Genomic DNA, 57,671 nt, shown 5'->3' with positions numbered 1-57,671 from the left:
AAATTAATGTTTTCGGCAGTGGGTTCTCCAAGAAAAATGGCGTTTGTGTAATTATCCATTTCATTCACCAAATTTTGACAGGCCGAAAAGGTGCGGCGACCGAGCAATACGAAAAGTTTGCCCACCTGATTTATTTTTTTTGTTTCGACAATACCTGTAATCACCTTCCTATTCAAATAATTGTTGCCGCCGCCATTGAGCCTTACATCGATGATCAGCCTTTCCACCTCGTTGTTTTCCACAAAGTCGAAAACCCTATTATAAAAGTCCGCAGTGCTTTCTTCGGTATCGTCCTGGATTCGGCTGTGCCTTACGTAAAGTGCTTTTTCCTTTGGTAGGTATTCGGAATAATACACCCTATCCAATTTTTTAAGATATCGTGGTAGGGAATCCTTTTTTCGTGCCGACACCCAATTCTCGTCCTGAAAAACATATCCCCGAGTGGTAGGAACATATGCTCCTTTGGGCAAGGCAGAAAAAGTAACCGTAAACACCGTCCCGTTTTTTTCAAGGGTGAAGTCGATTCCCTTATCCAAATTTTGTATGATTCCCTGCGCATGCAGTACCTCTGGAATTCGCAGATAATTGATGCCATAGGCCTTAAAATATTGTTCGTTCTCACTATTTACCACCGGGCGAATGCGTTCCACAGCTTCCGATATCGGAATCGTATTGATTGCCAACACCTTGGCCCCGACGGCGCTTTCATACTTTTTTTCAGTACCCTGTATGCGTATCTCGTCCCCGAATATATATATATATAGGTTAATGGGCAGGTATCGAAAATCGTACGGTTTCTGGTTAAAACTGATATCGGTATGTCCGTATCGGAACAATGCGATAATGCGGGACATCCCTACAATGATTTCATGGGGCTCCATATCCGGTATTTGCGCATGTAAGCTCTCTACCGCCGCATCAAAGTCGGTCGGTGTCGTTTTTACGAATAGGGAGGCATACTCGTCATGTATTGTCTTTTGCAAAAAGTGCAGGTCTTCTTGCCATTGTTCGGTGGTCAGTTGGGCTTTTAGTCCGTGGACAAGCGTAAGAAAGGTAATGATCAGCAGTACTATTTTTTTCATGATATAAGTTTTAACTGGTTTCGCATAACATGTGGCAATAGTACCCCATTCCCATAGTATGATACACAGGAATTGTGCTCAACTGTTGTTTTAAGGTTCCGAATCGTTACCCATGCCGCGTTTTAGTCCTTAGGAATGTGCTATTGGATTTACGGTATGTGATTTAGGAAGTGGTAAGGTGTTTATATTATCGCCCCGGAAAGGGAACCCGTGCTGTGCATACCTTTATACCATTTCTGGTATTAGTAGCCAGTGACCAAAAGGTTTCTTGCACCACGCATACCACACTTCTGGTAGGTATGGTAGCCTTTTGCCGCCCGTTCGCGAACCAACGCGTCGGTTTCTCCCAATATCCAGCCGTCCAGTGCCGATTTAAGGGTGTATGCTTCGGGGGACATCAGCCCGGTAGTCCACACCAAGGGGTTTGCCCCTGCCATTTTTAGATAAGGTTCAAAAAAGGTTTTGCTTACACAGGCCAAAATAATAGCATCTCTCTTTTTGACATTCGCAGGTTCGAGGGTCAGGCGCAGTTCAAAATCCATAAGCCCGTCATGCCCCACATAGGCCAACAGATCGGAGCCTCCACCAAAGCAAAGCTCCTTTTCGCCATACCCTATCTTTTGTTCCGCATTTCCGGCCGAGGCTTCCAAAAAATCAACAGTGGTATCGTAAATAGTTCTCCCGTCGTAGGCATCGGCCAACAGATAGGTTTCCGTTTTGCTGTGTTTGAAAAGAATCCGTTCTAAAATATTCGGATTATCGGTTTCCACGTTTTGTATAAATACCCAATCCTTACTTTTTTTAAAATGTGTTTTCACCCCATATAACGCACCCCAATACAGGTTCGTTTTTGGGTTTTGGCCATTGCCCAAGTTTTTGGATACCGGAACGATTCCTTGGTTGTCATTGTCGCAAAGCGCAACAAACACATGTACCGTACGAGGCGAAACGGTTATTTCCTGCGCCACGGAAGAAAGGCCGCCAAAAAAGAGAAGGCAACCCCATGTTACCAACAAGGGAAGTGAAAAAAGGATTTGCATACCATAAAAACGGTACAATTGTTCAAATCTTATACCGAAAGCAAAAACCGCCCCGACTATAATGAAGTAGGGGCTGTCTTTATAACAATTTGGTCAGATCGGACGACCCGTTCACTTGGTCGCTACGACCAGGTGGTAATTCAGTTGATAGATTACACCATCGACCGTTGTTAACACCTAACACCATTTTAACTTTGAAATAGCTCTAATTAATCGTTTCTTTTTCAGCTGTTCTTCGTTACAAAATATAACCGTAGCTAAGGTTATGCTTAGGTCCCCGGTCAAGCCGGGGACAAGCTTTTTGCCTCGAACAACTAAAAAGTAATTCAATTTCTACACGCGCGATTTCAAAGTTAAAATGGTATAACCTGTTTTGTCTGTCATCAACGAACCATTACGGTGACTTCAAATTCCTCCAGTGACGGACATACCGGTCGGGTAAAACTTACCGCTCCCTCAGTTTCCGCACTACTGAAGATGGCCGCCACTACCTTAAAGGTGTAGATTTCCCATTTTTGCCGTAATAGTAAGCCAGCCTTAGAGAAAATTCTACACTATCGAACGCTTTCATAATGTTTTAATGTTAAGAAGAATCTATATCTTAGTAGAAACCGAAAACGGTGCGGCGGCACTCAAACGGATGCTATGGAAATTTTTTATTGGTTGTTTTACCGATAGAGGTATGCCAAGGCACCGCAAAGCTTCATCATGAATGAAGATGGAACCTATCCGTTCAAATGCCCGTACCGAATTTTAAATCGACCGAACTTTAAACCATTATGTCGTCTTTGAACTACATTGTAAAAGGCTTTTTGGCAGGACAATTGTGCGGCAACGGAAGGGAGCCTTTGCGTAAGGTAACCGTAAAATTGTATGCAACGGAAAACGGGCCGACCTCCTCGGACGAAAGGTATTCTTTTGTTGTGTTATCGGACCAAATTGTCGAGGACAAGGAACCGCATCTTATCGGTGAGGGCACTACCGACGCACAAGGAAACTACGAAATAAACCTCTTAGGACCGTACAACGACGGACCGATAGCCCTGGACCTTTTTATCTCCAAGATACCGAACCACGACACCCCATTGGACAAGGGCGTGCAGCTTTCCGTAACCGTTTTGCACCCGGTTTGGCGAGATGAGGCCGAGGGGAACGTATACAGTTGGAACTACTGTTTTTCGTATTCCGTTTGGAGCGGTATCAGGACAATGTTCGATGCCTGGGTGCTTTGTGGGCATTTAAAACTGGCTCAAGGCAGCGAAAAGAATATCGCTGGGCTTACGGTTTACGGGTATGATGCCGATTGGTTGAAAGACGATTATTTAGGCAAGGCCGTTACCAACGAAAAAGGCTATTTTCAGATCGATTATCGGGGCAAAGATTTTAAAAGGACCTTTCTTTCCCCGATGGTGAACATTGAGACGCCCATATCCTTGACCCAAGGCCCGGATGTCTATTTTAAAGTGACCGATGCGGAAGGCACGGTATGGTATGCGGAAGAACGGTCAAATGGATTTGAAACGGAAAGAAGAAGCGTTCCAAAATGCTTTTACATCGACCTTTATATTTAACGACGTCTAATACCATTTTTAACTTTGAAATGGTATAATATGTTACTGTAATCGTTCTGTATACCTCTTCGGTAGGCAAAAAGAATCCTGTTCTGATCGTACGGAAGGCAATCGGTCCTAACTCGCGATGGCCCTTACAAAATGTGGTACTGGAACTGAAAACCGATGCTGTATCAAGCGGTCAATGGTGCTTTCAAAGGCATCGAACTTCAAGGGTTTGCTCAAAAAATCGAACGCTCCAGTGCCCATTGCCACTTCCTTAAAACGCGGCTCACTGGAGTTCATGACCACCGCAGTGTCCCGACTTAGGTGCGATTTTAGTTCAAATCCGGTCATTTCGGGCATTTCAACATCCAACAATATCAGATCCACAGCAGCGCTTTCTATAGCAAGAAGCCCCAATAGCGGGTTGGCATATGCTCCCAACAACCTTAAATTTTCGTGCCGCTCCACATATTTAACGGCATGCAGCAACTGCAAGGGCGAGTCGTCAATGACGATTACGTTCAAAATCATAGTCAGTAAGTGTTTAGGTAGGTTTGGTTATCTCTATAAACTATACAATCCGTTGATATCTTACCCTAATCAGATGAAATGCACCATACGATCGATAAGCTGTCACATCACCCCATTTCGATGTCGTTCGCGTGAACGGAATCCAACGGTCTATCGGGTAATACCCTAAATGTGGCCTGACCATCGACACCCGCTACATGTCCAACCAGCGTTTAAAATTGCTGGTGCGCTCGCGTGAGACGATAACTTGTTCTTCTTCCTTTGGAAGGAGCTTTAGCAGTAAACGACTGTTGAAATAGCTGTGAATTTCCTCCACTGCCTTTACCGAGACCATAAACTTCCTATTGATCCGGAAAAACTGTACCGGGTTCAAAATATCCTCCAGCTGATCGATTGCATATTCTACAGGGTACGATTTTCCATTGTGCGCGTATAAAAAAATAAGCCCCTCGTGCGATTTAAAATAAGCGATCTCCGCTACCCCAAAAGATTTAAACTGATTGCCCACCTTTACCATAAAACGATGTTTGTACTCTTTTTGAAATAGATTACGAATTTGTTCGAGCTTTTTGTCCCCCCATCGTTCCTCAACGGTATCGGTGGTTTTACGGAATTTATCCAAAGCAGTTTTCAAATCGCGCTTATCAATAGGTTTTAGAAGATAGTCCAACCCGTTGTACTTAAATCCCCTTATGGCGTATTCATTGTATGCCGTGGTAAAGATTACGGGGGGATGGTCGTCCAGATGGTCCAGAATATCAAAACCGTACCCGTCATTCAGTTGAATATCCAAAAAGATCAACTGGGGCAGCGCATTTTCTTCAAACCAAGTCAATGCACTCTCCACCGAGGTCAATTGGGCCACAATTTCTATTTCGGGGGCCAACTCGGCTATCAGCTGGGCCAAACGCCTTGCCGCAATATGTTCGTCTTCTATGATTACCGCTCTCAAAACAAAAGGTATTTTAGGTTTATCAATACTTAGGAAACCGATAATATGGGCCTGTTAAGGGCACCGCGGTCCAATAGGGGCATGGTTACCCTAAAAATGTTTTCGTTCTGTTCCACGGTAACTTCCTGCCGGGTATGAAAGGCATAGCGCTTTTTAATATTTTTGATACCCAACCGGGTGGAGCTTTCCTTTGTTTCCCGTTTTCGAAGGGTATTTTCAACCACCAAAGCAAGCTTACCGACCGTATACACCTTGATATGCATGGGGCGCTCGACCGAAAAATAGTTATGTTTCATGGCGTTTTCCACCAACATTTGCAACGATAAGGTGGGTATGGCGTAGGCCGTAACGTCTACACCGATCTCGGTTTTAATGACGATGGAATCGGTATGTCGTACGTTCATCATAAAAATAAAGGAATCCAAAAAGTTGAGTTCTTTTTCCAGACTGACCACATCCTCCTCCTTGTTATCCAGAATATAACGGTAGGTCGAAGCCAGCCTCGATACAAAATCCGAGGCCAGGTCACGATCCTCGTACATTAGGGAGGTAAGCGTGTTCAAACTATTGAAAAGAAAATGCGGACTGATCTGATTTTTCAGGGATTTGTATTTGGAAGTAAGGACCTCGTTCTGCAGTTCGTTCATTTTCAACTCCAGGTCTTTTTTCTGTTTGCCGGAGAAGTAAAGTAAATTGAACAGCATAATGGCAAAACCCAGCAGCATGGCGCGCATCCAATCGACCCGAAATTGCAACGCCTTGTCTTCTGTAGGAATCTGGCACAGGTCGTCCAATTGATAAAGCCCTAAATAGTATAAAATCGCCGCTGCCGGTGCCAAAAAAAACAAACCAACGCCCAAGGTACGCAGGCTGGCGTTCAAATCAAGGCTTTTCGGCCGCTTAAGCTCCCTTTTTACCGACCAATCATGTATTTCCCAGGTAAGCATGACCAGAAAAAATGCAGTGAAAAAATAAAAAATCGAAGCGGCATCAAAAAGACCATCCCCTTCCTCTCCATGATCAATGGTCAGCTTTACGCCAAAAAAAATGACCATAATGACCAGCAGTCGAAAACTGAATTTACGAAGCCTTTTGTTGCGAAATAGTTTCATAACCATACCCTAAATGTATGGAATACCCGCAGAAATGATCATAAAAAAGGCCTGTACCGTCATTTTTTCCCCTGAAATGTCATTTCCATATCATGAACAGAAAAACCTCCAACGCTATCCTACTTGAACGTTCCAGTACAAAAAACGACAACTGAAGATCAGGATAGCGGGCTACAGCTATTCCCGTTCGTCCTTAGGCGGTAGGAAAAGCATCTTTGAACATCTTAAAAACTGAAACGATGAAAAGAGTATTGCTTTTAACTATGATCTGCGTATTGACGACCATCGGGTTGCAAGCCCAAAATGGCACCATTAAGGGACTGGTAATCGATAAACAATCGGAAAGCCCCTTGTTGGGGGCCACCATTGAGCTCTTGAACACCCAAGAAGCCAAAGGCGTGGTAACGGACGAAGAGGGTCGTTTTGTACTGAACGATGTTCCCGTCGGCCGACAGGCGGTCCGAATCAGCTACATCGGTTTTGAATCGTATACCTTACCGAATGTTGAAGTAACGGCGGGAAAAGATGTTTTTTTAACCGTTGGGTTAACGGAAGCCTTCAACCAATTGGACGAAGTGGTACTCACCGGGAACACCAATAAAGATAAGCCTCTGAACAAAATGGCAACGGTTTCCACAAGGCAGTTCGGACTTGAAGAAGTTACTCGTTTTTCCGGTGGTCGAAGCGATGTGGGACGCCTCGCCGCTAATTTTGCCGGGGTCTCCTCTCCGGACGATAGCAGAAATGACATTGTGGTCCGTGGCAACTCCCCGACCGGACTATTATGGCGTTTGGAGGGTATTCCCATTCCAAGTCCCAACCATTTTGCCACGGCGGGTACTACCGGTGGTCCGGTATCGGCCCTGAATCCCAACATGCTCAAAAGTTCCGATTTTTTAACCTCGGCCTTTCCCGCGGAATACGGGAACGCCCTGGGCGGTGTTTTTGACCTTGGGTTCCGAAACGGAAATGCGGACGATTATGAATTTACATTGCAAACCGGAATTTTCACCGGAGTGGAAGCTATGGCGGAGGGGCCTTTGGGCAAAAAAAACGGTTCGTTTCTAGTAGCGGGGCGCTATTCGTTGGTCAGTATATTGGGTATCGGTGCCGGAGGGACCTCGGCCACGCCAAATTATAGTGATATTTCGTACAACATTAACTTTGGTAAGGGAAAATTGGGAAACTTCTCCCTTTTTGGTATCATCGGAAATTCGGATATCGAATTTTTGGGCGACGATATCGACCCCGACGATCTTTTCTCCGCCGAGGATGAAAATTCATTGGCCGAATCCCGCTTTGGCGTAATAGGCCTCAAACACAACATCAGTTTAGGAAACAATTCCTTTTTGCGGACCATCGTCTCCAATTCGTTTTCGGGAAATGATTTTTATGTGGACCGCTTCATTGAAAAGGACACCCCCGAAGAACGTATCATTGCATTTACCGAGTCGGAAGATTCGGAAAAGCGGTTTACCTTTTCGTCCCTGTTCAATACCAAACTAAGCCGGAAGGCCACCGTCCGGGCCGGGGTGTTGCTCGAAAACTTTCAGGTCGAAAGCCTCCTGAGGGATCGTGGCGAACAGCCCGACGCGGATGGGGACGGCGATCCGGATTTCTTTACTTTTCGCGATATCGATGAAAACGTACTGCTCTTTCAACCCTATGTGCAGGGGAGGTTCCGACTTTCCGAAAAATTGACCTTTAACGCGGGCCTCCATGGACAATACAGTAACCTCAACGACCAATTTGCGCTAGAGCCCCGTGCAGCGATCGCGTACCAATTGGCGCCGGACCATGCCCTGAATTTGGGATACGGCATGCACCAACAGCAACTCCCCTTGCCGATACTTTTTTTGAATCAAGATGTTAACGGAACTTTGGAACAGACCAATAAGAACCTGGATTTTACCCGCAGCAACCATTTTGTGCTGGGGTATGATGTAAAGTTGGCCAGCAACTGGCGCGGAAAATTGGAAGTGTATTACCAGGACATCGATCGGGCGGGTGTCGAAGCCTTTCCATCGAGCTATTCCACCTTAACGGAAGGGGCCGATTTTGGTTTTGAAAATGATCGGGTTTCCCTGGTAAACGAAGGAACCGGATACAACCAGGGAATAGAGTTCACCTTGGAACGGTTTTTCAACAAAGGCTACTATGGTCTGCTTACAGGATCTTTCTTTGAGAGTAAGTATACCGGTAGCGACGGCATTGAACGCAACTCGCCCTTCAATAACGGTTATGTGTTGAACCTGTTGGCGGGCAAAGAGTTTAAAATCGGTGCCGCCAAACAAAATGTGTTTTTTGTGGACACCCGGGTCACGAATGCCGGAGGACGCTATTTTACCCCGGTAAACCTAGGGGCATCACAGCAAGCGGGCTTTGAAGTCCGATTTGAGGATGAAGCTTTTAGCTTGCAATACGATCCCTATTTTCGGTGGGACCTAAAATTCGGAATAAAGCTCAACAGTAAAAAGAAGAAACGTTCGCATCAGTTCTACTTTGATCTGCAGAACGTTACCGCGAACGAAAACGTTTTTGCACGGCGCTACAACCGTTTGACCAATAGCGTAGACCAGGTAGACCAAATCGGCTTTTTCCCGGATTTTGGTTACCGTTTTCAGTTTTAAGCAAGCATGTTCAACATTTAAGCAACAATGGCGGCAAAAACAATTGTTATGAATTCCAACGGAACCTTTTCATTGAACTCCTTTAGACTTTTTAGATTGAAGCGAAAATTATCCATTTTAAGGCCTGTTGAAGACTTTTTTGAGTTTCATAGCAGGGCTACGGGAGGAAAAAAAGACAAAAACAGGGCTGTAAAGGGCAATTTTTTAGCCAATTAAAAAAGTCTAAATGAGTTCATTAGATATCAGCAGCCTTCGGCGAAAAAAAGCACTGGAAAAAAGATTGCGCGAAAAGTTTTGGTGGGGATGGAGCACCGGTTCCATCACCTCAAGACGCGAACGAACAGGGGAACGTCCCAAACCCATCTGATATGCATTTGTCGGAGCAGCGTTATTGCTTATTCCACAAACAACGTGGTCTGCAAATCGTTATAACCGGTTTGGTCTTCCCAGGCAAAGGTATTGGCCAAACGAATGGCGTAGCGTGCATCCTGTGCTATACTGGAACGGTTGTCGGGAAGGTGTAGCAACAGTTCATACGTTCCGGCGGGAACGGCCCCGAACAGATCGATCTCCTGTTCAAACTGCCTACGGTCTCTGACCGTTCGAAGATCTAATTTTAAATCGACATAATACTCGGTACGTGAATTTACCCCGCGTAATACCAACACAAGGGGTCGGGCTTTGGTAAGGGTCGTAAATCCAACATTTGCCATATCCAGACCGAGGTTCCAGGACCCCTCGGTTCCAACAGCCTCTGGAATTGTAATGGACCGCAGCCAATAGCGGTATCCCAAACGGCGTTTGATCTCGTCCATGCATCCGCCGTTCTCCCAGTCGTTGGTAACATCGGTATCAAAATCGGCGTTGATGTAAGTGTAGTTCAATCGGTCCATTTCTGATAATGTACTGCCCGTAGGGTCGCAATCATTTTCAGAATAGCCATCGGCACAGGTCTCCCCTCCTACCATTACATAGCGACTATCATCGGCCACATAATTTTTTAGGTTACCAACATCGCGACGGGCGGAATTTGCCGTATTCCCATAATCGAAATAGGTGCCAAAATCGTCCTCACTACTCAAAAAACAATCGTTGTGAAAACCGATACGCGCAACATCAGCGCCGGAGAATGCCTGGGAACCGCTCATTCCACCAATGGTGGTCGGTGCCGAAACACCATGGACATAACGCTGTTTTAGTTGCGGGTACCGCACCTGTACCATAGTCTCGCTATCGGTATTTTGCAACAATGCCCTCAAAACGGCAATACGATCCTGCCAATTTTCATCTAACAGGCGTCTTTCTTCCCCATTTGCCGAAGCGTCCCCAAAATGGTCGGTATAATAGTTTTCGCCCCATATACCAATGAATCCCATTTGCACCGTAGCAATGACGTCCGCATAAGATCGTAACAAGGGTCCCAATTGGGCAATGTGTTCCAATACACGCGCTTTGGTGGCATCCCCATAGGGCGGGCAGATAGCCGCCTGTTCACAATTGCCCGATTTTGGGGAAATGGTATATGAAAAACGAAGAATTATTTTGGCGCCCCCTTCCCGAACGGTCCTTAAATCGTTTTCAAACTGGCTAAGGAAATTAGCACTCAAGGGAGCATCCAAAAACGTATCGAGAACAAACTGCCGGTGAATTAGGGTACTGAACACCGAAAAGTTGGCATTGCTGTTACGTGCCCCTTCGCGGTAGGTACGTAGTTCGCTTGTGGTCAAAGGGTTGTAGGCACTCCCAAACGTTTTGGAAGAACGGTAAAAGCCACGTTCGGGATTTGGAAAATCTTCAAAACTCTCTTCAAAAGCGAACGTTCGGTAAACCAGATCTGTGTCGTCTTCCCCCTGTTGCCCTTCATCATCGTTGGCCGCATCATCGTCATCGGTCTGTTCCCCGTCCCCATCGGCATCCGCTCCCTCAGCATCCTCCCCATCTTCGACATCTTCGGCATCTTCCCCTTCATTTTCATCATCGGAACCTTCCTCTTCTTTTTCCTCTATAGGTACTCTTTCGTCTGCCGGCGGCAACTCCCTTAACAGGTCGGAATCGGTATTGCAACCATAAAAAAGAAATAGTAAAATAAATGCGCCCCTTAAAAGCATAAATTTTATCGGTGTTTATGAAAGTTCTTTGGACTTTTTCAATACTACCTACGATACGTACGGGTGTAGGGATGTTTCCACTATGTTAAATCGACTTGCGCCAAAGGTATTCGCTTCAACAATCGGCTCGGCTGCATTCTCCATGGTGCTTTGGAGTAGCAATTTTGAAGTTTTAGGATACAAAAAGACCCTTTCCACCAATGTGGAAAGGGTCCTCAAATTTTTAGGATAACGGTCTACGCTTCAAAGGGCTCAATGGAAACAAATGATTTTCCACCAGCTTTCTTTTCAAACTTCACCAAACCATCCACCTTTGCATGCAAGGTGTGGTCTTTACCGGCATATACGTTATCGCCCGCATTGTGCTTTGTACCACGTTGCCTTACAATGATGTTTCCGGCGATAGCCGCTTGGCCACCGAAAATCTTCACGCCCAAGCGTTTCGATTCCGATTCCCTACCGTTCTTGGAACTACCTACTCCTTTTTTGTGTGCCATCTTATTACGGTTTTATATTGTTATACTTAATGGTAAAGCTTATGCTTTACCACCGTCTAATTCGTCTTGCCATTTTTTCAACTCGTCCCATTTACCTTCAGCGGCCAATTTCGCTTGTGCGGGCCAGGTATCGGTTACGTGGTTTCCACGTACCCCGGAAATAATTTCGGCTATTTTCGCGGCATCGGTCTTTGCCAGCTCCGCAAAAGTTGCAATTCCGGCTTCTACCAAAGTTGAGGCGATTTTAGGACCGATTCCTTCGATTTTTTTCAAATCGTCGGCCTTGGCCTTTTTCGCGGGAGCTTTTTTGGCCGGAGCGGCCTTTTCAACTACCGGTGTCTCCACGGCTTTTGCCTTTGGAGCCGCCTTTGGTTTTTCCGCTTTGGCGGGCGCAGCTTTCTTAGCACCTTTGGCAACAATGCTCTCGATAACGATTTCCGTTAACGACTGGCGATGCCCGTTTTTCTTTTTGTACCCTTTACGTCTCTTTTTCTTAAAAACGATAACTTTATCGCCTTTCAGATGTTTTACGACTTTGGCCTCTACGGCAGCGCCGTCTATAGCTGGGGCGCCAATGGTGACGTTCTTTCCGTCGTCCAGAAGTAGTACGTTGTCAAAAACGACTTTTTTACCTTCCTCTGTCTTTAAACGGTGAACATACACTTTTTGGTCTTTCGCAACCTTAAATTGCTGCCCTGCCATCTCTACAATTGCATACATAGCGTGTATAATTAGTTTATATCTATTCGCTCACTTTTTTCAATAAGCGGATGCAAATATACTCCTAATTGCCGAATGCACAAGTGATTTGTTCGCTTTTTAGGCCGTTTTCTTTTTAAGATTGTTGCTCGCCTTGAACAACTGCATAAAGGAGAGCGTGAACACTAAGGTGGTGGCAAAGCCCATAATTGCCACGGTAAAGAAAAGAATGCCTTCAAAGCTTCGGAAAGAAGTGAACCATGCTTCGGAGATCTGGACCATAAACGCCCTGTTTATTTCGGTACAATAAAGGGTGAAAAATAAGGTGAAAATAAGCGTAGCGATGAATCCCGTCACGATTCCGGTGGTAAAGCCGCTGCCGTAGGTAAAGGTTTCCGGTGCCTCGATACGGCGATAGCGAATGGCCTCGTAAATACCGAAGCCGGTAATCACCCCATTGAACAGACTAAAAAATATATTGGTATGCTGCCCCAGTAAAGAAAGTATTAAAAAGTATGCGATCAACGAACCGCTGATCGCGATTCCAAAACGAACGGGTAAAGTAATCTGTTTCATCTGTTTATATTTATTGTTTTTTAATGGAACTCATTTAGACTTTTTGGATTGAAGCGAAAATTAATGATTTAAAGGCCTGTTGAAGACTTTTTTGAGTTTCATAGCAGAGCTACGAGAGGAAAAAAAGGCAAAAACAGGGCAGTAAAGGATAATTTTTTAGCCAATTAAAAAAGTCTAAATGAGTTCATGGTCAGATGTAATTCGCCAATAATCATTTCGGTTGGTATCAAGAATTGTTATGGCTCATTTCATAGCTGTTTTTTTATTCCACTAATTTTTTACTTTAAAATACTGAAAAAAGATGAAAAACGCCAGCAAAATGGCATAAAAAAGCCCGAAACTTAAGGTCCGGGCAAGTTTTTGGGAGCAATAAACTATCCCATTTTCCGAATGGTAGCTTCTCCGATGACAATGCCCTTATCGATTTCGGGATTTCCGGAATAATTGATCGATGCCTCCCCATAACAGGTAATCTTTAAGCGATCGGATACTTTTACGCGAAAATTACTTTCGCCGTAGGCAGTGATCTTGGTGGATTTATTTCGAATCTCCCCTGCATTGACCTCACTCTCGCCATAGGCGCGATATACTTGGTGATTGACCGACCCATCGGAGATTTCCAAATAGCTTTCTCCATATATGGCCACCGTAAGCTCTTCGGCCGTAAGGTCATCAAAATATACCTTTGACTCCCCAAAAATAGAAAGCTTCATATCTTTTTGGTTCATGGCGCTGGCAATATGGATACGCTCTTCGCCGCGTACGGAAAGGTTTTTCAGGTTTCTGTAGGTTATCGTTACCGTAGCTTGGGTGCCATTGTAGATGGACCGACGTCCCTTATAATTATCATAGTTCACTTTTTCCGATTTGGTCAATACCTTCGCACCGTCCAGATACACCCGCAAGGTTTTGCCCGAAACTTCCGCATTGATCTTATCGATGGTTACTTTTGAATCGTTCACCACCACGGATTCTTCCGAACCTTCCTTTAAGGTGACCTCGATGTGTGGACTAATGATGATCTTGTCAAAAGTCTTTACCGAAAATGTATTGTCCTGCGCCTCGGCGGTGGATAGGTTACCTAAAACCGTAATCAGCAACGCGCCCATTGTTATTATTTTTCTCATTTTGATATTTTTTATGATTGATATGCTTAAAAGATAAAGGTAAAAGCCATTTGTTACAGTGAAGTGGTCAAAACTTTTTTTTACTACACGGACCTTTACATGAGAGGCATACGAACTGAATTTTTTTTAACGCTATTCCAAGATTAAAAGAGTATTGTACCTATTACGAGGCTTTCGGGTGGCATTTTACATCCTGTTGTTACTATTTTCGAATACCGTGCCCAGGGCCATGCTACGGAAAAATAGCTTCGGAAGGTCACAAAAGTATTTATGTTCGGTTCCAAAAAAAGTTATGTCTTTTTACGATTTACCAACCATACCCCACAAAGAATGATAGATCCTCCCAACAATTGATATCCATTGATGGCCTCCCCATCAAGAACTCCCCAAAAAATGGCGACTACAGGGATCAAATAAGTTACCGAAGCAGCGAATACCGGACTGGACACCTTGATCAGCCGGTTGAAGTAAATATTGGCAAGGGCGGTTCCTACGATTGCCAAAATCAGCACATACCAGAATGCGGTAACCGCTTCCGGGCGTTCCGCAATGCGCTGAAAAAAACCGGAATAGAGGACAAGGAAAAATGAGGGGACCACCGCTACGGCAAAACTAGCGGTCGTGATGGCCAAGGGACCCAAATGCGCCAGTTTTGTTTTGATGATGTTGATGTTCAAGGCATAGCCCAAGGCCGATAGCAAAATAAAAATGGCGTATCCATAATGCTGGTCGGGTACGAGCTCCATGCCCGTAAGGATCAGCGCAACAACTCCGATCAGACCGACCACGACACCGATAATTTGGCGTTTTGCAATCAGCGCCCCGAACAGCGCAATGCCCACTATAGTCGTTAGCAAAGGTGTGGTAGCATTGAATATTGCGGTGATTCCGCTATCGAGCTCGGTTTGGGCCAATGCGAATAAAAAAGGTGGAAAAAAACTACTGAGCAATCCTGCTAGCGCTAGCCACTTCCAATCGTTTCCAGACAGTTTTCGCAAGCTACGAAAACCGATAAAAAGCAAGGTCAAGGCGGCCAAAACGACACGAAGGCCTCCCACCTGAAGGGCCGTTAAACCCAACAAAGCTTTTTTAATGAGGATGAAAGAAGAACCCCAAATCAACGCTAGAAAAACCAAATACAACCATTTTTGATGGTTTCCTCCCAATACACCCATTTAAACTTCTTTAATTGGCCGAAAAATCGCCTTTTTTCGCTCGACGCGCCGGCCGGCTCCTCATCAAAAGCCAAGTCATTTGCTTTTTCTTTCGGCCCTGTCTTTTTCCCCCTCGTTGCCTTGCTATAAAACTCAAAAAAGGCTTTAACAAGCCTTATCGTTTCCCGAAGTATCGGGGTTATACCATTTCTACCTTGAAATTACTTCAATCCAAAAAGCTGAAACGCGTTCGATGCTTTTTTGGCAAAAGTCCAAATTTTTATTCGTTTTACAACCATACCGTGCGGCTGTAGCGTAACTTTACCTGAAAACGTTCGAGTTTGAAATCCTTCCGGGCCTTGTTTTTTGTGATGCTCTATTTGCTGGCCATGATACGACCGGTAATGCCCCTTTTCGAATACATTGTGGACCAGGACTATATTGCCGAATTCCTCTGCGTGAACAAAGCGAAACCCGAGCTGACCTGCGAGGGCAAATGTTTCCTGATGCAACAACTTTCCGAACAAAGCGAAGGGCAGCAACAAAACGTGCCGTCCATTGCCATGGAAAAATACCCTATTGGCTTTGTATTCCGGTTCGATCTTCATCTTAAAGCAGCGCCAAGCCCCAAACCAAAAAATAATATCCAATACCGTAACGGCTACTCTTTTTTGTATTGCGGCGTCTCCTTTCAACCGCCGATCGGGTAACCGCATATCCCTTTTCCGTTTTCTTTCCAAATACCTGTATTTGGAACGATTTAACGCACCCAACAAAAAACATCCTTTAAAAAAACCGTACGGCCATTTCGGAAATGGCGGTACATTTTAAACATAATGATATGCGCTATTTTTTATTTATCCTACCCCTTATTACCTGCCTGGCTTCCTGTTCGGACAAGAACACCATCTCGCCCAACGGCAATACAGACCAGACAGTAGCCCCTGAGAACCGCTCGCCATCCGTTAGAAACCTAAAACCTGACGGCACTCCGTATTCCCTGGAAACATTGGAAAGCATGTCGCACGAGAAACTCATGCAACTCACCTATGAACCGCCCCGGGATACCATACTGACCATTGGAATTTTATTGTACGACGGCTATTTTAGCCTGGATGCCATGGGACCCCATTCGGTGTTGAGTAGTATGTACCCCGCAAAAACGTTTTTTGTGGGAAAACAGAAGGGAACGGTTACCAGCAACAATGGCCTTATAACACCGATAGACACTACAATAGCGGAGGTAAAACAACTGGATATCCTGGTAGTGCCCGGCGGTACTACGGCCACTTACCGGGCTGCGCAGGACGGTCAACTGTTGCAATGGATCAAGAACATCGATACCAAAAGCAAATATACCACCAGCGTATGCACGGGGGCATGGATCCTCGGGGCAGCGGGACTGCTGAAAGGGAAAAATGCCACGACCAATTGGTACCGGGCCGAAGAAAAACTAGAGGAGTATGGCGCCACCTTTACACACGAGCGGTTTACCAAGGATGGGAAGTATTGGACTTCCGCAGGGGTATCTGCCGGTATCGATATGAGCTTGGCATTGGTGGACCATATTATGGGCCGGAACTATGCAGCCTTTGTAATGCTCAATTTAGAGTATGATCCACAACCGCCTTTTAAGGGAGGTGCCGTAGAAAAAACGGATCCGGTCATACATTTTATGACCAAAAAGATGTACGATCTGAGCCTGGAGCCGGAAGCATTTTCAAAAGATAAAAAAAAGGGTCTGTAAAGACGGTTTGTACGCTGTTGTTCCCAGTTAAAATCCCTAATTTTGAGGAAACGGAAAAAAATGAAAAAAGCCAGCTACTTTTTTTTACTACTCTGTCTGATTTTCGCGGTTTCCTGCAAGGGGGAGCAAAAAGAGACCGAAACAAAGGAACCGACTCAAATGGAGCGGGTGATGGCCACCCACGATGAAGTTATGCCCAAAATGAGTACCATAAACAAGTTGATTACGGAACTGGAAACCAAAGTGGATACCACTACCCAAGGTGTGAAATATGGAAAAGCCGTAAACGAACTGAAAGATGCCAATAAACAGATGATGGATTGGATGGGTGGCTTTGTGGCGCGTTTCAACTCCGATGAAATTACCAAGGGAAAAGCGTTATCGGAAGAAAAGCAGTTATGGTTGGACAAAGAAGAGGAAAAGGTTATTGCCGTAAAAGACAAAATGAACGGTAGTATCGAACGTGCTGAAGCACTGTTGGGCAAGTAGCGTTACCCCTAAAGAAATTGGAAAAACCGGCTCCTTTGGCCGGTTTTTACATTGTAATACCAATTATCGATCCGCAACGGAAGGCGTTGCAAAAACCAAACACAAAAATACCTCTACACGATCGCCCAACCGCTTTCTCAAAATGGAAAAAGCCTTGGTCACATGGGCTTCCACCGTTTTTTTTGATACGTTCAGGTAGTTGGCGATCTCAATATTGGTAAGTCCCTCTTTTCTGCTGAGCAGAAAAACCTCCTTACACTTCGGGGGCAATTGCTGTATTTCCTTTCCAATATGTTCAATGACCTTGGCAAACGAGGTTTCATCATGGGATTTTGCCGCATTGTTGAGAGCGCTAAAATACTTCTGTTCCAAAACCATTTTAGAACGGTTCCTTTTGTATTGGTTCAAAAACTCATTGTGTACCGATTTGAACAAGTAGTTCTGTAAAGTAACCACTACTTGCATCCTTTTGCGGTGTTCCCATGTTCTCAAAAAAACGTTTTGAAGGATATCCTGGGCCATGGCCTCGTCGTTCGTGAGCGTAATTGCGTAGGCGAACAACCGTTGGCTATAGCGGTCTACCAAAAAAATAAAGGCGCTTTCTTCTCCTTTCGTCAAGGCTTCGAGCAAATGGGACGGGTTTTCGTAATTCACGTGTAACTTGTATTATTCACAATTAAAATGCACTTCTAATGCAAATATGAAAAAAAAATAATCAAAACCTTAGGGTTTTCCAAAACCGCTTTGTCATACTAATAAAGAAAAGCCGAAAAATGAGTTTTCCGGATATCGACAATGCAATTACGAAATACCTAACGAACGAGGCGGATAGTTCCGAACTGGACCTGCTATCCAAATGGATCGAAAGTGCCGCGAACCAGCGCTACTTTGACGCCTGCGTAAAAACGCATTACGAACTTACTGCTGCTATGAAAAAACCCGATGTTGACGAACTTAAGAACACCTTGTTAAAACAGATCAAGAAAGATAAAAATCCTTTTTACAAATACAGAATCGCCTCTATTTTAAAGTATGCGGCGGTAATACTGGCCGTGTTAGGGCTGACCTATTTGTTCCGGGGCCTTTCGGAAAAAAGTTCCACGGCAGTAGAACTGACCGTGCAACAACAATTGGTTCCGAAGGAAGGTTCCATTACCATAGAGCTGAACAACGGTACCGTACAGACCATAGATCCTGACGGCAATAGCACGATCAGGGACGCCAAAGGCTCCGTTATCGGAAACCAAAACCGGTCCCAACTCCAATATCAAGGCATTGCGGCTTCGGGGAAATTAAGGTACAATACCCTGCACATTCCGAAAGGAAAACGTTTTGAGGTCATTTTGTCCGATGGTACCCGTGTGTATCTTAATGCGGATAGTTCCCTTAAATATCCCATACAGTTTGTTGCAGGAAAACCAAGGGACGTTTTTCTTGAAGGCGAAGCTTATTTCGATGTAACCAAACAAGAAGGACTTCCCTTTACCGTGCATGCCGATGATATGAACATTAATGTTATCGGAACGAAGTTCAATGTATCGCATTATGCCCAAAACGACCATATCCAAACCGTTCTAGTAGAGGGTTTCGTGGCATTGTCACAGAATAGGGACGATAATGCCATACCGACCATGCTGACCCCCGGGAACAAGGCCCAATGGAACAAAAAGGACAATAGTACCGCAATTAAAAAGGTAGATACCAGATTGTACACCGCTTGGATGGACGGCAAACTCATTTTTAGGAACACGGCCTTTAAAGAAATTCGGCAGACTTTGGAACGGCATTATAACGTTACCATCAAAAACAAAAATAAGGACCTTGACTCCCAATTGTTCGATGCCACTTTCGACATTGAGCGCATAGAGGAAATACTGGAAATTTTCAGTAAGAGTTACGCCATTGATTACAGCATCATAAATAACGAAGTTATTATTGAATAATACAGAAACACCACAATATACGTACTGCAGCGACAGGAGAACAGGAGTGCGCTAAACGATAACAAACTTAAAACACCACATATATGAATACACCATGACAAATTAGGTACCGTAGCGCTTAAATAGAAAAATCGGAAAATGCGGACACATTTCCCGATTTCATTAAGTGTGATTTAAAATGATTTTAAACCAAAATAGAACACGAAATTATGAAAAAAACCAATAATTCCGGAGGTTTTGAACACTCTCTTTGGAAATTTGACCTGAAAATGAAGCTTACCCTATTCTTTGTAGTCATTTGTTTGTTTCAACTGAAAGCGAACGATGCCTATGCCCAAAACACCAAACTATCGCTAGATATGAACAGTGTTTCGGTAAACGAAGTGATCCGAAAAATCGAATCGGTATCCGACTTTAAGTTTTTATACAACCGCAAAGATGTCGACCTCCAGCGTATCGTCAGCGTAAAGGCGGTAAAACGCCCTATCGGCGATATTCTTTCACATATTTTTCTTCGATCGGATATCCAATACGAGGTCGTTAAAAAACAGATCGTGCTTACCCGAAAACAAAAAACGGACACTACGGCAAAAAAAATCGCCCAGGACCGAGAAGTCAGCGGTACCGTTAACGACGACAATGGCGACCCTTTGCCCGGTGCAAACGTATTGGTCAAAGGCTCTACAACGGGCACGCAAACCGACTTTGACGGTAATTTTACCATACAGATCCCCGATGGGGGCACTACCTTGGTCATTTCCTATATCGGTTTCAAGACCGTGGAAGTGGCTATATCGGACAAGGACAACATTACGGTTCAGTTAGAGGCCGCCACGGCACAATTGGAGGACGTGGTAATCGTCGGTTCCCGTGGAAAACCAAGAACCGATGTCGACCGGCCAGTACCGGTAGATGTGGTGGAAGCAAAAGAATTGGCCGCTACCGGACAAACGGACCTGGGACAGCAGATCCAATTTGCGTCACCGTCCTTTAACTCCGCAAAATATGGCGTGAACGGTACAACGAACTATGCGGAACCCGCTACCCTGAAAGGGATGTCCCCCGATCAGTCGCTGGTACTGATCAACGGAAAAAGAAGACACCAGTTTTCTACCCTGAACCTCAACGTGGCCCCTGGATTGGGAACCATTGTAACCGATTTAAACTCCATTCCCGCCGGAGCATTGAAACGGATCGAAGTACTTCGCGACGGTGCGGCCGCACAGTACGGTTCCGATGCTATTGCGGGTATTATCAACCTTAGCTTGAACAACTCTGTTGGGGTAGGCACCTACAACGGGACCGCCGGAATTCACAAGGAAGGCGACGGGGTAACCTTTAAACACAGTCTCAACTACGGTTTTGGATTAGGAAAAGAAAACAGTTATTTCAACTTTACATTTGAAACTTTTACTTTCAGCGGTACCAATCGGTCCGACCCTTATACGGGCAGTATATATCCCGACACTCCGGACGATTACGATGTTACGGGACCAACAACCGCCTTTCCCTATGACACGGCAAACCCAAGGCAAGATAGAGGGGTGTACCCCCAGGGCGATTTCGTAGTCGGGAATTACGGATCTAATGAAAATGAAACCTATCAGGCCTTCTACAACATGGGGCTTCCCTTTGGTAATGAATGGAAACTGTACAGTTTTGGCGGGGTGTCCCGAAAAGATATCCTTGCTTTCGGTTTCTTCAGAAACCCGAGCCGTAGCAGCCGTGCCGTACTGTCGGTTTTTCCGGATGGTTATGTACCTGAGTTACCGGGAACCTCCTTCGATGTGTCGACGGTAGTCGGTATCGATCGCATTACGGCCGATAAATGGAATTATGATCTGAGTTATAGCTTTGGCCGTAACTATTTGGACTTGTTCGCCAACCAAACGACCAACCCTTCGCTAGGTTCGGCCACCCCTACGGAATTCAAGGTAGGGCGTTACGATTTTAGGCAACAGATCATGGAATTGAACATGTCCAAAGCGCTTTCCGAGAGTTTTAACCTCGCGTTCGGGGCACAGTACCGAAACGATAACTTTTTGTTGATATCGGGATCTCCGGAATCGTATGAGGTAGGCCCCTTGGCGGCGACCGACGGTAAGGATGTTGGATCCAGTGCACGGCCGGGTATCGCCCTAGAGGACGAGAACGACCTTAGCAGAAGTAACGTTGCCCTATATGCGGATGTCGAAAAAGACTTCTCGGATGCTTTTCTCGTAGGTGCGGCCCTTCGTTTTGAAAACTATAGCGATTTTGGGAGCAATCTTTCCGGTAAGCTGGCGGCACGTTATAAGCTAACCGATAACCTGGCCCTTCGAGGCTCGTTCAACCGAGGTTTCAGGGCACCGTCATTGGCGCAGATCGGAAACCGTGTAAATACCTCAACCGTACAAAACGGCGTAATCGTCATCACCAAACAGGTATCGAGCGACGATGAACGCTTGGCGCAGTTGGGAGTAGAAGATCCGGAAGCGGAAATATCCAATAACTATAACTTTGGTATTACGGCAAAAGCGGCCGGAGGCGCCCTATTGTTTACCTTGGACGCTTTTCAAATCGATATCGACGACCGGATCGTCATATCGGAACGGCTGAACACTGGCGATTTTCCTGCAGTGGCCGCCTTGTTTACCGATGCACGGGAAATCCGTTTTTTTACGAACCACATCAGTACCCAAACAAGGGGTATCGATTTTGTAACCTCCTATAAAAAGGCATTTTCGGAGAAGAGCAGTATCAATGCCAGTATTGCCTTTACCATAAACGAAACCAAGGTAAAAAGCCAAAAGGATACACCTGCCGAAATATTGGCCGGGGCAGCCGAGGAGTTTCAAGGTCAGAAACTTTTAGGGGCGGTCGCCACCGAACTGATCGAAGTGGCACAACCCCGAAACAAACTGCTCATGAACGTCAACTACAATACCGGGCGTTTTGGCATAACGGGCAGGCTCACCAATTTTGGATCCGTACAAGCTTCCAGTAGGGGGCTCGACCTCGCCGATTCCAACGTATCGGCAGGAGCGGGACCCAACAACATACAGACCTTTGCCGCGAAGGCCATAACGGACCTTAGCGTTTCTTATGCCCTAAGCGAAAATTTCCGCTTCACACTGGGAGCGAACAATATTTTTGATGTATACCCCGACAAGTACAACAATACCGCGGATGGTTTTGTTGGCCAAGCCAGTTCGTACGCGAACGGGCAAATTCCGTATTCCAGGAATTCCAATCAGTTCGGGTTCAACGGCTCCTATTACTTTACGGGTTTGAACGTTACTTTTTAAGTAGTTTTTTGTTTGGTTTGAGTTAGTTTATAGAGGCTCCGCCCAGCGGGGCCTCTGTTTTAAAATGGCATGGAAAATCACTTTGTTCTCTTCTCATCTTTTACCCTCGGTTATCTGCTAAGAAACCTCAGCGTATTGCCATCCAATTTTGCGCTATCGCTCAATAAAACACTCATCTACTTTTTTTTACCGGTGCTTATATTGCTGCATCTGAGCCAATTTAAATTCGATATCGTCCATATTTGGTTGCTCATCACGCCCTGGATCATTTACGGGTGCTCCCTTCTTTTTTTTGAGGCGGTACACCAACTTACGCCCATTCCCAAAAAAGTTAGGGCGGCATTGATCATGACCTCCGGTATCGGCAGTATCTCTTTTGTCGGATTTCCATTTTTTAAGTTGTTCTATGGCGATGAAGGGCTTTCCTATGGTATTGTAATGAGTATTGCAGGCACCCTTGTCGTATGCAATTCGGTAGGTATTTTAACGGGGTATTGGTACGCACAAGAACAGCCAAAACCATCCGTAATAGTCAAGAAAATAGTACAGTTCCCACCGTTTATAGCAATGTTCATAGCCATGTTGCTCCTCTTTTTCGATTATGAACACCACAGCTCCACCAAATCGGTGTTGACCTTTCTGAGTAGTCCTTTTTCCGTTTTGGCCCTTTTCACCATAGGGCTCCAAGTACAGCTCAAGGGATTTGGGGAAAACCGGAAGTTTCTTTGGTTGGGCCAGTTTTACAAACTGGTTTTGGCACCTGTACTCATTTATATGCTTTTCTTTTTTTTGGGGCTTCAACACACGCTTATCGCAAAAATATGTATTCTTGGGGCCGGCATCGGTTCTATGAACACTATAGCGATCGTTGCCGTATCGTTAAACCCGAGGCCAAAACTGGCCCTTTTAATGCCAGGAGTGGGCATTCCCCTATCCGTCGGCACCCTAATGCTATTGTATTATTTAATTTGTTGATATGCCCACAACCAAAAAAATCGGTCTCTTTCTAGGACCCTTACTGTTTTTGATCATTCTTAACTTTTTTCATCCGGAAGGCTTGTCAAAGGAGGCGAACGCCATTTTGGCCACCACCGCCTGGATCGCCGTTTGGTGGATTACGGAGGCCATCCCCATTGCCGCCACAGCGCTGCTGCCCTTGGTCCTTTTTCCCTTATCGGGAGGTTTGGATCTCCCCAGTACTTCGGGCTCCTTTGGGCACAAGTACATTTTTCTGTATATGGGCGGCTTTATTATTGCCATCACCATAGAAAAATGGAACCTCCATAGGCGTATAGCCCTGAATATTATAAAGATTATCGGGTCCAACGTTCGAAAGATCATCTTGGGGTTCATGGTCGCCACCGCCTTTTTATCCATGTGGATTTCCAACACGGCCACCTCGGTAATGATGTTGCCCATCGGTATTGCGATCATAAAACAATTGCAGGACAATCCGGGAACGGTAAAAAACGAAAACACCATCTTCGGAAAGGCCCTGATGCTATCCATCGCCTACAGTGCATCCATCGGAGGCATAGCGACCTTGATCGGCACGCCCCCCAATCTTGTTTTGGCAGGAGTGGTCTTGGACACCTATGGGTACGAGATTACCTTTATGCAATGGTTCGCTTTTGGGCTTCCCATTGCCATTCTGTTACTCTTTATCTGTTGGGTGTATTTAACCCGTTTTGCCTTTACGTTCGACCAAGAAAATTTTCCCGGCGGAAAGGACGAAATTAAAAAGCAGTTGGCCAACCTGGGCAAGATCACCTATGAGGAAAAACTGGTGGCGATCGTTTTTGCCAGCACCGCTTTCTGTTGGATTACCCGTTCTTTTCTGCTTCAAAAAATACTACCGCAATTGGACGATACCATTATCGCCATGGTATTTGCCATTGTGCTTTTTCTGATTCCCGCTAAAAATAAAAAAGGGGCCCTAATCGGTTGGGAAGAAGCCGTAAAAATGCCTTGGGGCATCATCTTACTGTTCGGTGGAGGCATGGCATTGGCCAAAGGTTTTGAAGTAAGCGGACTGGCCAATTGGATCGGAAACCAAATGACCTCGCTTACCGACCTGCCCTTTTTGCTTTTGATCTTGGTTCTGATAACCGCGGTCAATTTTCTCACGGAAATCACCTCCAACCTGGCAACTACCGCCATGTTGCTCCCCGTTCTGGCACCCATGGCCCTGACCATAGATATCCATCCCTTTGTTTTAATGGTAGGAACCGCGGTCGCGGCATCTTGCGCGTACATGCTGCCCGTAGCTACACCACCCAATGCCGTGGTATTCGGTTCAGGATATCTCCGTATACCGGATATGGTACAAAAGGGACTGTTTATGAACATCATCTCCATAGTAATCCTAACGGGTTTCGTTTATTATGTGTTGCCCGAACTTTGGGATATTACCATTGACAAATTTCCAGAAAAACTAAAACCATAAATTATGTTTGAAGGGTTTACTACAAAAAAGGCAACGGTTAACGGCACAACCATCCATTACCGGATAGGTGGAAAAGGAAAACCCTTATTATTATTGCACGGATACCCCCAAAGCCATGTCATATGGCATAAAATAGCCCCATTTTTGGCCGAGCGCTACACCGTTGTGGCAAGCGACCTCCGAGGATACGGTGACAGCGGCAAGCCCGCCACGGTTCCCGACCACAGTTCGTATTCAAAAAGGGAAATGGCCAAAGACCAAGTGTTGTTAATGCAAGCCCTGGGCTTCGATTCTTTTTTCGTGGCGGGGCATGATCGCGGTGGCCGAGTGGCTCATCGGATGGCCTTAGATCATCCACAGGCGATAACGAAACTGGCCGTGTTGGATATTGCCCCGACCTACACCATGTATAAGACGACCGATATGGAGTTCGCAACGGCATACTTTCATTGGTTTTTTCTAATTCAGCCCGCGGACATTCCGGAAAAAATGATCGGCGCAGATCCTGAGTACTTCCTATTGAAAAAATTTGGACAATGGGGAAGGGATAGCGGTGCATTTACCGAAGCCGCCATGGCCGAATACCGACGTTGCCTGACCCCGGAGACTATACACGCCAGTTGCGAAGATTATAGGGCCTCGGCATCGATAGACCTTGAACATGACCAATCGGATATCGACAGCGGGAAAAAAACACCTTGCGAAACACTCTGTCTATGGGGCGAAAAGGGTTATGTAGGCAAAAAATATAATGTTGTAAAAGAATGGAAAAAATGGGCCGACGAGGTCACCGGATATGCATTGCCCTGCGGACACTATTTACCGGAGGAAGCACCCGATCAAACCCTGGATGCCTTTATCCAATTTTTTGGCTAATAGAAAAGACGGACCGATATAACGCAATGGACCAACAAGAACGGATTCCCGTTCAGATATCAAAAAATAAAAACCTATTCATCGTTCCCATCTGAAATATTGGGAGCTACCGATTACTAAAAAACACATATATGAGAACACATCAAATAGCGACCGTTCCCGGAGATGGGATCGGCAATGAAGTCATTCCCGCATCTCTTAAGGTGTTGGATGCCGTAGGCGCAAGTTGCGGCTTTCAAATGAACTATACCAACCACGACTTTTCCTGTGAACACTATAAAAAAACCGGGGCCATGATGCCAGCGGACGGCTTGGAGCGGCTTCGTGACAGTGACGGTATTTTTCTTGGGGCGGTAGGCTACCCGGGCGTACCCGACCATGTTTCGTTATGGGGTTTGCTCGTACCCATTCGCAGAACGTTTCAACAGTACATCAACCTCAGGCCCGTACGGCTTTTAAAGGGTGTGGACTCCCCATTAAAAAATCCTGGGGATGTCGATTTTTATATCGTCCGCGAAAACACCGAGGGGGAATACTCTTCTATTGGAGGTCGTTTGAACGAAGGCACCGAACACGAGATGGTGGTACAGGAAAGTGTATTTACGCGAAGGGGCGTCGATCGCGTTATGAAATATGCCTATACCTTGGCAGCGAAACGGAACAAAAAACTGGCAAGTGCCACAAAATCGAACGGAATCGTACATACCATGCCCTTTTGGGACGAACGTTTTCGCGAAGTCGGTAAAGCATATCCCGAAGTGGAGCAATCCCAATTTCATATCGATATCCTTAGTGCGCATTTTGTGGGTCGGCCGAGTACTTTCGACGTAGTGGTTGCCAGCAACCTTTTTGGGGATATTTTATCCGATCTTGGGCCGGCCATCGCAGGTGGTATGGGAATTGCGCCCGGTGCCAACCTCAATCCAGAAAAAGAATACCCGAGTATGTTCGAACCGGTACATGGTAGTGCCCCCGATATTGCGGGTAAAAATTTGGCCAACCCTATTGCTTGTTTTTGGACCGGGGCCATGATGCTCGATCATCTTGGAGAAACGGAAGGTGCCCTATTGATCTTAAATGCCATAGAAGCGTTGACTTCCGAAGGAAAGGTTCTTACCCGCGACCTTGGGGGGAATGCATCGACACAAGAAGTAACGGAGGAAGTTGTTGCGTGGATAAAAAAGGCCTAGTGCAGGTGTGGGAGTTCTGGGTGCTATTGGGTGCTAAAAAAAGTTCAAGCTCAAGTGTCAAGTTCAAGCGCAAATTCAGGACTAAACTATTCACTAATTGCTTTTACCATCCGATGAGCCACCTTGAATTGCTAATTGAAACAAGACCGCTTCGCTGAAAGAAAAAGGACAAAAGATTAAAAAAGTTCAAGTTCAAGTGGCAAGTTCAAGCACAAAATCAAACTCAGGTTAAAGAGGGAGCACTTTTATTGAACCGTAGTAGCCAGTAAGGTACTTGATACTGAATACTAGGTACTGGGTACTAAAAAGTGGTTAGTGGTTAGTGGTTGGTGGTTCGTGGTTGGTGGTTGGTGGTTGGTGGTTGGTCGATGAAAAAATAAATTCAACTTCAAGCGCAAATTTCAGACCATACTATTCACTAATTGCTTCTACCATCCAATAAACCACCGTCAATTGCTAATTGAAAAAAGACCGCTTCGCTGAAAGAAAAAAGACTAAAAAAGTTCAAGTGGCAAGCTCAAGCGCAACCTCCAATGCAAACTCAAAACGGATAAACTAAATTTGGTCGATTATTGCCCACTACTACTGACCACTTGGCTCTTTGTTCTTTTTGAATTTAAAAAACACTTGTTCTAGAACTTGGACCACCAATCGTTTTTGGAAAGCTGTTCCGTATTTAAATAGATAGCTTCCCCGATTTCCGGAACCGTTACCGGCACGCCCAATTCGGCCGCTTTTTGGGTTACCCGTTCTACCGGTTCCGTCCATGGATGCATCGCTAATTTAAAAGCTCCCCAATGAATGGGCATTATTTTTTTTGCTCCAACATCAACGCCTGCCTGCGCGGTCTCTTCCGGCATCATATGGATCTCCTTCCACAGTTCATTATACTGTCCGCATTCCATCATGGCAAAATCGAAGGGACCGTATTTTTTACCGATTTCCTTAAAGTGGTCTCCATACCCGCTATCGCCGCTAAAAAAGATATTTTCGGTTTCAGAGGCTATGATCCAAGAGCTCCATAAGGTTTTTCCTCGATCCCGAAATCCACGTCCTGAAAAGTGTTGTGCCGGTGTGCATACGAATTTTAGGTCTTGGAAAGGTGTTTGCTCCCACCAATCGAGCTCCATGATTTTTTTGTCCGCTATTCCCCAATCTCTCAGGTATGGCCCTACGCCCAAGGGCACATAAAAGACACCTACTTTATCCTTGATCAATTGAATGGATTCATAATCCAAATGATCATAGTGATCGTGCGAGAAGAGCACTGCATCGATCTTGGGCAACTTCTCTATTTCAATGGGCAATTCGGTGCTAAAACGATTGTTTCCCAACCAAGGATGGGGTGCTGGCACTTTTCCGAACATGGGGTCAAGAAGTAAATTCTTTCCGTTTATTTGAAGAAGAAAGGCCGAATGGCCAAACCAGATCATACGGGTAGGCCCTTCGTAATCCGCTATGGTAACCGAGTCAATTTTCTGGACCGCTACATCCTTGTCAGGTTGTGTATTGGGAGTAGGGCCAAAATAGCCTTTTAGGCCTTTGAACATTTTTCCAATTCCCATTTCCATTTGAACATTGTTCCTGTTTACGAATACGCCGTCCGTATAATTTTCAGATCGGGCATAACGTTCTTTTTCCGCTTTGGTCGGGGAACCCCCAAATTGCGGACTGATATACATAAAGAGTACTGTCGCAATGGTTATAAACACCACCAATCCCAATAAGAACCATCCCATTTTTTGAAGTATTTTTTTAACGCGACGCATGAAAGGGCAAGTTAGCTAAATCTACATTACCGCCCGAAATAACGATTCCCACTTTTTGATTTTTAAAAACCGATCGCTCGCGAAGCAAAGCGGCAACGGTGACGGCGCTTGAAGGTTCTATAATGATCTTCATACGTTCCCACACCAAGCGCATGGCGGTAATGATTTCCTCCTCGGCAACCCGAACAATGCCGGTAACATGTTGTTGAATAATGGGAAAGTTTACATCGCCCAAGGTGGTCCGCAATCCGTCTGCGATGGTGTTAGTGGTTTCGTTACCTTCCAGGATGCCGCTTTGCAAAGAGCGATAGGCATCGTCCGCTTCAAAAGGCTCCCCTCCGAACACCTTGCATCCATTTCCAAAATAATGTGCCGCAAGGGCCGACCCTGCAATAAGTCCACCACCGCCTACCGGACAAAAAATTGCATTTAAATTGGGGCGCTCTTCCAACAACTCCATTGCCGCGGTGCCCTGACCAATAATAACGTTCAATTGATTTGAGGGGTGTAAAAAAGTAGCACCGGTATCCTTTGCAATGGTATCCGCCATGTTCTGACGGGCTTCCAAAGTGGGTTCGCATTCATAAATACGCCCACCATATTCCAACACCCCGATTTTTTTAACCTGTGGCGCGGAGGTGGGCATTACAATATGGGCGGTAATCCCCAAGCTTTGTGCTCCCAAGGCCACTGCTTGGGCAAAATTCCCCGAAGAATGGGTAACCACCCCTTTGCTTCGTTGCTTTTCGGTCAATTGTAGCATTGCATTGGTAGCACCGCGCATTTTATAGGCCCCGGCCCGTTGAAAGTTTTCACACTTAAAATATACCTCGGCACCTACTTCTTTGTTGATCAGACGGGATGACAATACTTGGGTATTATGAACGTAGGGTTTGATGCGGGTGTGGCAGTCTATTAGGGTTTGCGCGTTCATTGAACTTCTTTTTTCAAAAGTAGCAACTTTAATAACGATGGATAGGGTGACATACCGGCAAAACAGGGCAACTGCACTGTAGACCGATCTCCTCCTTCTTGGTTTATCCTAAGCGAAGCGGCATCTTACCGCATCATTTACTAATCCTTTTCATCTTTTTAAAATTTTGTAGTCTGCTGGAAATGAAGAAACTAAAAATTTCTGCAAATTCAGTAATTCGCATAAACTTATTTTAATCATCTCGGTAGGGTATGCTTAAAAAAGTTTATGCTCATTTCATAAAAAGCAATTTAAGGCAAATCTTCCCCATAACGGGTGGCCGCCCGATTCAGTTTTATCCGAATTCGTTTCCGCAACCGCTCGGGCTTCAATACTTCCAAGGCCTCTCCAAAACCTAACAATAACCGTTCAAGTTCGTAGTTGAGCTTTACCAATAGCGTAACTTCAATGCTGCCGTCCTCGTTTTCCTTAACAACGCGCTGGGAGTGGTGTAAGGGTTTTGTTACCACATATGGAGCGTTGCCCTTATCGACCCATACCTTTACCACGGAAGGCCTTTCCCGGTTTACCGTAACACCCACCACATCCATATAAAAGGTATCGGCATCAAAATTACCAACAGCGTAGTCGGTTTGAAAATCCAGGTCCAATGCCAGAATTCGATCCAACGCAAAATTCAAGATAACCTTGCCCTTATCATCGGCCCCGATCAAAAACCAGCGGTTATTGAACTCTTTTAACAAGTAAGGATGGAACTTAATAATACTGGGCTTTTTCGCCTTAAAGGATTGGTAGGTGATATCCAATACCACCTTTTTTTGAATCGCGCGATAAAGCTCGTCCAACCAATGTAGCCCTTTTAGGTTTTCATTTTTGTCCAGGTGGATGATGGCCGACTGGTGGGTCTTTTCGGTATACACGGTATCTTCCAAGCGTTGAATGATACCGCCCAGTTCGGAAAACAGCGAAAAGTCCTTGAACTGTTTTAACATTTCCACCGTTTCGGAAAGTACGTCCATATCGTTTTCCGTTATGGGAATATTGGTGATGGAAAAACCATCATCCGCATAACGGTAGTACTTTTTCCGATAGACTTCTATAGGCGCATTATACCCCAATTTGTCGCTGCGCATCAGTTGAATGTCCAATTGTACGGTACGCTTGCTTACATTGATATCCCTGTCCTCATACTCATATAGGGCATCTGAACAGGCTTCGATCAAATCGTCAAGCGTCCATTGGCGATACCGGTTCTGTAGGCACTTGTCAATGGTCTTGTATCGGATAAGGGCATTTTTGTTAAGGGCCATTTTAAAGCGTTTCTAGTTCTTTTTTAATATTGCTCCGCGCTTTGATTTCAAATCGATCACGGAAAAATTTGGTGCTATAGATAAAATCCTTTTCCAAAAAGTGATCAAGCACCTTTTTCCTACCCTTGCGATATATAAAACCGGGAACGGCACTATACTCTTTTCGTATTTGTTGGGTGTATACATGATATCGGTCCCAAGACCGACCCAAAATACCAATATCAAAGTCGATCATCCATTTTTCATCTTCATTATCCTTGGGCTTATGATCTTTGGTGACCATAATAAGATTACAAATACGATCGATACAGCTATCGTTCAACCGATATGATTCCAAATGGGCTCTCACAAGTTCCGCACTCTTCAACTCGTTCTTTTTACTCCATATATCATAGATAATATCATGATAAAACAGGGCGCAAGCCACCTCATTTGGATACTTTAACTCGGTGTTATAGTCATCATAATAAGCGAACAACGCCCTTATATGCTCCAGATTGTGATAGTGCCTATGTGTTTCGTTATACTTGTTGGTCAACTCGATCCATAGGTTATCTACACGAGTTTCATCGGTTACCCAAATCGTATGTAATGACCTAAACCTTTGCTCCAAATTCATTTGATCCTTTGACTTAAAGATAGTGTATTTCATAACTACGCAAAATGATTGCGCAGAAAGATGTGAAGTTTGTACCGGAATCATAAAGAAGCCAGTTCGCCGACTTCCTGTAGCGCCCCGCCGAACGCTTGGAGTCGGTGGGGCACCTAAAAGAAAACAAGATGAAAGATATCGTAAACATTACCGGAAAAACATTGATCGCATTGGGCTTTAAATCGGGGAAATGGTTCCCTGAAGCCATTGCCCATATCAATACAAACCAATTGGAAGAGGCCGCAATGTTGGCCTATTTGGAACAGTTTCGTCCCGGCCCTATTGTTGAACTGCATTCGGAACCCATTCCCTTCGCCATTAATATAAAGGCGGAAAACGAATTGGAGGAGACCAACGTTGCATCGGTACTTACCACTATGCAACTGTTAATGAAGACCCCGACGATCCTAGCCGGAGCCGTAATGCCCGATGCCTGCCCGGCCGGGCCAAAAGGGACCATTCCCGTCGGTGGGGTGGCCGTTGCCAAAAATGCCATCCACCCCGGAATGCACAGTGCCGATATCTGTTGCTCCGTAATGTTGACCAATTTTGGCGACGCCGACCCAAAGGCAGTTTTGGATGCCGCACACGCCAGCACGCATTTTGGTCCGGGCGGACGCGATAGAAATACACAATACCGTTTCCCGACCGAGTTATTGGAAGCTTTTAAGGCCAACTTTTTGTTGAACGATGGAAATATGATCCAAGCCGCAAGATCCCATTTGGGAACACAAGGCGATGGTAACCATTTCCTTTTTGTGGGGAAGTCGAAAAAAACGGGAAACACCATGTTGATCACCCACCATGGTTCCCGTGGCCCCGGAGCGCGTTTGTATACCAAGGGAATGAAAATTGCGGAGCGGTTTCGCAGGGAAATCTCCCCTGCCACCTTCAAACAAAACGCTTGGATCCCTTTTGATACGGAAGAAGGGAAAACCTATTGGGAAGCTTTGCAAATCATTCGCGCATGGACCAAGAAAAACCACGAAGTGATCCATGATGCTACCTTGACGGCGTTGGGAATGGAAGCCCAAGATCGCTATTGGAACGAACACAACTTCGTTTTTAAAGAAGGGGAGCTGTTCTACCATGCCAAAGGGGCCACTCCTTTGGATGCCAAATTTATGCCCGATATTACGGGGCCTCGTTTGATTCCATTGAACATGGCCGAACCGGTATTGATCGTCGAAGGTGCCACTACCAAGACCAATCTTGGTTTTGCGCCCCACGGAGCGGGTAGGAACATGAGTAGAACCCAATACAAAAAGAACAAGGCCGAATTCACTAATGAGGACGTATTTGCCGAGGAAACCAAAGGTTTGGATGTCCGTTTCTTTTCGAAAGAAATCGACGTTTCCGAATTGCCGAGCGCCTATAAGGATGCTACCACTGTACGCACCCAAATGGACGAATATGGCTTAGGGACCGTTCTGGACGAAGTGATGCCCTATGGTTGTATTATGGCCGGGGATTGGGAAAAGAACGCGCCTTGGCGAAGGAAAAGAAGAAAATCTTTAAGGTAATAAAAAAGGGTTGTAACCTAACGGATACAACCCTTCTTATAAACGCATAGTTTATCAATTTTCCATTTTGTTTGGAGATACGGAATGGTTTTATTGATCCCTGGTAGCGACCCAAATTTCACTTGCAAAACCAGGTGCGCCCCCGAATGGATAATTTCCAACAACTCTACCAAAACCTACTCCAACTTCAGATTTTATGAATCTTCTGGAAGAGCTTGTATAATATTGTTTTGCTGGCACCTTTGTTTCATTTCCATTGGAGATTCCTCGTACATAGCCGCGCATGGCATTTATTGCTCTTGAAGTAGAGGCCACCAAGTACTGCCCTCTTTTCGAAGCAGGGTAACTATTTGAACGGAATAAAAAGTCGCAATCTGAGGAATTTCCCCCAAAATTGACGCGTCCTACATATCCAATGCCATAATAACTGGTATATCTATCTACAGAGGAGCGTCTATATCTATAAAATGGATACGTCCCACGATTATCCCATGTTCCACTAGGGCAATAGGCGCCTCTTCCCATTTCGAAGTTTTCCGATTTGTACTTTTCCTCTGTGGCGACACCATCGAATGCAGTACCTAGTTTTTCAGATTGCGCTTGCGCGTACGATTTTCCAGTTTCTTCCTGTAGATTATTGTTGACCTCCAATAGCATGGCCACCCGGGTATCAACTTCGGCAGCATCCATGCCACGGCCCTTCATTATTTCACCCCGCAACTTAAAAAATTCTTTCATTTGTTCACTATCCAAGGTCAGATATGCATCCGCAATTTCATTCATTTCGCCCCGATCCAGGTCGGGATTGTCGTAGTTTTCCGCAATGTACTTCACCGTGTATTCCGTGTCGTTCACGGCTTCCATATTTACCGTTTCCTCCTCTTTTTGGCATGAGCCCGCTATGAACACTGTCATGCCGATAATTAATAGATTTTTTGTTTTCATTTTTAAAAGTTTAGGGGTTACAATTTTGGAATCTGTACAGTTCCAGTTAGATTATGGTGCAAGGTTCTCAATATTCGGCAACAACCATTCACAAAAATGTACGGTCCTTTCTGAAAATTGCGATTAAATGAGGGTTCCATTAATTTAAGATGAAACGAACATCCAACACCCTCCAAAAAATTGCATGCCAATAGGATTTCCTTCAAATTGGAACACCGATTTATGAATCGGATACGTTCTTAAAACGTATGAAAAGGGGTTGCTACTTTAGCGTTATGAGTTTGAGTTATCATACAACCAGAAAGCGCTATTGAAAAATCCTTGGACATGCATAGGCAACATATGCAGAAAAATAATATGCTCACGGGAGAACAAACGAAATAGGGCTATTATCAGCTTAAACCAAGTTGATAAAAACCCTACTTCTATATTTCAACAATCTTTCTAATGGACCTCTTTCGTTTGGTAAATGTTAGTATGCAAAAGAAGTTACCCAAATCTGTCTTGCAAAGGTATTCGCACCTCCAAGGGGGTAGTTAACGTTAATTCTATCGGCTCCTATGCCTACTTCTGCGTACAGGCTTCTTCTAGATGAACTGTACCATACTTCCCTTCCCAGAACTTCCGTGGCATTCTTGCTATAAATACCTAGAAAAGTTCCCGTCATGGCATTCATTGCCGCCGCGGTACTGGCCACCAAATAATTTGTCCTGCGACTCTCTACATATCGCGTCGATCGAAACATCATATCGCAATCAGGAGAATTTCCACCAAAATTCCGAAATCCTACGAAGTACATAGCATGATATTGTGCGGCCGTTGCAGGACCTTGGTACCTATAAAAGCGCCAGTTTGTCGTTTTATACCAATTACTGCAAGATGAATTACGAGCAACCTCTTGCCCTTTTTCGTCCAGATTTGCTTCTACTAGCTTTTCATAGTAGCGCGCACTGACCTTAGCGACATCTGCTTGGCTATATGACTTACCTGTTTCCTGAAATATTTCATCGTTCACTTCAAGTAAAAGCTCCAATTTTGCGTCAACATCTTTAGTGTCCGAACCTTCAGCCTTCATGATTTCGGCCCTCATTTGAAAATACGCTTTCATCTCCTCTACATCTAGCTCAAGGTATGCGTTTGCCACTTTTGTCTTTTCTTCTTCCGTTAAATCTGGGTTATAATAATTCTCCGCAATATATTTTACGGTCAGCTCCGTTTCTTGAGCGGTTTCCACGCTTGGGGTTTCTTCTTCTTTTTGGCAGGCCGTTACCAGGAACAATGCCATACCGATTACAAGTAAATTCTTTGTTTTCATTTTAAAAGTTTTAGGGTTTATAGTCGACCTCAATGCCGGACCATTCGTATTAGAGCGCAAGTTGGCCAATCCAAAGCAATACAAGTTGACTATAGTTAGAGGTAGTTGATCAAAAATGAGATTAAAAACGCCTTAACTGATATTTTAACCCGGATTATGTATTAAAACTTCGTTATGAAGGTTGAAAATGCAATAAAGCCTAACATTTTACAAGTTTTTGCAGAGCATCGCTCTGGTTAAATTTGAAAATGTTGCGAAGCTTAGGATTTGAAGCATCTTCAAGCTATAATAGATTTTTTAATGCATAATGCGGGTTTAACATAGTAGCGCCTCACAAAAGGAGTTTACTAAAGTAAATACCATGCTAAGCGCGATGCTCCATTTTAGTAATTAAAGGACTTCGCTTTCATACAGGTGTCGGCGCCAAACGAACAATACAGGTAATCTGTAAACGGTGATACAGGGCATTAGTGTGCTCTACAAGAACTACCGGTGCATACGGTCTAAAATATCGATGATCTCGGCTTTTTTTCGAACGGAAACCGGAACGTTCTCCCCATTTTTGAGCATGAGGTACCCCCCGTCCGTTTTTATATAGGCACTAATGTATTGTAGGTTTACCAAGTGACTTTGGTGAATGCGCACAAAATCGTAGGCCTTCAACATTTCGGAGAAGTACTTTAAGGTTTTGGTGACAAATATCTTGCGTTTGTCCCGTAGGTGAAAAATGGTATTGTTGCTGTCCGATGCACAGCGTACAATATCGTCAAGACTTACAATAATAATCTGATCCAGCGTGTGCAACGATATTTTATCCGGCTTTTGTTCCGGGGCCGAAATGGTATCCTTTAGTATTTGCAGACGTTCCCCGTTGGGCCGTAACTGTTCCTTTGCCCGCGCAATGGCCAATCCAAGGTCGTTTTGATCATAGGGTTTCAATACATAATCGATGGCCGCAAACTTAAAGGCCCGTATGGCGTACTCATCACTGGCCGTGACGAAAATAATCTTTGATGTAAGTTCCGGGAAAATTTCCAACACATCAAAACCGGTACCGTCGCCGAGCATAATGTCCAAAAATAAAATATCCGGTTGGTTTTTCCGTAGTACTTTCGCCGCTTCTACCACGCTTTGGGCCGTTGCGATAATTTCGATTTCGGGATGTCGGGTTTCAATGTCCTTTTTCAAAAGGGCAAGGGCATCGGACATGTCTTCTACAATAATGGCGGTTAGCATAGGGCTTCTAGTTGTTATATCGGTCTATATTGAAAATTACATTATACCACTTTAACTTTGAAAAAACACCATTTTAAAAGTCGGTCACCAGGGGAATGGCAAAGGCAATGCGCGTTCCTCCGACCGTCCCATCTTCTTTTTTTACTTCATCGATCTGTAAGCTTTCCTTTCCGGATATGGACTCCAAACGTTCTTTTGTTACTACCAATGCCATGGACTGGTGGTCGGTTTTCGCCTTTTTTTGTTGGGACGAAAAAATGCCCATACCGTTATCCGAAACCGTGCAATGCAAATGGGTATCGGTGGTATGGAAGGCTACTTGCAATACCCCTTCCCTAGTTCCTTTTAGTATGCCATGCCTGATGGCATTTTCCACAAAAGGCTGTATCAGCATTGGCGGAATCAAAATTTCCTCGGCACCGGGCGTTGTTTTTACGTCTATGGAATGGGTAAACGGCTTTGGGGCCATTAACTTTTCTACAGCGATATAATGTTCCAGCGTTTTTACTTCTTGGTCCAGGGCAATCGTTTCCTTTCGGGAATTGGTTAGCGTATCCCGAAGCAACACCGCAAAACTGTTTATGGTGGTATTCATTTTTTCCGGTTTATCGGTCGCCATCGCTTTGATTCCGTTGAGCACGTTAAAAATAAAATGCGGGTTCATTTGCAGGCGCAATGCTTTTTGCTCCAAGGTGAGCAGGTAATTTTGCGTTTTCAAACGTGCCTGTGCCGCCCTGTTTTTGGATTTTAATTTTTGAACGTACCACCATACCAAACTTAATAGCACCATAAGCACCGATGCCAGTACGGTCCATTGAAACCAATTTTTCTTGTACAGCGGACTATCGATAAAAAAGCGGAACGCTATGGGGTCGCTCTCTTCCCAGCTGTGGTTTCGGGACTGTACGGAAAAGGTATGTGGCCCATAGGCCAGACCGGCAAAATTTTGCTGTCGCGACGCGCTCCAAGGGCTCCATTCGTTATCGTCCAACTTGAAACGATATGCAATGGCGTTCGGATGGTCCAAGTCTACGGTCCTGAAGGAAAAGCCCAATTGCGTTTGATCGGGGTTCAGCTGTAGTACCTTGTTACTGTTGGTCCATTGCCTCAGATCAATGGAGTCAATGGCCTTATACGCTTCTTCTACCCCTGTAAAATAAACCCTCGGGGGTAAGGATGTTCTGGTGTTTTGACTAGGGATGTGTTTGGTCAATCCGTAGATCGCACCGAACCAAAGGTTGCCCTTCCCGTCCTTGTCCACGGCGTTCAAACAGGTTTCTATCCCTAAAAAACCATCGTTCCTACCAAAGTGGTATACCTCCATAATTTCGTTGGAGGCGTTCAACACTATCTTATCCACACCCTTTTCGGTGCCTGCCCATAAATTTCCTTCATCATCAAAAATAAGTTGGTAAATGTTATTGGAAGCGCTGTTTTTTGCACCCTTGAGTTGCTGAAAATTATCGGGTGTGCCGCTATTGGAATACCAAATACCTTTCCCTGAAGTTCCGAGGAACAACCTGTCGTTATGGAAGCGCACCGTTCCTATGGCCGTAAGCCCTTCCAGCGGCGTATCGAGCATGGTCAACTTACCCGCTTCAATATAGCCCAAATGTCCGTTCTGAGAGGAGAACCATAACCGACCACTTTCATCTTTTACCATATCCTTGAGCAGCAGATCGGTCATTCCCTCCCGTTTTCCGAAGGTTTTGCGGATTACCAGACTGTCATTGCCCGAAAAGTAATTGAACTTTACAATTCCGTTGGCATAGGTAGCCGCCCATACGTATTCATCGTCAACGACCAGTTTTCGGATCCAGTCGGAAGGAAAACCCTTGCGTTCGTCAATACTATGTTCGGTGGTCCGGGTTACCGGTATGGTGTCTATTTGAATTTGAAAGGAATTTCGGGATCGGAGCACTAAACTATCCGTGGTTTTTGTTTCGCGGAAAAGGATGCCCCTATCGTCGGATCCGGCCCAGATGTTCCCATTTGCGTCACTGGCAATGGTCTTGATCTTTACCTTGTAAAAAGGGTTTTTATTGGGTAACGGATGTATGCCCGAGGAGTCTATTTTTGTAAGTCCGGCCTCCGAGCTGGACAACCAGATCTCATCCTTTGCGCGGTGTACCGCGTAAATACGGTTTCCCTTTAAACCGTTGCGTTTGTCATAATGCACAAAATTGTTTTGGAAGTACTTGTACAGTCCCCCTCCGGAGGTAGCGATCCAAAGATTGTTTCGGGAATCGCAAAACACTTTTCGAACGTGGGGTGCCGCCAAACCGTTACCGGTGTGCAATTGTTTTACCACATCAAAATTTTTGGTTTCGATAACCGAAACTCCATTATGGGTAGCCATCCATAACTGGTTTTTGTAAACGGACATGCTGTTGACACCGAGCGGCTCGGGCATCAGAAACGTATTCTTGGGGTTTTCTTGATCCATAACGAACACCCCATCATCAAAAGTAGCCGCAATGATCTTTTTGTTATGCTGTAGTACCGCGGTAAAATTATTGGACTCCAATTTGCTGATTTCACCGGCGGTAGCGTTCAACGCATTGCATTTCCAGAGTCCGTTATCGGTGGCCAACCAAAAATGGTCCCCATCAAAATAAATGGTGTTGATGCTACTGGCATCTATTTCAGGATGTATCGGTATTTTTTTGGGTCCCGATTTTTGGGAATAGGCATATATGCCTTTTCGTGTTGCGAGATATAGGTTGTTTTTATACCGATAGAACTGCTGTATTAAAGGAATTTCATAATTGGTAAAACCACGCTTTGTTTTTATGGAAAGTCCTCTGTTGGCTCCAACGAACACCGAATCGTTGGCGCTGTGCAGGGCATGGATATAGTTGGAAAGCAGTCCATCATTCTCGTTCCATACCGAAAAGGTTTCGCCATCGAAATTTGCGAGGCCGCCCCCTTGGGTTCCTAACCATAAAAACCCTTTTTCGTCCTGTGCCACATCGTACACCTGCGACTGGGGCAAGCCCTCGGCTATCGTATACGGGCGCAACTGGCTATTTTGTGCGACTAACTGTTCCGCATATACGAAACATAAACACAAAAAAAGGTATGTTAGGCTCTGGTTCAAAAGACTAGAATTTCCATTAGTTGGACCGTAGATTAAACGAAAATAAGGCTATAATATTTGATATAGCGTTGTCTCTTCGGCTACTGGCATACGGTACTCTTCGTTACAATGACTCAAAACCGGCTCCAGTACACAAAGCACGGTCGTTTTTGCTTTGATCGTCATTTTTTTTCCTTGAACTTCGCTCTTCCAACGGAACTTTTCCAGAGGGATATTCAATTCCAAAAGGACTTCGGCCATTTCCGGGGATTCCGCCACCCAATCCATAATGGCCTCGCGGCCGTCCAGTACGGGCACTTCCGAAACCGTATCGAAACTAAATTCCCAGGTAACGGGAATGTTGAACTTAAAACTGTATGCTTCCCCAAGGGTAGCTTCACGACGGGTTTTCATGGCTTTGCGCCAATCAATTTTTGTTTCCGGGTAAGCCGATCGGAACGCTTTGGTAAGCGCCAACGGTCCGGGAGATTCCGCAGTGGGGTAATACCCATAATAGGGTTTGGCCAAATAATGCCCTGCAAACTTTCCGCCAAATACGTTAAAGTAGGCAGAAGCATAGACCTTTGGCGAAACCGTACCACTCAAGGTTCTTTTTAATTCCTGTAGCAGCTTTACATTCTCGCCCAATCCACAGGAATGGAACATTACTTTAGTTTCTGGGTGTATTCCCCTTTTCAGTTCCGGTATTTTATGTTCCCCTTTGGCCTGCAGTAAGGTTTTTACCGTTATACGTTGCCCGTTCTTTGTGGTTTTTAGGGACATTCCCATCCATGCATTGCTATGGCTAACAATATGTACCTCATCAAAATTTATTTGGGCCGATCGGTTCAACCAAGTGATGACCTCCTCCAGGGAAAAGAGCCCTTTTACTACGGGCAGGCCTTGCTCCACAAAGTAGTTTTCCGCATTGGTATAATACGTATTGTCACCTTCATCAAAACCGGTTATGAACACCACCGATCTCTTTGTTTCATTCGCTAACACAGGCATAGGGGCAATCGTCCCTAAAGTTTGCGACAATGGTTTGCCATAACCTAACAACAATACCAAAACGAATACTAACGTATGGAGCTTTTTCATTTTTGATTTTTTTGGACGGGTACCCTCGCCCCATGAGTTTTTACAAATATCTGGTCTTGAAATAACGCAAAAAAGGCGCTTTTACAGGCGACGCGATATTGAAGTGGATTACACTTTTCAATTGCCATGACCAATCACCAAAAAGGGTACGGCCCAATAATGGTATTGCCCTACCCTTTTGTATGATGCTAATCCTATTATTCTTACCATTTACTTTGAAATGGTATTAATTGGTGCTTGCGACCGAAGTGTTGGACATCCTATGATCGCCTTTTTTGCTCAACTTGTAACCGTTCCAGCCGTATGCCGTGGTAATATGCCGTTTCTGCGAGGCGAGCAAACCACTTTCAGGAACCATATTGTTATCCACAATAACCGTTTTTAAGGCAACTGTACTTCTGGTTCCCTCCATATCGGAAGGAAAAACGAAGGATTCCGTTTTGGTGTAAAAGGCATCGGAATAGTCCATTAAATTCGCGATGTTCGTAAACTTACCATTGTTCCAAAACACATAGCTTTTTCCAATATTGGCACCGGTATGCTTATCCGCAACATCCAATTTTATAATGTCCTCTACATTGAACAGTCCTTTGTTTCCGATGTTTTCCACAGCGCATGGGGTCGATACCAAACTATCGAGTACAATCTTATCCAACTGATGCCCATTTTTGAAGGCGCGCAACTGATACCTGTTTTCTGCAATACCATGCTCATTTATACTACTGGCCTCTAAGCCATAAACGAACTTTACCCGGTAATCGGCCTCGCTACCGAATGCTTTTTGAGCGATCATACCGCCCCACACCCATCCGGTCTGCGTACCTGCCGTTACACGGTACCAATTGCTCTTGATACCGTTTAGCTGTTCGGTGTTTTTACTTTTTTCCCACAATACCATTGGTGTTCCTATATTCAGAATCCCAATTTTTTTTCCTTTTACGGACGGTTTTGCGCGAAGAAAAACCTTGTGTGCCATCAGGTATTCATACTGAAGTTCTGCTTCCGGTGTTTCGGTGTGCATCGTTTCAAACTGTACTTCTGGAGTATTTTGGGCAAACAGTTGCGCGAAGGCGAACAAGCAAATCATCAAAGCACTTTTTTTCAAATTTTTCATAATCTTATGTTTTAAAGGGTTATTAATAAATGAACCTATTACGGTTCGATCGCTGTTATAGCGTCTTGGTATTCGAAGTCATCGTCGTTCCAGACATGGCTTTGAAGTACATGAATATTTTTAATGGAGCCGTTGGTTGCCGAATACCGCAGTTCGGCCCTTACGATGATACCTTCCTTACCGAAGGCCTGACTCGGAAAAACATAGTGCTCATCGGATTCGGCGGTATCGCAATACAGGTTGTCAATTTTCGGTAAGGCCGTATACTGATTGTCATGGTCGACCAAAAAGTAATAGGTTTCGGTATTGGCACAGCAGGCAATGTATTCAAACGTAACTTTTACAACTTCCTTGACCGCTTCAAGTCCGGGATTTGGAAGTACCGTAATACGTACATCTTCCAACAATTCCATGGAGGTAATTCCCAGGGTGGCAACAATTGTGGAGGAATCTTCGGAAGCCACTAGGTCTACCAGTGACCGATCTTCCTCTTCCGGGCCCCAGGTCCGTTGATTGACGAACGTATACTTTTCCGTAAGTGTAAATTCTTGGGCGTTGCCTAAAAAGACGGCCAATAACAGGAATAGGAATAAAAGAATGCTACTTTTCATAATGCTAGTTTTTGTTGTTGTTTTGTTTCTATACCCTAAAAGTAATGTGCCTATGGCCGCTTTTTGGGGCGGTTCTAGTATCCGTAGCGGTTAAACTAGAATCCGTAGCTCTAGGCATCTTTCTTAAGCCTGTCAGGTTAAAAAAGAAAGGCCCGCAAGCGCTTTCGACACTTACAGGCCCTCTTCCCCCGAAAAGGGAAACCAACCAAACACTAACGAATACCCTGTTAATACCATTTCAAAGTTAAAATGGTATAACTACAACCTATTTTTTCAATGTCAAGATCATCTCTTGGTCCAACCTCATTTTTCTTGTGGAAAACGCCTCAAACTCATGGATCAGACCAGAATCCGAGACCCATTTTCCGTTTTCCATTTTTTCAATGCTCATTACCTGGCCCTTCGCATTGAATTTTATTCGGAGTCCTTCATACTTTTCCAAATACGTATCGACCAGTTTTGTATAGATCATCTTAAATTCCATTGTTATTTTTCTTTTTGTGGTTTTATCCATCTTTTCATTGAACACGATACTGTAGGAAGGCTTGTATGTTGTACGTTCCTTTACTTCGGCCTCGGCCCCTACCGCGGAATTATTGACATTTTGGGGCATGGGCAGCGGCTGTTTTACCATACGCATAGCACCATCCCTATTCACCACCGCTTGATCCACGGCAACGAAAGAGGTATACTTGGTGGCCAAATGATATCGGAGTCCCAAGGCGATGACGCTATCTTTTACATCCTCATTGAACAGGGTATTGTAATCGTCGAGTTCCGCTATTCGTTTTCGTGCCCATAAATACGGTAAGGCTTTGTTGGTCTTGCTCAAACGGCCTTCCGAAACATTGAACGTTTGCCTGAACCGTTTACCGCCCTGATAGCCGGTTACGATAATTTTGCCTTCCGGCTTACCATGATATTTGCCATATACGGTTACCGGTCTTGCCGCAAAAACATCGGGAATACTGCTCGGGGCAGTAGCATACATATCAAAACCTTTTGCTTCTATTTTTACCTGGGTCAATAAGGGTGTGGCGATATACGCTTCAAATTTTTTGGCCACTTCAAAAGCTTCCTTTTTAGACGTAGCGATAAAAGATTCGCTTTTGGCTACCTTGGCCATGCCCTCTACCAAATACCGATTGACGCTGGAACCGATTCCGAAAGTGAATACATTGGCTTGGTCCAAATTGTTTTTGATCAATTCGAACGCCTCTTTTTCCACGCTTACATAACCATCGGTAATGACGACCATAGAACGGGCATTGGCAGGGTTTTTTCTAGGAAGTTTATAGGCCTCTTGTAAAGCGTTCAGCAATTGCGTACCCCCGCCCCCTTGTTCTTCGGAAAGAAACCGAATGGCCGCTTCAATATTCTGCTCGTTCGTTTCTACCGGTGTGGCACTGAATACGGTGGAACTGGAAGCGAACAGTTGTACATTAAAGGTGTCGGTCGACCTTAGGCCGCAGAGCAGGTTGCGCATCAGTTCTTTGGAAACCGCTAAGGGGTAGCCGTTCATGGAACCGGAAACATCCACAATAAAAAGGTACTCCCGAGCGGGAATATCTTCCAAGGCCACGCTTTTTGTCGGTTCCATTTGAAAGGTGAAAAAGTTCTCATCTTCTCCTTCGTACAAAAGCATTCCCGATTGTATGGTGTTCCCACGAAGGTTATAGTTCAGGATAAAGTCCCTATTGGAGGGGTTCTCGTTGTTTTGCGACAAAAAAACCTCAGCGGTCATGGCGTCCGGGTAGGTAACCTTTACATTGTGACTATTACTGGCAACACGTTGAATGATCATTCCGGCATTGATGGACACCGTCATATCAAAAGCGAACGTATCCGAAATTCCCTCTGCCGTATACGGCATATGAAAACTAGCTGAACCTTCCGAGCTTTCTCCCGTAAACCGCGGCCCGACAACTGCCGGAGCTACAAACTGATACTCCCCATTTACGGGCACCAACATTTCGGTATAATAAATGGCTATTGTTACTTCATCGTTCGGCATAATGTTACCGACATTCATTTGAAATACATTGGGGCGATCTTGATCCAGTTTTGCCGCCCGCTTGCCTTCGCGCAACGCGGTCTCATATACTTTTTGGGCTTCTTGTTTTTCAAAGATCTTCGCATTTACGATTCGGTCGCCCACTGTCATCTGCATTTTATGTACCGCCGCTCGGGTGGAGAGCGGAAATACATATTTGGCCTCGATAGCTTGATTACCGTTATTTTGATATACTTGGGAAACCCGTACATGTGCAATAGCACCGGAAATTTGCACGTCAGTCTTGGAAGCCATTAAAGGAACCTCGGCATCTTCCGTAGTTACCGATAAATAGGGACTATTGTGTTCTTGGGCGTAGCCAAAAGCAATGGTACAGTAAAGAAGCAGTGTGTATACGTATTTCATAATTTTAGTTTTAGAAGGTTTTATTTTGATCAAATGTAATGGTGGTCCGTACGGCGTATCCGGTGCTTTTAGAATTCGTTGGGGGTAAACTAGAATTCGTTGCGATCGGAAAGGAGCCCAACGGCAATCGGTAACTTTAACTATGAAAACCCTCGTAACGACCGGATTTTTTTTGACCGTTGGCATATAATCCGCATCTTTGCGGCAGTTCATTGAAAATGTTCTTTTGACGATTTAAGGGATATGTACTTCCATAAGGAGGTGCATAACTTTTAAAATCGATACAATGAATTGGAAAATTCAAAAATTACAGGATGGTGAGACCATCATTTCAAAAGAACCCGGCAATTCTATGTTGCCCCTTTTAAAATCGAAACAAGCGGTGCGCATTGCGCCCATTGGTTGGGAAGATTGTGAGGTAGGTGACATTGTGTATTGTAAAGTACGTGGAAACGTCTTTACACATCTTGTTAAAGGGAAAAACAACAAACGTGGTCTGCTTATTGGCAACAATCACGGTAGAATTAATGGATGGACCAAAAATGTGTATGGTAAAGTAATAGCGATATTATAGGTGCCATGCCACATTTTAATCGTTGAATTTTAAAAGTTAATTATAAAAATATAGTACATGCCAAATTGTTTTCATCACATATCGGACGCCGAAAAGCTGGGATTGCATCAAATTGATGGGTAGGTACTATTGAAAACTGATACATAACTGGAGCGTCCAAGAAATTGGGCGCTTTTTTTATGTAATTTTTTTTGGGAATTCTCCAAATTTCAAAAGGATGCCATTTGAAAGCTAATCGTTTGATAAACAGCAAATTCATGAAATATGCTGCTATCCGTTCCAAAACGGACAGGGACAGCTGTGTCTTGACCTAAATATAACTAATTGATTATCAGTAATTTAAATCGATTTTAATTTGGTAAATCCAAAAAAGCGTTTTAGATTTGCATCAAAATTAATCACTCCCATTTTTAACTGAAGTAGTATGACTTTTATAAATACATATCGAAAAACACTAAAAGCACCAGGTGCTTTATTGGTGTCGCTTCAGGACTTCTACAATACATAATGCCACCATAGCCTATGATCGAAAGTCCGAAGCCCAAACGTTTCGGACTTTTTTTATGCCTGATTTTTAAAGGCAGGACTTTCCGGGATTTATACTAGGATCATTTAACCCAGTTTACATACAAAATTTTCGTCCTAAGGGTCGAAAATGCGATAAAACCGGGTTTTGAAACAAAATCAATGCCATTGCGCAAACGATTTTGGCATCGAACGATGCAGCAACCTGATTTTAAAAAAATGCAACCCTAAAAACGGATGTGTCGTGAAACCCCCACATATCAAATGTAAAAGAGCGAAAGAAATTCGTCGTATTCGAAAGAGACTAGGTCAACTATGGGCAGAAAAAAATGCACTGGGGTTTATCGAGTTAAAGAAGCCTATTCGACATGGTTGGTTTAAAGAAATTATCATCACCCATGGCGTGGAGCACTATAAAAATGGTGCCGCTATAAGAGAGGTGTACGATAAGGTGGAAAAACTATTTTGGGGACGCACCAAAGAAGAAGCGGAAAAAAAGTGGCGTCATCAAACTTCAAAATATTTGATCAACAAGGAAATTCCGACCATTAGCAAAAAACAGTACAATCGATTGAGCGATAAAGCAAAATTACTGTGCATGCCTTTCCACTATATGGTGGAAAGTAAAAAATTGAGACTCCGGTACTATGTAAAAATCCCGAGAGGGGCATATCGGATCCGATTTACCAGAGCCTTTATCACCCATAGCAAACGCATTGACCCAAAACTGGAAAGTGAAAGTGCGCTATTGGGACAGCAAATGAAAAAGCATGGCTATTACGAAACGAATGAAAAACTAGACAAATGGAACGATTGGTGGAAGGTAGAAGAAGTGAAAAAACGGAACAGAAAAATTAAAAAAGATGTCCAAAACCTTAGAAAATATTCCATTCACCAATTACTAAAAGACGAAATATCATGGGAAAAAAATTAAGCGGGAAGGACCTGATCAAATTAGGTTTTCCAAAGAACAATAGTATAAACATCACCTTGGGCCAGATCAACAGGTACCATAAGCGAAAAAAGAAAGCGCAGGTATTGACGGAAGCCAAAAAAGTGTTGTTGCACCCCGAAGACTATAGCGGTGATGCCGTGTGGGGAAAGATAGCCGAAAGTTTATTGGACCCGGTCATCGTTAAAAAACAGGAACTCAAAACGGTACGCGCTCCTTTTCGGATATACGGTGAAAATGAAATTGAGCAACAAGCCAAGTATCAATTGTACGATGCCCTAAAATTACCGATTTCCGTAGCTGGTGCTCTAATGCCGGATGCCCATAGCGGGTATGGCCTGCCGATCGGGGGTGTTTTGGCGACCCATAATGCGGTAATCCCCTATGGTGTAGGAGTCGATATTGGCTGTAGTATGTGTTTGACCGTTTATCCTATTGCGGTTTCCTACCTTAAAGGAAAGAAGCATCAATTGGCGAACATGCTTTCCGAACATACCAAGTTCGGAATGCGGGAAACGCATCGGATAAAGCATGACCATGAAATCTTTGAGCGAGAAGAATTTAAAAATATACCGTTCGTAAAAAGACTAAAGGACAAGGCGTACAAGCAGTTGGGAACCTCAGGTGGAGGAAACCACTTTGTTGAATTCGGTACGGTAACCCTTACGGACGACGATAACGAATGGGGACTTAAATCGGGGGAATATCTCGGTCTACTTTCCCATAGCGGGTCGCGTGGCCTTGGTGCGAACATTGCAAAACAGTACACGTATTTGGCCACTAAGCAATGTCCCTTGCCCAAACACGTACAGCATTTGGCATGGTTGGATTTAAATACTCATGACGGACAGGAATATTGGTTGGCGATGCGTTTGGCGGGCGATTACGCTACCGCATGCCACGATGATATTCATACTAGGCTGGCCAAGCTTTTAGGAGCAAAACCAATAGTCAAGATACGGAACCATCACAATTTTGCCTGGAAACAAGAGGTAAACGGTGAGGAGTGTATCGTACACAGAAAAGGAGCGACTCCGGCTGCAAAAGGCGAACTGGGAATCATTCCCGGATCTATGACGGCACCGGGTTACATCGTAAAAGGTTTGGGAAATGCAGCGAGCTTACAATCCGCCTCCCACGGTGCAGGGCGTCTTTTTTCAAGACGAAAGTGTAAGGAGACCTTTACCCAAAACGAGATTAAAAAACAATTGAACGCCAATGAAGTAACCCTCATTGGCGGGGGAATAGACGAAGCGCCGATGGCCTATAAAAACATAGAAAAAGTCATGGCGAATCAACAAGAATTGGTTGAAGTACTTGGAACCTTTACCCCTAAAATAGTACGAATGGATAAATGAAATAGTAGTGAGATATGAGTATTGAGTATTGAGTATTGAGTATTGAGTATTGAGTATTGAGTATTGAGAAGGTATTCAAAATACTTTGTACTAAGTACTCAGTACTTAATACCTAATAAAACTAAAAACAATGGAAAAGATATTACAAATTACAGCAGGAAGAGGCCCGGCAGAATGTTGCTGGGTCGTTTCCCAAGTGCTAAAGCTATTCTTGCAGGAAGTAAAGGCAGAAGGATTGCAATATGCCATACTTCATCAGGAAAAAGGTTCTCAAAACGGCACGGTACAATCGGTCACCATTGGGCTGACAGGGAGTACCCTAAATACTTTTTTAGCAACGTGGTTAGGAACCATTCAATGGATCGGCACCTCAAATTTTCGAAAGTACCATAAACGAAAAAACTGGTTCATCGGCGTTTTTGAACTGAAACTGTTGAACCCTACAGCAATTAAGGATAACGATATCTCTTTTCAAACCATGAGAAGCACAGGGCCTGGTGGGCAGCATGTAAATAAGGTCAACTCTGCGGTTAGGGCCACTCATCATCCGACGGGAATTCAGGTCGTTGCCATGGATAACAGGTCGCAGCACCAAAATAAAAAACTGGCAAAAACCCGGTTACAGGAAAAGGTGAACGAGGCCAACCTTCGGCAGTTGAAAAACAGTATATCGGACCAATGGGAAAATCATTTGAAGCTACAACGGGGAAATCCGGTTCGGGTCTTTAAAGGAACCGACTTCAAACATCAAAAAAAGAACAAAAGCTTTAAAGCCATACGGCAGAAGTATAAGAACAATCTAAAAAAACAACAATGGGATTGACAATAGCCGACACCTATTATTTAAAAGCCAAGGCGGCATCGGGTTATGACTGGGACGAAGTTTGTGAATCATTAAATTATGCCCTGTCTTACGATGAAAACCATTGTGCGGCACTTTGCCTTTTGGGGGAAGTATATGCTGGTAACTTGAATCGGTATGCCGAAGCTTTTGCCTGTTTTGATAAAGTAATCGCAATAAACAGTGATTATACAACTGTTTATCCTGTTTATACAAAATACCTTATTTGGGCCGATGAAATCGATAGAGCAGCAAAACTTATCGCCTTTGCTTTCAGTATAAAGGGAATAGCAAAAGGAAGTCTATTTTGGCTTTCCGCGTATGCGGCGGAAACCAAACAAGATTATAAGGCTGCTATAAAACAACTGAAGAAGGCCAAAAAACATGCTTTCAATGATGATTACTTTTCCTTTATCGAAGAAGAGGAGAACAGGGTCAAGAAGAAGTTGAAATGGGATAAATCCAAAGTAAAAAAGAGGCAGTACTCTTCAAAAAAGAGAAAGAAAAAGCATAAAAATTAATATCGAAACGTTTAAAAATTACATCTTTGTAGTACAAATGAAACAGAGAAAGTTACATATCACCCCACATATAGGGCTCAGCCTTGACCATTTTCGTTCGGAATATAGTGAACGAAACGGGCGTTTTGTGACTTTATCCAGTAGTTGATTCTATGAAATGACTTAATTAAGCGATAAAAAGAAAGCGTCCAATTTGAATTGGACGCTTTTTTTATGGAATAATTTTAACCATTGAATGAGAAGTAGAAAAATACAAGAATAGCTAGTTGAAACACGAAACAATTGGTAGACAGGCGATTGTGTAAAATATTCAAAATCCGCAATATGACGGACAGGAACCTTATTACTCAAATTTTAATTATAACTACCTGATTATCAATAAATTAAATTGATTTTTTCTTGTGTAATCTAAAAATCATTTTTAGGTTTGCATCGTCATAAAGTATAAATCTATTACAAATGGAATTTTTAAAAAGACATATACAATTAGCGGAACTACATCGCTGTTCGCCGAAATGGTTTGAACGGTTTTATAGTCATCAACTGTCCATTTGTAAACAAAGGAGAAATACGTGTATCATGTGTTGACGTCATAGACAACATTCACATATATACAAAGCATCTCCGATAAAGAGATGCTTTTTTTATGCGCATTATTTTTTGAAAAAAGGAAGGGCAAGCCAAAGGGCGGTGGCCACACTCTTGAAATGAGCTTGCGAATTCAACGAGACCTATGAAAGTAGAAATGATGGAGTTAAAAGTTTTCGGAGTAACCAGTCTCGTGTGGGTTCCCCCGAAGTGTCGGGGCCACGGCTGAAGTGACTGGAGGGTAGGCAAATACTGGTTTGTTGCGCTCGCCTGCTAAGCGAGTCTACCAAAGGTAGTGAAGGTTCCCCCGAAGCGTCGGGGCTTTACCCTCCGCCAAATAGACAAGGTGGCTGAATGGTTAAGGCAATGGCCTGCAAAACCATTTTTTATAAGTTCGAAATGCAAAGCATTCACGAACTACTTAAGAAAGAATAGAGATAGCGTGAGTAATCTCATCCTTGTCTCTGAAATTTTGGAAGCATTGAGCAACTGGCTGGCTCGCCTGACTGTAAATCAGGTTCAGAAATGACATGTAGGTTCCCCCGAAGTGTCGGGGCTACTGCTTCCACAACGCGTCTGTGGTGTAATGGCAGCATCTGGGTCTCCAAAACCTAGGATTGAGGTTCGAATCCTTACGGACGCGCAAAGTACCGTAGTTCAAAGGCTAGAGCGCCCGACTGTCTATCGGGAAGGTACGGGTTCCCCCGAAGTTTCGGGGCCGTCGGTACTGCAAACTGGGAAGATAATCCCGAAGCTTCGGGAGATGTTTACCCGCTTTGGAAGCGGGAGGTCGCAAGTTCCCCCGAAGCATCGGGGTTGCTTCTCAGAAGAAATGCTCCATTAGCATAGTGGCTAGTGCATCCGACTTTCTATCGGAAGACAAGGGTTCGATTCCCTTATGGAGTACAAATAGATCCGTGATGTAACGGTTAGCATACAAGGTTTTGATCCTTGGCGTAAAGGTTCAACTCCTTTCGGATCTTCAAATGGTGTCTCTAGCTTATCTGGTAAAGCGTCCCACTGTGAATGGGAAGAACAGGGTTCTCCCGAAGCGTCGGGACCGGAGTACACCCAAAGAAAAGACCGCAATAAAGATGGTCAAATGAACAACGCATTGTCAGTCCGAGCTTGTCGAGGGGCGAGCAAAAATGAAATGCGCTTCGACAGGCTCAGCGTGACGACGCAGAAGTAATGCGATGAAAAAAAATATCTACGCATAATAATTGCGTAGTTATGATTCAATTTTGCCCAGTATTTAAAAACAAGCCTTTTAAAAAGAGGTTTGTGAGCGTGCCTCGCAGCAACTAGGAGTGTTGTGAGGCTCAACTAAAGTTCATTGAAATAAAAAGGAGTCCATATCATGGGCTTCTACGAAAAAAATCGTCATTTCTTGTAAATGACGGGGCGGCTTATCGTCCTTAGATAAACTTGGTAACAAGGATAAATCTATTTGCGGGCCTCGCAAATGGAGACTATCCCCTTCGGGGGGAGTACAGGTAAGCAAGCAACCAACATATTTTTACAAGGCCTCAGGGGCGACCGCTGAGAGGCCTTAGAAAAATATAGCCGACCAAAAGTAGGCTTGCGGTGGAGACACCAACAGGAAAAGTTGTAGTTCTCGGTAACGCTTAAACCATCCGATTTAACGGTGCCGATTACAGCATAAAAGTAACCCGACAGGTAAACTGTTCGGTGGCTGGAACTGCCGTAAGCTGGGAAGCTTACAGGAAGAAGGTTGGTATTTTGTAGGCCAAAATCTACGGAGCCATTCTCGAAGCCCTTCTTCCAGGTCAAATGATTAATTGTTACTAGACTTTTTTCCAAAATTTTATAGAACATAAAAAGCGAAAGACTTCGGGCATTGTAGCAGCTAGTAGTTGCCTAAACCCATTGTAACATATGGGGTGGTAGCGGTCGCAAGCCGATACCATGCGGTGAACATTCCAATAGGTCGCCCCGCAAGGGGACACCTGTGAACGGTGGGGGAGCCAACCCCCGTAATTGCAAAGCGCGGCCAAAAACCGCTATGCAGGCCGGGTCTAAGTTGCCGAACGGCTACAATGTATTTGGCATCGGACAGGTACGCAATTTCCAAAGCAACGGAAGGCGCGTGGAAAAGTAGGGAAAGCGTTCGCCATACTCCTACGAAAGCTTGTCCATAAGCGTGGGTATTCCCAGCACGTTTTTTTAAAATATAGTGCAAACCGCAGCTTATCGTGGTTTGCGGGGGTGCCTCGCAGCAACAAGGCGTGTTGCCAGGTTTATTAAAGTTCATTGAAAGATAAGATTCCATGGCGAGGCCTACGCTTCGCATAGGGAAATCGTAAAAGATTCCCGCCTTCGCGGGAATAAAGTATCAAGCGGGTCTTGTTGGGTGTTTCTGTATAGCACTATTGTGTGAAGTCTTACTGAGAAGTATTAGGTCTTCATATACAACTTGACTTGAAGGTTTCGGCTGTTTTCCAAAAAATGGTCTCAGATCTGTCGGTCACGGGTTCGAATCCCGTCGGTTCTATTTGGAACCGTAGTTCAGTTAGGTTAGAACAACAGAAGGATGCGCAGGTTCGACTCCTGCTCCCGCCAGCATCGGGATAGCTCAGTTGGTAGAGCACCACGCTCATAACGTGGGATATGGACTGAAAATCCATTTTCTAAAGCCGACCATCTTTTAAAACTGGTCTCCAAGTCCTGTTAGACTTAAAATGACAAAAAACCGTAGTTATGGATCGGTCGGCTTTTCTTCGGAAAGGCAAACAGTCTTAATACTACCTTGAAATGTTGACTATTTGATGTGGAAGGTCATTTCTTTTTGAATATCCCTCCCTTGGAAAAAACCAATGAACACCTTTGGCAAAGCCGATGGAAGCATACTAAAAAACAAATCATCCGACACTTCAAAAACCAATATTTCCGTAGTCGATGGATGAACCACAGCTGCGGTTTTTTAAACAAAAGAAACAACTAAAATATATGATGATAGTTTAACCCGTTCGTCCGTCACCGGCGAGGCGGACACAAATTTAAAATGATGATGAAACGAGTACGAATCAATGCAGGAAAAGTAGGTTTGGTCTTCAAAAATGGAGATTACCAAAACGTTATTACCCAAGGCACACACTGGGTAGGCCTACGAAACATGGTCATGGTATACGACCTCACCAAAGCCTTTGTGGCCCCGATAGCATTGGAGATTTTGCTACAGGACCAAGGTTTGGAGGCACTATTGCACGTTATCGAGGTAAAAGATGCGGAGTTGGCATTGGTATCTGAAAACGGGACTTTGAAAAAAGTGCTTGCAGCCGGTAAATATGCTTTCTGGAAAGGATTGATCAATTATGAGTTCGTGATGGCCGATTTAAGTAAAATCTACATCACCGAACCCATTGGCAAAATGCTGCTAGGCCATCCGTTGCTGCGCCCTTACATTCGTGTATTGGAGATTTTGGCATACGAAAAAGCGCTGTTACTGGTCGAGGATACCTTCGTGAAGGTTCTGGACAGTGGGGTATACCACTTCTGGAAAAACGATACCTCGGTAAAGATTGCACGCGCCGATATGCGACAATTGCAACTCGAGATCTCAGGGCAAGAATTGTTGACCAAGGACAAGGCCGCTATTCGAATCAACTGCTATACCCAGTATAAAGTAGTTGCTATTGAAAAGGCCTTGTTGGAAAACAAAGACTACGAAAAGCAGTTATATGTTGCCATTCAATTGGTATTGCGTGCCTACATAGGCACCTATACCTTGGATGAGCTGTTAGAGCGAAAGGAACGCATCGCCGATGCGGTATTTTCCGAAATCAAGACAACAGCGGCCGACCTGGGCGTACAAGTACTGAACTGTGGTATCCGAGATGTCATCTTAACGGGTGAAATGAAGGCTATCATGAACCAAGTGCTTGTGGCACAAAAACAGGCACAGGCCAATACCATTACACGACGTGAAGAGACCGCTTCTACCCGAAGTTTGCTGAACACCGCTAAACTAATGGAAGAAAACGAAATGCTCTTCAAGTTGAAAGAGATGGAATATGTGGAGAAAATCGCCGAAAAGATTGGTGAGATCACCGTCTCCGGGAACGGGGGTATGGTCAAACAGTTAAAAGAGATTTTTGCTGTAAACAAGTAGTGAATGCGCCGGCACCTTCTTTAAAAAGAAGTGTACTAGCGCATTTTTTTTTTAGTCATGCTATTTAAACCTCATTTAAATCCTTTAATATTTGATGATTATATTTGAGGATGACTATTGCCTTATTCATCTGGGGAATAATTCAAAGTGTATTGGTTGGTATTGTAATCCCCCTAGTAAAAAAGGGGTATGGCAATTACCTTTTGTCATTTATCTTTTTTGTGATATCTACTAATATCACGTTTCAATATGTTTTGCGGTTTACAGAAGTTAAGTTTAATACCCCACAATTATTGGTGGTGCCCGATATTTTAGATTTACTGCTTCCTACCCTACTTTATATTTACTTAAAAAAGATATTCAACAAAAATCTCACCATAGATTATCGAATACTTTTTGCACCCTGTCTTATTTGGTCCTTATTGCTGTTGGGTTTTGTTTGTTTTAAAAACGACCTTGATTTTCATGATTACATCGGAACGCGGCTACATAAGGGAAGTTTAATCGTAGTCTTTGGATGGAAATTAATTTTGCTATTGAAGATGCTACCGGATTTTCGTTTGGCTAAAACATCTTTTAAGAATAAATACAGAAAACTCTTGACGTGGCCCAAAACCTTGATTATTTTTTTAGCGGTGATTACCTATATCAGTTTTTTTAATCTACTCTTCTCCATTCTAAGCGAGGTACTAATAACTACCAAGAGCTCGTTAATGATGATAAGGCCGATAACGCATCTCAATTATATCATATTTACTTGTTTCATACTTTTTATTAGTAGCTATCTCTTCATAAGATATCCGCGTATACTTGCCGGGTTTCCTAATTTTCAAACTGGTTTAAATGCTCACAATCCCCCCCTCTCCGAGGAAATGTCCCTTGTGTTGGAGCAGATAAATGAAAAAAAGCTCTATTTGGATACAGAACTTAACGAACATAAACTGGCTCAAAAACTCGATATTCGACCCTACTTATTGTCAAAGTTTTTGAACGATGAACTGGGGAAAAGCTTTAGCCAGTTTATAAAAGAAAAAAGAATCGAAGAAGCCAAGAAGTTATTGCAAAAATCTGAAAATCAAAATCTAACAATTTTTTCCATTGCCATAGACAGTGGTTTCAAATCAGAGTCGAGCTTCTACGCCAATTTTAAGGAAGCTACTGGAATGACACCGAATCAGTACAAAAAACAATTTTTAAATTATTAGGGGTATCGCTTAATTAAAATGGATAGTCTTGGTTTTTTGAGTTTGTGCCATTACGGGTAAGCCGACTTTACTACTGCCGACCTTGGCATTTTGAACCAAAACTTGCCAGTTATTATGACTGAAATAGGTTAATTATCGCAAGAAATCCTGGTTTTGGAGAACAAGACCCTTCTTTTGGTGGTCTCTTTAGTACCTTCCCTAAGGTCAAAAAAATCATAATCTACACGTAACTACCGCTGTTTCAAATTCATCTGCTATCGGTTATAGAATAAGGGAATATCCGTAAAAACCAGTTTTCCAAACCCTGGTTTTTAATGCCAACGGTCTTCATATTTGTTATCCAAATTTGCAAATTAGCAGTTATAACTAGCTAATTACAAGTACTTTTACCACTTCTTATATTTGGTACGGGTACATTGTTTTTAAAATGCCCCAAGCAATGACCGTGTCAATATATGGCCAAACCAACATGTATTTTTTTAAGTAACCCAAAATTATATACATGTTATGATTGAACGTTGCCTTTGTGGTAGAACCTACTTTTTTCAGATTTTTTTAAAAATCTTTCTTGTATTCCAATCGATGCTACTGCGCCGTTTCTCCGATCCGCCGCCATAGCTTAGAAATGCCCCGATATGCGTATTGGTGTTCATGTCAGCTTTGTAATAGCTGGTGCGATACCATGGCATTCACAGGTAGCATTCACTTTCCAAAACCAAATTTTCGCTAACATCCTTGGTACAATCCCATGCATACAAGCGTACGCGTAAAACTCAAGGCAAGCCTTGGTAAAACGCACCAGTGGCGGGCATGTGTACATCTGGATCATAGCGTAAAAGAGCCGTTTGAAAAGTTGATAGAAACCCCAAAAAATTAACATGAATTCAAAATATTCCCCATGAAAAAAAATGACACTTACTTTATAAAATTGAAAACCAACATTTTGCTAGCGCTCTGCGCATTTTGTATCACTACCGCCTTTTCTAAAAAAACGACCACCGCGAAAGGGAATCCGGTTGATGCGACACCAGAAATGGAAAACCAACTGCATACTGCCTCATACGGTGGAACCATGATCAACCTATCCGACTCGAACATAAACTCTAGTCAGGATAAAACGGAGAAAGAGTCAGAGGTTTATGACCTTGTACTATTGGCAGGGCAGTCAAATATGCGAGGTAGGGCACTTTGGTCTGAACGAGTCCCCAGGAACCACCCGGCCGAAACGGATGTGGGCGTACTTTTGAGCAACAATTCCAATGTAATCGGGGTTTCGAGAAGTATTGGTGATTTTAAGGCTTTATCGCCCCACCTACACAAATTAAAAAATACAGGGGTTGAAGTAAGAAATTATGGAATGCACGTACCGCTGGCCCGCAAACTATATGATTGTGGACAAACAAAGTTGGCCCTGATCAATGGGGCTTCTGGCGGAACCTCTATTGAAATTTGGCAAAAAGGAGAACGCATGTACGACGACTTTCTTGCGCGAATTACCAGGGAAGTAACCGCACTAAAGCAAGCCAACAAAACCATTAATCTGGTCGGTTTTGGCTGGCAACAGGGCGAAGCGGATAAAGCAATGTCCAAAAATCAATATCGTGCGCTACTGAGAACTATGCTTAGCGACCTAAAGGCCGATATTGAAAATTTACTTCCCGGCCAGGCAAATTCGATGAAAGTAGTTTTGATGGAACCGGCCTATACATTTGCCGGGCAATTAGACCTAGATGTTGCCCATGCGATGCAGGAATATGCCGCGAACAATGCTGCTACCACTTCTTATGTCAGTACCATTGATCTTACTACCAGAGTTGACAATGAACCCATTCATTGGGATGCCGTTGCCATCAGGAAGGCGGGCAATAGACTGTTCAATGCAATGATCTCATGCAATACAGACCCCGGTGATGAAACACTGCCCA

46 protein-coding genes and 6 tRNA genes (2 of these 52 running past the window's edge) are annotated in these 57,671 nt (G+C 44.2%); 28 read left to right on the top strand and 24 right to left on the bottom strand.

Annotated elements, in window-relative coordinates; all coding sequences use genetic code 11:
• Positions 1-1,082, bottom strand: partial view of a hypothetical protein gene (locus ACRD7P_RS03355; protein ID WP_430906077.1) — the 5' portion only. Its footprint begins 571 nt before the window's first position; the window shows 1,082 of its 1,653 coding nt (coding positions 1-1,082); its start codon is at positions 1,080-1,082; the stop codon falls past the left edge of the window.
• A gap of 242 nt (positions 1,083-1,324) precedes the next feature.
• On the bottom strand, positions 1,325-2,122 hold the full coding sequence (locus ACRD7P_RS03350) for a hypothetical protein (RefSeq protein ID WP_430906076.1): 798 nt from the start codon (positions 2,120-2,122) through the stop codon (positions 1,325-1,327).
• Positions 2,123-2,910: 788 nt separating this feature from the next.
• On the opposite strand from ACRD7P_RS03350, the gene ACRD7P_RS03345 reads away from it, so the two are divergent.
• Entirely contained in the window at positions 2,911-3,693 is a 783-nt protein-coding gene (locus tag ACRD7P_RS03345; protein WP_430906075.1) for a hypothetical protein, read from the top strand.
• A gap of 117 nt (positions 3,694-3,810) precedes the next feature.
• Here ACRD7P_RS03345 and ACRD7P_RS03340 read toward each other — a convergent pair whose 3' ends face one another.
• From ACRD7P_RS03340 to ACRD7P_RS03330, 3 genes are all read right to left on the bottom strand, one after another.
• Positions 3,811-4,209, bottom strand: a complete 399-nt coding sequence (locus ACRD7P_RS03340) for a LytR/AlgR family response regulator transcription factor (RefSeq protein ID WP_430906074.1) — start codon at positions 4,207-4,209, stop codon at positions 3,811-3,813.
• Between the two features lie 193 nt (positions 4,210-4,402).
• Positions 4,403-5,161 (bottom strand): LytR/AlgR family response regulator transcription factor, encoded by a 759-nt coding sequence (locus tag ACRD7P_RS03335; RefSeq protein ID WP_430906073.1) that lies wholly within the window; start codon positions 5,159-5,161, stop codon positions 4,403-4,405.
• Between the two features lie 29 nt (positions 5,162-5,190).
• The gene (locus tag ACRD7P_RS03330) at positions 5,191-6,273 is read right to left on the bottom strand and encodes a sensor histidine kinase (protein WP_430906072.1); all 1,083 of its coding nucleotides are present in this window, start codon (positions 6,271-6,273) and stop codon (positions 5,191-5,193) included.
• A gap of 239 nt (positions 6,274-6,512) precedes the next feature.
• Between ACRD7P_RS03330 and ACRD7P_RS03325 the strand changes: the two genes are divergently transcribed.
• From ACRD7P_RS03325 to ACRD7P_RS03315, 3 genes are read left to right on the top strand one after another with little or no spacing between them, the layout of a single operon-like run.
• On the top strand, positions 6,513-8,903 hold the full coding sequence (locus ACRD7P_RS03325) for a TonB-dependent receptor (protein WP_430906071.1): 2,391 nt from the start codon (positions 6,513-6,515) through the stop codon (positions 8,901-8,903).
• Positions 8,904-8,951: 48 nt separating this feature from the next.
• Positions 8,952-9,119 (top strand): hypothetical protein, encoded by a 168-nt coding sequence (locus ACRD7P_RS03320; protein WP_430906070.1) that lies wholly within the window; start codon positions 8,952-8,954, stop codon positions 9,117-9,119.
• 10 nt (positions 9,120-9,129) lie between these two features.
• Positions 9,130-9,270: a hypothetical protein gene (locus ACRD7P_RS03315; RefSeq protein ID WP_430906069.1), complete on the top strand. Its 141-nt coding sequence runs from the start codon at positions 9,130-9,132 to the stop codon at positions 9,268-9,270.
• A 28-nt stretch (positions 9,271-9,298) separates the two neighbouring features.
• Here the strand turns inward: ACRD7P_RS03315 and ACRD7P_RS03310 are convergent, their stop codons facing one another.
• From ACRD7P_RS03310 to ACRD7P_RS03285, 6 genes are all read right to left on the bottom strand, one after another.
• Positions 9,299-11,011, bottom strand: coding sequence for a DUF4832 domain-containing protein (locus ACRD7P_RS03310; RefSeq protein WP_430906068.1), 1,713 nt, complete (start codon positions 11,009-11,011; stop codon positions 9,299-9,301).
• 236 nt (positions 11,012-11,247) lie between these two features.
• Positions 11,248-11,508: a 50S ribosomal protein L27 gene (gene rpmA, locus ACRD7P_RS03305; protein WP_430906067.1), complete on the bottom strand. Its 261-nt coding sequence runs from the start codon at positions 11,506-11,508 to the stop codon at positions 11,248-11,250.
• Between the two features lie 39 nt (positions 11,509-11,547).
• A complete protein-coding gene (gene rplU / locus ACRD7P_RS03300; protein WP_430906066.1) occupies positions 11,548-12,228 on the bottom strand; it encodes a 50S ribosomal protein L21 in 681 nt (226 codons plus the stop codon).
• 99 nt (positions 12,229-12,327) lie between these two features.
• Entirely contained in the window at positions 12,328-12,783 is a 456-nt protein-coding gene (locus tag ACRD7P_RS03295) for a DUF4199 domain-containing protein (RefSeq protein ID WP_430906065.1), read from the bottom strand.
• A 374-nt stretch (positions 12,784-13,157) separates the two neighbouring features.
• Positions 13,158-13,910 carry a head GIN domain-containing protein gene (locus ACRD7P_RS03290; protein WP_430906064.1) on the bottom strand — a complete coding sequence of 251 codons (753 nt, stop codon included), beginning with the start codon at positions 13,908-13,910 and terminating at the stop codon, positions 13,158-13,160.
• 290 nt (positions 13,911-14,200) lie between these two features.
• A complete protein-coding gene (locus tag ACRD7P_RS03285; RefSeq protein ID WP_430906063.1) occupies positions 14,201-15,085 on the bottom strand; it encodes a DMT family transporter in 885 nt (294 codons plus the stop codon).
• A gap of 320 nt (positions 15,086-15,405) precedes the next feature.
• Between ACRD7P_RS03285 and ACRD7P_RS03280 the strand changes: the two genes are divergently transcribed.
• The 3 genes from ACRD7P_RS03280 to ACRD7P_RS03270 all read left to right on the top strand — a co-directional run bounded on the left by ACRD7P_RS03280 (position 15,406) and on the right by ACRD7P_RS03270 (position 17,300).
• Positions 15,406-15,774 carry a hypothetical protein gene (locus ACRD7P_RS03280; protein ID WP_430906062.1) on the top strand — a complete coding sequence of 123 codons (369 nt, stop codon included), beginning with the start codon at positions 15,406-15,408 and terminating at the stop codon, positions 15,772-15,774.
• Positions 15,775-15,905: 131 nt separating this feature from the next.
• Positions 15,906-16,811 (top strand): DJ-1/PfpI family protein, encoded by a 906-nt coding sequence (locus ACRD7P_RS03275; protein ID WP_430906061.1) that lies wholly within the window; start codon positions 15,906-15,908, stop codon positions 16,809-16,811.
• Between the two features lie 60 nt (positions 16,812-16,871).
• On the top strand, positions 16,872-17,300 hold the full coding sequence (locus ACRD7P_RS03270; RefSeq protein ID WP_430906060.1) for a hypothetical protein: 429 nt from the start codon (positions 16,872-16,874) through the stop codon (positions 17,298-17,300).
• 63 nt (positions 17,301-17,363) lie between these two features.
• Here the strand turns inward: ACRD7P_RS03270 and ACRD7P_RS03265 are convergent, their stop codons facing one another.
• A complete protein-coding gene (locus tag ACRD7P_RS03265; RefSeq protein ID WP_430906059.1) occupies positions 17,364-17,954 on the bottom strand; it encodes an RNA polymerase sigma factor in 591 nt (196 codons plus the stop codon).
• 119 nt (positions 17,955-18,073) lie between these two features.
• Between ACRD7P_RS03265 and ACRD7P_RS03260 the strand changes: the two genes are divergently transcribed.
• The 6 genes from ACRD7P_RS03260 (at position 18,074) to ACRD7P_RS03235 (ending at position 27,042) form a co-directional block, all read left to right on the top strand.
• A complete protein-coding gene (locus ACRD7P_RS03260) occupies positions 18,074-19,243 on the top strand; it encodes a FecR family protein (RefSeq protein ID WP_430906058.1) in 1,170 nt (389 codons plus the stop codon).
• A 209-nt stretch (positions 19,244-19,452) separates the two neighbouring features.
• Positions 19,453-22,530, top strand: coding sequence for a TonB-dependent receptor domain-containing protein (locus tag ACRD7P_RS03255; RefSeq protein ID WP_430906057.1), 3,078 nt, complete (start codon positions 19,453-19,455; stop codon positions 22,528-22,530).
• Positions 22,531-22,599: 69 nt separating this feature from the next.
• Complete coding sequence (locus ACRD7P_RS03250) at positions 22,600-23,505, top strand: AEC family transporter (protein WP_430906056.1); 906 nt, start codon at positions 22,600-22,602, stop codon at positions 23,503-23,505.
• A gap of 1 nt (position 23,506) precedes the next feature.
• On the top strand, positions 23,507-24,976 hold the full coding sequence (locus ACRD7P_RS03245) for an SLC13 family permease (protein ID WP_430906055.1): 1,470 nt from the start codon (positions 23,507-23,509) through the stop codon (positions 24,974-24,976).
• Between the two features lie 3 nt (positions 24,977-24,979).
• A complete protein-coding gene (locus tag ACRD7P_RS03240) occupies positions 24,980-25,852 on the top strand; it encodes an alpha/beta fold hydrolase (RefSeq protein WP_430906054.1) in 873 nt (290 codons plus the stop codon).
• A 131-nt stretch (positions 25,853-25,983) separates the two neighbouring features.
• Positions 25,984-27,042 (top strand): tartrate dehydrogenase, encoded by a 1,059-nt coding sequence (locus tag ACRD7P_RS03235; protein ID WP_430906053.1) that lies wholly within the window; start codon positions 25,984-25,986, stop codon positions 27,040-27,042.
• Between the two features lie 632 nt (positions 27,043-27,674).
• On the opposite strand, the gene ACRD7P_RS03230 is transcribed toward ACRD7P_RS03235, so the two are convergent.
• The 4 genes from ACRD7P_RS03230 to ACRD7P_RS03215 all read right to left on the bottom strand — a co-directional run bounded on the left by ACRD7P_RS03230 (position 27,675) and on the right by ACRD7P_RS03215 (position 31,707).
• On the bottom strand, positions 27,675-28,781 hold the full coding sequence (locus tag ACRD7P_RS03230) for an MBL fold metallo-hydrolase (RefSeq protein ID WP_430906052.1): 1,107 nt from the start codon (positions 28,779-28,781) through the stop codon (positions 27,675-27,677).
• A 16-nt stretch (positions 28,782-28,797) separates the two neighbouring features.
• Positions 28,798-29,745 (bottom strand): threonine ammonia-lyase, encoded by a 948-nt coding sequence (locus tag ACRD7P_RS03225; RefSeq protein ID WP_430906051.1) that lies wholly within the window; start codon positions 29,743-29,745, stop codon positions 28,798-28,800.
• 290 nt (positions 29,746-30,035) lie between these two features.
• Complete coding sequence (locus tag ACRD7P_RS03220; RefSeq protein WP_430906050.1) at positions 30,036-31,055, bottom strand: helix-turn-helix transcriptional regulator; 1,020 nt, start codon at positions 31,053-31,055, stop codon at positions 30,036-30,038.
• Position 31,056: 1 nt separating this feature from the next.
• Positions 31,057-31,707, bottom strand: a complete 651-nt coding sequence (locus tag ACRD7P_RS03215) for an HD domain-containing protein (RefSeq protein ID WP_430906049.1) — start codon at positions 31,705-31,707, stop codon at positions 31,057-31,059.
• A 128-nt stretch (positions 31,708-31,835) separates the two neighbouring features.
• On the opposite strand from ACRD7P_RS03215, the gene ACRD7P_RS03210 reads away from it, so the two are divergent.
• Positions 31,836-33,230 (top strand): RtcB family protein, encoded by a 1,395-nt coding sequence (locus tag ACRD7P_RS03210; RefSeq protein WP_430906048.1) that lies wholly within the window; start codon positions 31,836-31,838, stop codon positions 33,228-33,230.
• Between the two features lie 90 nt (positions 33,231-33,320).
• On the opposite strand, the gene ACRD7P_RS03205 is transcribed toward ACRD7P_RS03210, so the two are convergent.
• From ACRD7P_RS03205 to ACRD7P_RS03170, 8 genes are all read right to left on the bottom strand, one after another.
• Positions 33,321-34,175, bottom strand: coding sequence for a hypothetical protein (locus tag ACRD7P_RS03205; RefSeq protein ID WP_430906047.1), 855 nt, complete (start codon positions 34,173-34,175; stop codon positions 33,321-33,323).
• A gap of 472 nt (positions 34,176-34,647) precedes the next feature.
• Positions 34,648-35,490: a hypothetical protein gene (locus tag ACRD7P_RS03200; RefSeq protein ID WP_430906046.1), complete on the bottom strand. Its 843-nt coding sequence runs from the start codon at positions 35,488-35,490 to the stop codon at positions 34,648-34,650.
• A gap of 486 nt (positions 35,491-35,976) precedes the next feature.
• Entirely contained in the window at positions 35,977-36,726 is a 750-nt protein-coding gene (locus tag ACRD7P_RS03195; RefSeq protein WP_430906045.1) for a LytR/AlgR family response regulator transcription factor, read from the bottom strand.
• 73 nt (positions 36,727-36,799) lie between these two features.
• Complete coding sequence (locus ACRD7P_RS03190; protein WP_430906044.1) at positions 36,800-39,799, bottom strand: ligand-binding sensor domain-containing protein; 3,000 nt, start codon at positions 39,797-39,799, stop codon at positions 36,800-36,802.
• A gap of 75 nt (positions 39,800-39,874) precedes the next feature.
• A complete protein-coding gene (locus ACRD7P_RS03185; protein ID WP_430906043.1) occupies positions 39,875-40,906 on the bottom strand; it encodes a hypothetical protein in 1,032 nt (343 codons plus the stop codon).
• A gap of 226 nt (positions 40,907-41,132) precedes the next feature.
• Positions 41,133-42,020, bottom strand: coding sequence for an SH3 domain-containing protein (locus tag ACRD7P_RS03180; RefSeq protein WP_430906042.1), 888 nt, complete (start codon positions 42,018-42,020; stop codon positions 41,133-41,135).
• Between the two features lie 38 nt (positions 42,021-42,058).
• Positions 42,059-42,631: a hypothetical protein gene (locus ACRD7P_RS03175; RefSeq protein WP_430906041.1), complete on the bottom strand. Its 573-nt coding sequence runs from the start codon at positions 42,629-42,631 to the stop codon at positions 42,059-42,061.
• A gap of 265 nt (positions 42,632-42,896) precedes the next feature.
• Entirely contained in the window at positions 42,897-45,050 is a 2,154-nt protein-coding gene (locus ACRD7P_RS03170; RefSeq protein ID WP_430906040.1) for a VIT and vWA domain-containing protein, read from the bottom strand.
• 286 nt (positions 45,051-45,336) lie between these two features.
• Between ACRD7P_RS03170 and ACRD7P_RS03165 the strand changes: the two genes are divergently transcribed.
• The 14 genes from ACRD7P_RS03165 to ACRD7P_RS03100 all read left to right on the top strand — a co-directional run.
• Positions 45,337-45,624: a hypothetical protein gene (locus tag ACRD7P_RS03165; protein ID WP_430906039.1), complete on the top strand. Its 288-nt coding sequence runs from the start codon at positions 45,337-45,339 to the stop codon at positions 45,622-45,624.
• A 769-nt stretch (positions 45,625-46,393) separates the two neighbouring features.
• Positions 46,394-47,083 (top strand): hypothetical protein, encoded by a 690-nt coding sequence (locus ACRD7P_RS03160; protein ID WP_430906038.1) that lies wholly within the window; start codon positions 46,394-46,396, stop codon positions 47,081-47,083.
• A complete protein-coding gene (locus ACRD7P_RS03155) occupies positions 47,068-48,459 on the top strand; it encodes an RtcB family protein (RefSeq protein WP_430906037.1) in 1,392 nt (463 codons plus the stop codon). The genes ACRD7P_RS03160 and ACRD7P_RS03155 overlap by 16 nt, the downstream gene beginning before the upstream one ends.
• Before the next feature lie 130 nt (positions 48,460-48,589).
• On the top strand, positions 48,590-49,282 hold the full coding sequence (gene prfH, locus ACRD7P_RS03150; RefSeq protein ID WP_430906036.1) for a peptide chain release factor H: 693 nt from the start codon (positions 48,590-48,592) through the stop codon (positions 49,280-49,282).
• A complete protein-coding gene (locus ACRD7P_RS03145; protein ID WP_430906035.1) occupies positions 49,273-49,821 on the top strand; it encodes a tetratricopeptide repeat protein in 549 nt (182 codons plus the stop codon). The genes prfH and ACRD7P_RS03145 overlap by 10 nt, the downstream gene beginning before the upstream one ends.
• A 1,062-nt stretch (positions 49,822-50,883) precedes the next feature.
• Positions 50,884-50,977: transfer RNA gene (locus ACRD7P_RS03140), tRNA-Tyr, on the top strand.
• A gap of 4 nt (positions 50,978-50,981) precedes the next feature.
• A tRNA-Trp gene (locus ACRD7P_RS03135) sits at positions 50,982-51,052 on the top strand.
• 3 nt (positions 51,053-51,055) lie between these two features.
• Positions 51,056-51,139 (top strand) — tRNA-Asp (locus tag ACRD7P_RS03130).
• A 104-nt stretch (positions 51,140-51,243) separates the two neighbouring features.
• Positions 51,244-51,315 (top strand) — tRNA-Glu (locus ACRD7P_RS03125).
• A gap of 5 nt (positions 51,316-51,320) precedes the next feature.
• Positions 51,321-51,392: transfer RNA gene (locus ACRD7P_RS03120), tRNA-Gln, on the top strand.
• A gap of 1,604 nt (positions 51,393-52,996) precedes the next feature.
• Positions 52,997-53,073, top strand: a tRNA-Met gene (locus tag ACRD7P_RS03115).
• A 367-nt stretch (positions 53,074-53,440) separates the two neighbouring features.
• Complete coding sequence (locus ACRD7P_RS03110) at positions 53,441-54,541, top strand: slipin family protein (protein ID WP_430906034.1); 1,101 nt, start codon at positions 53,441-53,443, stop codon at positions 54,539-54,541.
• A gap of 110 nt (positions 54,542-54,651) precedes the next feature.
• On the top strand, positions 54,652-55,746 hold the full coding sequence (locus tag ACRD7P_RS03105; RefSeq protein ID WP_430906033.1) for a helix-turn-helix domain-containing protein: 1,095 nt from the start codon (positions 54,652-54,654) through the stop codon (positions 55,744-55,746).
• Between the two features lie 898 nt (positions 55,747-56,644).
• Positions 56,645-57,671: the start of a sialate O-acetylesterase gene (locus tag ACRD7P_RS03100; protein ID WP_430906032.1), read on the top strand. It continues 2,045 nt past the right edge of the window; only the first 1,027 of its 3,072 coding nucleotides appear in the window; it begins with the start codon at positions 56,645-56,647; its stop codon lies beyond the right edge, outside the window.

Origin of the sequence: Maribacter sp. 2-571 (genome assembly GCF_050589625.1) — a bacterium.
In the GTDB taxonomy this organism is placed as follows: Bacteria; Bacteroidota; Bacteroidia; order Flavobacteriales; family Flavobacteriaceae; genus Pelagihabitans.
The sequence above is the reverse complement of the archived record's forward strand: the minus strand, read 5'-3'. Positions and strand labels throughout refer to the sequence as shown.

Bases quoted from the DNA above. Each gene is read 5' to 3' on its own strand.
- ACRD7P_RS03350 (WP_430906076.1), bottom strand. From the start codon at position 2,122: ATGCAAATCCTTTTTTCACTTCCCTTGTTGGTAACATGGGGTTGCCTT.
- ACRD7P_RS03340 (WP_430906074.1), bottom strand. From the start codon at position 4,209: ATGATTTTGAACGTAATCGTCATTGACGACTCGCCCTTGCAGTTGCTG.
- ACRD7P_RS03330 (WP_430906072.1), bottom strand. From the start codon at position 6,273: ATGAAACTATTTCGCAACAAAAGGCTTCGTAAATTCAGTTTTCGACTG.
- ACRD7P_RS03325 (WP_430906071.1), top strand. From the start codon at position 6,513: ATGAAAAGAGTATTGCTTTTAACTATGATCTGCGTATTGACGACCATC.
- ACRD7P_RS03320 (WP_430906070.1), top strand. From the start codon at position 8,952: ATGAATTCCAACGGAACCTTTTCATTGAACTCCTTTAGACTTTTTAGA.
- ACRD7P_RS03315 (WP_430906069.1), top strand. From the start codon at position 9,130: ATGAGTTCATTAGATATCAGCAGCCTTCGGCGAAAAAAAGCACTGGAA.
- ACRD7P_RS03310 (WP_430906068.1), bottom strand. From the start codon at position 11,011: ATGCTTTTAAGGGGCGCATTTATTTTACTATTTCTTTTTTATGGTTGC.
- rpmA (WP_430906067.1), bottom strand. From the start codon at position 11,508: ATGGCACACAAAAAAGGAGTAGGTAGTTCCAAGAACGGTAGGGAATCG.
- rplU (WP_430906066.1), bottom strand. From the start codon at position 12,228: ATGTATGCAATTGTAGAGATGGCAGGGCAGCAATTTAAGGTTGCGAAA.
- ACRD7P_RS03295 (WP_430906065.1), bottom strand. From the start codon at position 12,783: ATGAAACAGATTACTTTACCCGTTCGTTTTGGAATCGCGATCAGCGGT.
- ACRD7P_RS03290 (WP_430906064.1), bottom strand. From the start codon at position 13,910: ATGAGAAAAATAATAACAATGGGCGCGTTGCTGATTACGGTTTTAGGT.
- ACRD7P_RS03285 (WP_430906063.1), bottom strand. From the start codon at position 15,085: ATGGGTGTATTGGGAGGAAACCATCAAAAATGGTTGTATTTGGTTTTT.
- ACRD7P_RS03275 (WP_430906061.1), top strand. From the start codon at position 15,906: ATGCGCTATTTTTTATTTATCCTACCCCTTATTACCTGCCTGGCTTCC.
- ACRD7P_RS03270 (WP_430906060.1), top strand. From the start codon at position 16,872: ATGAAAAAAGCCAGCTACTTTTTTTTACTACTCTGTCTGATTTTCGCG.
- ACRD7P_RS03260 (WP_430906058.1), top strand. From the start codon at position 18,074: ATGAGTTTTCCGGATATCGACAATGCAATTACGAAATACCTAACGAAC.
- ACRD7P_RS03255 (WP_430906057.1), top strand. From the start codon at position 19,453: ATGAAAAAAACCAATAATTCCGGAGGTTTTGAACACTCTCTTTGGAAA.
- ACRD7P_RS03250 (WP_430906056.1), top strand. From the start codon at position 22,600: ATGGAAAATCACTTTGTTCTCTTCTCATCTTTTACCCTCGGTTATCTG.
- ACRD7P_RS03245 (WP_430906055.1), top strand. From the start codon at position 23,507: ATGCCCACAACCAAAAAAATCGGTCTCTTTCTAGGACCCTTACTGTTT.
- ACRD7P_RS03240 (WP_430906054.1), top strand. From the start codon at position 24,980: ATGTTTGAAGGGTTTACTACAAAAAAGGCAACGGTTAACGGCACAACC.
- ACRD7P_RS03235 (WP_430906053.1), top strand. From the start codon at position 25,984: ATGAGAACACATCAAATAGCGACCGTTCCCGGAGATGGGATCGGCAAT.
- ACRD7P_RS03230 (WP_430906052.1), bottom strand. From the start codon at position 28,781: ATGGGATGGTTCTTATTGGGATTGGTGGTGTTTATAACCATTGCGACA.
- ACRD7P_RS03225 (WP_430906051.1), bottom strand. From the start codon at position 29,745: ATGAACGCGCAAACCCTAATAGACTGCCACACCCGCATCAAACCCTAC.
- ACRD7P_RS03220 (WP_430906050.1), bottom strand. From the start codon at position 31,055: ATGGCCCTTAACAAAAATGCCCTTATCCGATACAAGACCATTGACAAG.
- ACRD7P_RS03215 (WP_430906049.1), bottom strand. From the start codon at position 31,707: ATGAAATACACTATCTTTAAGTCAAAGGATCAAATGAATTTGGAGCAA.
- ACRD7P_RS03210 (WP_430906048.1), top strand. From the start codon at position 31,836: ATGAAAGATATCGTAAACATTACCGGAAAAACATTGATCGCATTGGGC.
- ACRD7P_RS03205 (WP_430906047.1), bottom strand. From the start codon at position 34,175: ATGAAAACAAAAAATCTATTAATTATCGGCATGACAGTGTTCATAGCG.
- ACRD7P_RS03200 (WP_430906046.1), bottom strand. From the start codon at position 35,490: ATGAAAACAAAGAATTTACTTGTAATCGGTATGGCATTGTTCCTGGTA.
- ACRD7P_RS03195 (WP_430906045.1), bottom strand. From the start codon at position 36,726: ATGCTAACCGCCATTATTGTAGAAGACATGTCCGATGCCCTTGCCCTT.
- ACRD7P_RS03185 (WP_430906043.1), bottom strand. From the start codon at position 40,906: ATGAAAAAGCTCCATACGTTAGTATTCGTTTTGGTATTGTTGTTAGGT.
- ACRD7P_RS03180 (WP_430906042.1), bottom strand. From the start codon at position 42,020: ATGAAAAATTTGAAAAAAAGTGCTTTGATGATTTGCTTGTTCGCCTTC.
- ACRD7P_RS03175 (WP_430906041.1), bottom strand. From the start codon at position 42,631: ATGAAAAGTAGCATTCTTTTATTCCTATTCCTGTTATTGGCCGTCTTT.
- ACRD7P_RS03170 (WP_430906040.1), bottom strand. From the start codon at position 45,050: ATGAAATACGTATACACACTGCTTCTTTACTGTACCATTGCTTTTGGC.
- ACRD7P_RS03165 (WP_430906039.1), top strand. From the start codon at position 45,337: ATGAATTGGAAAATTCAAAAATTACAGGATGGTGAGACCATCATTTCA.
- ACRD7P_RS03155 (WP_430906037.1), top strand. From the start codon at position 47,068: ATGGGAAAAAAATTAAGCGGGAAGGACCTGATCAAATTAGGTTTTCCA.
- prfH (WP_430906036.1), top strand. From the start codon at position 48,590: ATGGAAAAGATATTACAAATTACAGCAGGAAGAGGCCCGGCAGAATGT.
- ACRD7P_RS03145 (WP_430906035.1), top strand. From the start codon at position 49,273: ATGGGATTGACAATAGCCGACACCTATTATTTAAAAGCCAAGGCGGCA.
- ACRD7P_RS03110 (WP_430906034.1), top strand. From the start codon at position 53,441: ATGAAACGAGTACGAATCAATGCAGGAAAAGTAGGTTTGGTCTTCAAA.
- ACRD7P_RS03105 (WP_430906033.1), top strand. From the start codon at position 54,652: ATGACTATTGCCTTATTCATCTGGGGAATAATTCAAAGTGTATTGGTT.